Annotated in this window: 45 protein-coding genes, 3 tRNA genes and 1 riboswitch (2 of these 49 running past the window's edge); of the genes, 23 read left to right on the top strand and 25 right to left on the bottom strand. The window is 43.7% G+C overall.

Annotated elements, in window-relative coordinates; all coding sequences use genetic code 11:
- Both prpC and FGL37_RS23210 read left to right on the top strand, forming a co-directional pair.
- Window positions 1-540, top strand: the 3' portion of a protein-coding gene (prpC, locus tag FGL37_RS23215; protein WP_028068327.1) for a bifunctional 2-methylcitrate synthase/citrate synthase. The gene continues 612 nt to the left of window position 1, outside the view; only the last 540 of its 1,152 coding nucleotides appear in the window; the start codon falls outside the window, past its left edge; its stop codon occupies window positions 538-540.
- A 66-nt stretch (window positions 541-606) separates the two neighbouring features.
- Complete coding sequence (locus FGL37_RS23210) at window positions 607-2,058, top strand: bifunctional 2-methylcitrate dehydratase/aconitate hydratase (protein ID WP_028068326.1); 1,452 nt, start codon at window positions 607-609, stop codon at window positions 2,056-2,058.
- A 63-nt stretch (window positions 2,059-2,121) separates the two neighbouring features.
- Here the strand turns inward: FGL37_RS23210 and FGL37_RS23205 are convergent, their stop codons facing one another.
- The gene (locus tag FGL37_RS23205; RefSeq protein ID WP_051606444.1) at window positions 2,122-4,248 is read right to left on the bottom strand and encodes a 3-hydroxyacyl-CoA dehydrogenase NAD-binding domain-containing protein; all 2,127 of its coding nucleotides are present in this window, start codon (window positions 4,246-4,248) and stop codon (window positions 2,122-2,124) included.
- Between the two features lie 27 nt (window positions 4,249-4,275).
- Window positions 4,276-5,448: an acyl-CoA dehydrogenase family protein gene (locus FGL37_RS23200; protein ID WP_028068325.1), complete on the bottom strand. Its 1,173-nt coding sequence runs from the start codon at window positions 5,446-5,448 to the stop codon at window positions 4,276-4,278.
- Window positions 5,449-5,820: 372 nt separating this feature from the next.
- Between FGL37_RS23200 and FGL37_RS23195 the strand changes: the two genes are divergently transcribed.
- Entirely contained in the window at window positions 5,821-6,999 is a 1,179-nt protein-coding gene (locus FGL37_RS23195; RefSeq protein WP_028068324.1) for a thiolase family protein, read from the top strand.
- 78 nt (window positions 7,000-7,077) lie between these two features.
- Here FGL37_RS23195 and FGL37_RS23190 read toward each other — a convergent pair whose 3' ends face one another.
- Window positions 7,078-7,296 carry a hypothetical protein gene (locus FGL37_RS23190; protein ID WP_028068323.1) on the bottom strand — a complete coding sequence of 73 codons (219 nt, stop codon included), beginning with the start codon at window positions 7,294-7,296 and terminating at the stop codon, window positions 7,078-7,080.
- A gap of 298 nt (window positions 7,297-7,594) precedes the next feature.
- Here FGL37_RS23190 and FGL37_RS23185 point away from each other — a divergent pair, with 298 nt between their 5' ends.
- From FGL37_RS23185 to FGL37_RS23175, 3 genes are all read left to right on the top strand, one after another.
- A complete protein-coding gene (locus FGL37_RS23185) occupies window positions 7,595-8,332 on the top strand; it encodes a histidine kinase (RefSeq protein ID WP_028068322.1) in 738 nt (245 codons plus the stop codon).
- Window positions 8,322-9,047, top strand: coding sequence for a LytR/AlgR family response regulator transcription factor (locus FGL37_RS23180; protein ID WP_028068321.1), 726 nt, complete (start codon window positions 8,322-8,324; stop codon window positions 9,045-9,047). The genes FGL37_RS23185 and FGL37_RS23180 overlap by 11 nt, the downstream gene beginning before the upstream one ends.
- Before the next feature lie 171 nt (window positions 9,048-9,218).
- Window positions 9,219-11,489 (top strand): cation:proton antiporter, encoded by a 2,271-nt coding sequence (locus FGL37_RS23175; protein WP_028068320.1) that lies wholly within the window; start codon window positions 9,219-9,221, stop codon window positions 11,487-11,489.
- A gap of 59 nt (window positions 11,490-11,548) precedes the next feature.
- Here FGL37_RS23175 and FGL37_RS23170 read toward each other — a convergent pair whose 3' ends face one another.
- Window positions 11,549-12,676 (bottom strand): DEAD/DEAH box helicase, encoded by a 1,128-nt coding sequence (locus tag FGL37_RS23170; protein WP_028068319.1) that lies wholly within the window; start codon window positions 12,674-12,676, stop codon window positions 11,549-11,551.
- Window positions 12,677-12,867: 191 nt separating this feature from the next.
- Entirely contained in the window at window positions 12,868-13,059 is a 192-nt protein-coding gene (locus FGL37_RS23165; protein WP_028068318.1) for a cold-shock protein, read from the bottom strand.
- Between the two features lie 313 nt (window positions 13,060-13,372).
- Between FGL37_RS23165 and FGL37_RS23160 the strand changes: the two genes are divergently transcribed.
- Window positions 13,373-14,659, top strand: a complete 1,287-nt coding sequence (locus FGL37_RS23160) for a Gfo/Idh/MocA family protein (RefSeq protein WP_028068317.1) — start codon at window positions 13,373-13,375, stop codon at window positions 14,657-14,659.
- 27 nt (window positions 14,660-14,686) lie between these two features.
- Here FGL37_RS23160 and FGL37_RS23155 read toward each other — a convergent pair whose 3' ends face one another.
- Genes FGL37_RS23155 through FGL37_RS23145 form a run of 3 tightly spaced genes read right to left on the bottom strand, consistent with a single transcriptional unit; the run spans window position 14,687 to window position 16,583 of the window.
- Window positions 14,687-15,307 (bottom strand): alpha/beta hydrolase, encoded by a 621-nt coding sequence (locus tag FGL37_RS23155; RefSeq protein WP_037532086.1) that lies wholly within the window; start codon window positions 15,305-15,307, stop codon window positions 14,687-14,689.
- 11 nt (window positions 15,308-15,318) lie between these two features.
- Entirely contained in the window at window positions 15,319-15,618 is a 300-nt protein-coding gene (locus tag FGL37_RS23150; protein WP_028068315.1) for a GNAT family N-acetyltransferase, read from the bottom strand.
- 32 nt (window positions 15,619-15,650) lie between these two features.
- Entirely contained in the window at window positions 15,651-16,583 is a 933-nt protein-coding gene (locus tag FGL37_RS23145) for a ring-cleaving dioxygenase (RefSeq protein ID WP_028068314.1), read from the bottom strand.
- Between the two features lie 136 nt (window positions 16,584-16,719).
- Between FGL37_RS23145 and FGL37_RS23140 the strand changes: the two genes are divergently transcribed.
- From FGL37_RS23140 to FGL37_RS23110, 7 genes are all read left to right on the top strand, one after another.
- Window positions 16,720-17,298, top strand: coding sequence for a helix-turn-helix domain-containing protein (locus FGL37_RS23140; protein ID WP_028068313.1), 579 nt, complete (start codon window positions 16,720-16,722; stop codon window positions 17,296-17,298).
- Window positions 17,299-17,512: 214 nt separating this feature from the next.
- Complete coding sequence (locus FGL37_RS23135) at window positions 17,513-18,832, top strand: DUF5690 family protein (protein ID WP_179958479.1); 1,320 nt, start codon at window positions 17,513-17,515, stop codon at window positions 18,830-18,832.
- Between the two features lie 15 nt (window positions 18,833-18,847).
- The gene (locus FGL37_RS23130; RefSeq protein WP_028068312.1) at window positions 18,848-20,002 is read left to right on the top strand and encodes a TIGR03364 family FAD-dependent oxidoreductase; all 1,155 of its coding nucleotides are present in this window, start codon (window positions 18,848-18,850) and stop codon (window positions 20,000-20,002) included.
- Window positions 20,003-20,294: 292 nt separating this feature from the next.
- A complete protein-coding gene (locus FGL37_RS23125; RefSeq protein ID WP_028068311.1) occupies window positions 20,295-24,197 on the top strand; it encodes a response regulator in 3,903 nt (1,300 codons plus the stop codon).
- 4 nt (window positions 24,198-24,201) lie between these two features.
- Window positions 24,202-24,561: a response regulator transcription factor gene (locus FGL37_RS23120; protein WP_028068310.1), complete on the top strand. Its 360-nt coding sequence runs from the start codon at window positions 24,202-24,204 to the stop codon at window positions 24,559-24,561.
- A gap of 12 nt (window positions 24,562-24,573) precedes the next feature.
- Window positions 24,574-25,641 carry a HEAT repeat domain-containing protein gene (locus FGL37_RS23115; RefSeq protein ID WP_028068309.1) on the top strand — a complete coding sequence of 356 codons (1,068 nt, stop codon included), beginning with the start codon at window positions 24,574-24,576 and terminating at the stop codon, window positions 25,639-25,641.
- A complete protein-coding gene (locus tag FGL37_RS23110) occupies window positions 25,635-29,060 on the top strand; it encodes a sulfatase-like hydrolase/transferase (RefSeq protein ID WP_028068308.1) in 3,426 nt (1,141 codons plus the stop codon). The genes FGL37_RS23115 and FGL37_RS23110 overlap by 7 nt, the downstream gene beginning before the upstream one ends.
- On the opposite strand, the gene FGL37_RS23105 is transcribed toward FGL37_RS23110, so the two are convergent.
- The 8 genes from FGL37_RS23105 to thiS form a co-directional block, all read right to left on the bottom strand.
- On the bottom strand, window positions 29,057-30,298 hold the full coding sequence (locus FGL37_RS23105; protein ID WP_028068307.1) for a YaiO family outer membrane beta-barrel protein: 1,242 nt from the start codon (window positions 30,296-30,298) through the stop codon (window positions 29,057-29,059). The genes FGL37_RS23110 and FGL37_RS23105 overlap by 4 nt on opposite strands.
- Before the next feature lie 141 nt (window positions 30,299-30,439).
- Window positions 30,440-31,150, bottom strand: a complete 711-nt coding sequence (locus tag FGL37_RS23100; RefSeq protein WP_028068306.1) for a HesA/MoeB/ThiF family protein — start codon at window positions 31,148-31,150, stop codon at window positions 30,440-30,442.
- Between the two features lie 5 nt (window positions 31,151-31,155).
- The gene (gene thiH, locus FGL37_RS23095) at window positions 31,156-32,280 is read right to left on the bottom strand and encodes a 2-iminoacetate synthase ThiH (protein WP_028068305.1); all 1,125 of its coding nucleotides are present in this window, start codon (window positions 32,278-32,280) and stop codon (window positions 31,156-31,158) included.
- A gap of 8 nt (window positions 32,281-32,288) precedes the next feature.
- Entirely contained in the window at window positions 32,289-33,059 is a 771-nt protein-coding gene (locus FGL37_RS23090; RefSeq protein ID WP_028068304.1) for a thiazole synthase, read from the bottom strand.
- Entirely contained in the window at window positions 33,041-33,688 is a 648-nt protein-coding gene (locus FGL37_RS23085) for a thiamine phosphate synthase (protein ID WP_028068303.1), read from the bottom strand. Before FGL37_RS23085 ends, FGL37_RS23090 begins: the two co-directional genes overlap by 19 nt.
- Window positions 33,640-34,251 carry a thiamine phosphate synthase gene (locus tag FGL37_RS23080; protein ID WP_028068302.1) on the bottom strand — a complete coding sequence of 204 codons (612 nt, stop codon included), beginning with the start codon at window positions 34,249-34,251 and terminating at the stop codon, window positions 33,640-33,642. Before FGL37_RS23080 ends, FGL37_RS23085 begins: the two co-directional genes overlap by 49 nt.
- Window positions 34,248-36,062 carry a phosphomethylpyrimidine synthase ThiC gene (gene thiC / locus FGL37_RS23075; protein WP_028068301.1) on the bottom strand — a complete coding sequence of 605 codons (1,815 nt, stop codon included), beginning with the start codon at window positions 36,060-36,062 and terminating at the stop codon, window positions 34,248-34,250. Before thiC ends, FGL37_RS23080 begins: the two co-directional genes overlap by 4 nt.
- A 45-nt stretch (window positions 36,063-36,107) precedes the next feature.
- Complete coding sequence (thiS, locus tag FGL37_RS23070) at window positions 36,108-36,314, bottom strand: sulfur carrier protein ThiS (RefSeq protein ID WP_028068300.1); 207 nt, start codon at window positions 36,312-36,314, stop codon at window positions 36,108-36,110.
- 60 nt (window positions 36,315-36,374) lie between these two features.
- Window positions 36,375-36,470, bottom strand: a riboswitch (TPP riboswitch).
- A gap of 144 nt (window positions 36,471-36,614) precedes the next feature.
- On the opposite strand from thiS, the gene FGL37_RS23065 reads away from it, so the two are divergent.
- On the top strand, window positions 36,615-39,269 hold the full coding sequence (locus FGL37_RS23065; protein WP_028068299.1) for an alpha-L-rhamnosidase: 2,655 nt from the start codon (window positions 36,615-36,617) through the stop codon (window positions 39,267-39,269).
- Window positions 39,270-39,282: 13 nt separating this feature from the next.
- On the opposite strand, the gene FGL37_RS23060 is transcribed toward FGL37_RS23065, so the two are convergent.
- The 7 genes from FGL37_RS23060 to pfkA form a co-directional block, all read right to left on the bottom strand.
- Window positions 39,283-40,029, bottom strand: coding sequence for a DUF72 domain-containing protein (locus FGL37_RS23060; RefSeq protein ID WP_037532079.1), 747 nt, complete (start codon window positions 40,027-40,029; stop codon window positions 39,283-39,285).
- A gap of 164 nt (window positions 40,030-40,193) precedes the next feature.
- Window positions 40,194-40,279 (bottom strand) — tRNA-Leu (locus FGL37_RS23055).
- 5 nt (window positions 40,280-40,284) lie between these two features.
- Window positions 40,285-40,357, bottom strand: a tRNA-Gly gene (locus tag FGL37_RS23050).
- 55 nt (window positions 40,358-40,412) lie between these two features.
- Window positions 40,413-40,485 (bottom strand) — tRNA-Phe (locus tag FGL37_RS23045).
- A 174-nt stretch (window positions 40,486-40,659) separates the two neighbouring features.
- Window positions 40,660-41,658 (bottom strand): type I glyceraldehyde-3-phosphate dehydrogenase, encoded by a 999-nt coding sequence (gene gap / locus FGL37_RS23040; RefSeq protein WP_028068297.1) that lies wholly within the window; start codon window positions 41,656-41,658, stop codon window positions 40,660-40,662.
- 4 nt (window positions 41,659-41,662) lie between these two features.
- On the bottom strand, window positions 41,663-42,514 hold the full coding sequence (locus FGL37_RS23035; RefSeq protein WP_028068296.1) for a hypothetical protein: 852 nt from the start codon (window positions 42,512-42,514) through the stop codon (window positions 41,663-41,665).
- An 18-nt stretch (window positions 42,515-42,532) separates the two neighbouring features.
- The gene (pfkA, locus tag FGL37_RS23030) at window positions 42,533-43,510 is read right to left on the bottom strand and encodes a 6-phosphofructokinase (RefSeq protein WP_028068295.1); all 978 of its coding nucleotides are present in this window, start codon (window positions 43,508-43,510) and stop codon (window positions 42,533-42,535) included.
- Between the two features lie 184 nt (window positions 43,511-43,694).
- Here pfkA and FGL37_RS23025 point away from each other — a divergent pair, with 184 nt between their 5' ends.
- From FGL37_RS23025 to FGL37_RS22995, 7 genes are all read left to right on the top strand, one after another.
- Window positions 43,695-44,366 (top strand): NUDIX hydrolase, encoded by a 672-nt coding sequence (locus tag FGL37_RS23025; protein ID WP_081817764.1) that lies wholly within the window; start codon window positions 43,695-43,697, stop codon window positions 44,364-44,366.
- A 173-nt stretch (window positions 44,367-44,539) separates the two neighbouring features.
- Window positions 44,540-45,139, top strand: a complete 600-nt coding sequence (locus FGL37_RS23020) for a TetR/AcrR family transcriptional regulator (RefSeq protein ID WP_028068293.1) — start codon at window positions 44,540-44,542, stop codon at window positions 45,137-45,139.
- 28 nt (window positions 45,140-45,167) lie between these two features.
- Complete coding sequence (locus FGL37_RS23015; RefSeq protein WP_028068292.1) at window positions 45,168-46,511, top strand: TolC family protein; 1,344 nt, start codon at window positions 45,168-45,170, stop codon at window positions 46,509-46,511.
- 14 nt (window positions 46,512-46,525) lie between these two features.
- Window positions 46,526-47,581: an efflux RND transporter periplasmic adaptor subunit gene (locus FGL37_RS23010; protein WP_028068291.1), complete on the top strand. Its 1,056-nt coding sequence runs from the start codon at window positions 46,526-46,528 to the stop codon at window positions 47,579-47,581.
- 64 nt (window positions 47,582-47,645) lie between these two features.
- Entirely contained in the window at window positions 47,646-50,798 is a 3,153-nt protein-coding gene (locus FGL37_RS23005; protein WP_028068290.1) for an efflux RND transporter permease subunit, read from the top strand.
- A gap of 154 nt (window positions 50,799-50,952) precedes the next feature.
- Window positions 50,953-52,794 (top strand): glutamine--fructose-6-phosphate transaminase (isomerizing), encoded by a 1,842-nt coding sequence (glmS, locus tag FGL37_RS23000; protein WP_028068289.1) that lies wholly within the window; start codon window positions 50,953-50,955, stop codon window positions 52,792-52,794.
- Window positions 52,795-52,801: 7 nt separating this feature from the next.
- The gene (locus FGL37_RS22995) at window positions 52,802-54,982 is read left to right on the top strand and encodes a DUF4954 family protein (RefSeq protein WP_028068288.1); all 2,181 of its coding nucleotides are present in this window, start codon (window positions 52,802-52,804) and stop codon (window positions 54,980-54,982) included.
- Between the two features lie 99 nt (window positions 54,983-55,081).
- Here FGL37_RS22995 and FGL37_RS22990 read toward each other — a convergent pair whose 3' ends face one another.
- Entirely contained in the window at window positions 55,082-55,654 is a 573-nt protein-coding gene (locus FGL37_RS22990; RefSeq protein WP_028068287.1) for a helix-turn-helix domain-containing protein, read from the bottom strand.
- A 297-nt stretch (window positions 55,655-55,951) separates the two neighbouring features.
- Window positions 55,952-56,767, bottom strand: coding sequence for a prolipoprotein diacylglyceryl transferase (gene lgt, locus FGL37_RS22985; RefSeq protein WP_028068286.1), 816 nt, complete (start codon window positions 56,765-56,767; stop codon window positions 55,952-55,954).
- Window positions 56,768-56,928: 161 nt separating this feature from the next.
- On the opposite strand from lgt, the gene FGL37_RS22980 reads away from it, so the two are divergent.
- Window positions 56,929-57,671, top strand: the 5' portion of a protein-coding gene (locus tag FGL37_RS22980) for a M42 family metallopeptidase (protein WP_028068285.1). 376 nt of this gene lie beyond the right edge of the window; only the first 743 of its 1,119 coding nucleotides appear in the window; it begins with the start codon at window positions 56,929-56,931; the stop codon falls past the right edge of the window.

The following is a 57,671-nucleotide window of genomic DNA, read 5'->3' as shown; positions in this document are numbered from 1 at the left end:
AGGGTAATCGCGGGCACAGGGTCGGATATGTATTCCTGTATTGCGGGCGCAATCGGTGCATTGCGGGGGCCAAAACACGGTGGGGCCAACGAGGTCGCCTTTGAGATTCAGAGCCGATACGCCAATGCGGATGAAGCTGAGGTGGATATCCGTAAAAGGTTGGCAAATAAAGAAGTGATCATTGGCTTTGGTCATCCTGTCTATACGATTTCAGACCCAAGAAATCAGGTCATTAAGCAGGTCGCCAGGGAACTGTCAGAGGAGGCCGGCGATATGAATCTTTATTTAATTGCAGAGCGTCTGGAGAAGGTCCTGTGGGAGGAGAAACGGATGTTCCCAAATTTGGATTGGTATTCTGCTGTTTCGTATCATCTTATGGGGATTCCTACCGAAATGTTTACGCCCTTATTTGTCCTGTCGCGTATTACAGGATGGTCTGCTCATGTATTTGAACAGCGGCAAGATGGAAAAATAATTCGACCGAGCGCAAATTACATCGGACCAGACGATAGGACTTATGTGCCCATCGCCGAAAGATAGAATACGTAACGCCCTTTAAAATGCAATAAGTAAGTTAACTACTACTATTTGATCAGAAATATAATAATGAGTGCAATCTTAACCAATGAAAGACCACAGCCAGACCAGGTCCTGGTGGCTATTGTGGATTATGTCCTGAATTATAAAATCGAAAGCAAGCGGGCCTGGCACACGGCATTCTACTGTTTTCTTGATACAATCGGCTGCGGTCTGGAGGCGCTGACCTATCCTGCCTGTACAAAATTACTGGGGCCTATTGTTCCAGGGACGATCGTTCCGAACGGTGCTAAAGTGCCGGGCACAAACTATCAGCTGGATCCTGTACAAGCGGCATTCAATATTGGTACAATTGTACGCTGGCTGGATTTCAATGACACCTGGTTAGCGGCCGAGTGGGGACATCCGTCGGACAATCTGGGGGGTATATTAGCGACAGCAGACTGGCTCAGTAGAACGGAAATGGCGCAAGGCAGAAAATCCTTGAAAGCCAAAGCAGTCCTTGAAGCGATGATCATGGCGCACGAGATACAGGGAGTATTGGCGCTTGAAAACTCCTTTAATAGAGTGGGACTTGACCACGTGATTTTGGTGAAAGTGGCTTCTACTGCTGTTGTAGGCAAATTGCTAGGTCTAAACCGGGAAGAACTGCTTAATGCAGTTTCGTTGGCTTTTGTGGACGGGCAAGCTCTGCGCACTTATCGGCATGCGCCCAACACTGGCAGCCGTAAATCCTGGGCGGCCGGAGACGCTACCTCCCGGGCAGTGCGCTTGGCTTTAATTGCAAAGACAGGCGAAATGGGTTATCCTTCGGTGCTGACGGCGCCAGTATGGGGCTTTTACGATGTTTTGTTTAAAGGTAATGTGTTTAAGTTTCAGCGTGAATATGGGACTTACGTCATGGAGAATATTTTGTTTAAAATTTCTTTCCCTGCAGAATTCCATGCACAGACGGCCGTCGAAGCCGCGATACAGCTGCAGCAACAGCTTCGGAATTTTGGCAAAGACAGTGCCGATATTGCGCGTGTGACGATTCGGACTCACGAGGCGGCTATTCGCATCATTGACAAAAAAGGGCCTTTACATAATCCTGCAGACCGGGATCACTGCATCCAGTATATGGTTGCTGTACCCTTAATTTTTGGACGGCTGACGGCAGAAGACTACGAAGATCAGGTGGCAGCAGATCCACGTATCGATGATTTACGAAATAGGATTTTCTGTGTCGAAGATAGCCAGTTTACAAGGGATTATCATGATCCGCAAAAGCGGGCGATTTCCAATGCGCTGACTGTCGAACTGAAAGACGGAACGGTATTGCCGGAGTTGATCGTGGAATATCCGATCGGACATCCCCGACGTAGGGAAGAGGGTATTCCCAAATTGATCGAAAAGTACAAAATCAATCTGGCTCGTGTATTTTCAGAAAAGCAGCAAAGACAGCTGCTTGAAGTTACCTTGGATTATGACACCTTTATCGACCTCGATGTGTCTGAACTTATGGACCTCTACGCACGGTAGTATAGAAAGCTATTGTTCTGTTGTTTCTTCATATAACAGAACAATAGCTTATCGCTATTCATCCTATTCTTCCCTTTTTTGCCAGTTGGATCTAAAACCTGTATAAAATTTAAAGTCCTTGCCGGCCAGTGTCTTTAACGATGGGGGCAGTTCCCATTGTTCACCGAAGTGAAAGAATGATGTGCACTCCTGAACAAAAAGCGGTAAACCGGTAAGATCGATATGACCAAATACGCCGCCTGTGTAAGCAGGATAGCCTACACCAAGAACAGAACCGATATCGCCGTCAATGGGCTGATCCAATATACCCTCCTCTAAACAACGATAGCTATCCAAAGCCATGACATGAAGTAGTCTTTTTCGTATTAATGTGGGGGCGGCACTATCAATGGACATGGACAAAGTTGGGTCCTGCCAAATTGTTTTAGTTCGCGTAGTGCTGTCGTAGTCATAGAATCCGTGTCCCGATTTGCGACCTTTTCGCTGATTTTTGATCATATTGGCGAGATAAGCATAGGCTCTGTGCTGACTGGCGTGAAGGGTGGGCAACTGATCATACACATGCAGCATAAGTTCCAATGAAATTTCGTCCAGCACCGCGAGCGGTCCCACAGCGAATCCGGCAGTCAATGCTTCGGTCTCGATCTGCCGGGCCGGTATGCCTTCCAGTAACATGGTGATGGCTTCCAGAAGGTAGTTGAAAAAGATGCGGGAAGTAAAAAATGCAGGGCCATCATGTACGACTATCGGAATTTTGCCCAGTTTTAATGCGACCAATACGGCCTGTTGTAATGTGTTTTGATCTGTTTGTTGGCCGCGGATAATCTCAACTAAGGGCATGCGATCTACCGGCGAAAAAAAATGCATGCCGATAAAGCGCTCGGGATGAGGAGTTGCTGTGGCCAGGTTGCTAATAGGAAGAGACGTTGTATTGGAGGCAAACACACCATTTTTGGTGAGGTAGGCAAAACTTTGTTTTGTCACCTCTGCTTTTAATGCTGCATCTTCAAATACGGCTTCAATAATGAGATCAGATCCTGAAAGATCGTGGATATGCTCGGTAGCCGTAATCCTGGACAGCAGTGCCTGTTGCTGCTCGCTGTCCATATTGCCCTGTGCCAGCAATTTTTCACAAATCTGAGCTGAATACGCTTTGCCCTGCTGGGCCCGTAGTAGGGTGACATCTTTCAAAATCACATTTAAACCGGCCTTAGCTGCCTCGTAGGCGATACCTGATCCCATCATGCCAGCGCCGAGAATGCCTATCTGTCTGATCGTATTATCTGAGGTACATTCTAGCCAGTCAGGATGTTGTGTGCGATGTATACCATGATCAAGGGTGCGCACCATGTGCAGCACTTCGGGTGTCTTCAGAACAGCTAGATATACTGTAGCCTCAGCCTGCAGCACTTCGTCCAGCGGACGAGATACTGCTGATTGCAACAACTGGATGACCGCATTGGTACCGGGAAGCAGCCCCCGTGTTTTTTTTTGAATCGCCGCCACCGTATTTTCCATGTCCGCCGAAGAGGAGCGGAATGCCGGATCGGTAGCTCTATTTTTGCTCAATATCCAGCGTTTTGCCGTCGCTATACCGCCATCAAAATCAGCTGCTACATGATCGATCAAAGCTAATTTGTGACCATCTGTACTCCCGATTGAATTTCCCTGTGTTAATAGCTGCAAGGTTTGAGTGTAGCCAATGATCTGAGGCAGGAGCACGGTTGTTCCTAAGCCGGTAAAGGCGCCAAATTTACTTTCTGGAAAGCCCAAGCTGATCCCTTGTATAGCAATTCGATAATCAGACCATAACATTGGCGCTAGCCTGATGCCTGTGCAGGAGCGGTCAAGTATGGATACAATAGGCTTGTTGAATGATTTCCATTTTATTACCTCCAGCATCATGTGGTACATGTTGCTGGAGTCGAACATGCCTTCGTAAACCTGATTAAACAGGGACGTATAGTTTCCCTGATCGGCGTTCAATGGTGAGGTATACACCAACGCGGTGGTTTCTTGTTCTTGGAGCAGCTTAGTCATTAATACGACGAAGTGCTCAAGTGTAACCTGTATGCCCGGTCGGGCACTGGGGATTTCGATCAGCGGCTGTATGAAAACAATTCCATCGCTGTCCCGTTGTATGTCAAACAGCGGCGATGGGTCGGGGTTTTCTTTTTTTTGCATCATCATCTATTTCTTTGTTGTGGATAATTGGCTTTACGCAGGTTTTTGGGATTGATAGTTGATATGGTCAATGGACATCTTTGCAATAATCTCCAGCATAATTTCAGAGGTCCCGCCGATTATGGTCCCCACGCGTACATCCCGGTACAGACGAGCGATTTTATAGTCTTCAGTGAACCCATAACCGCCAAAAAGTTGTAGACATTGGCCGACTGCCTGGACAGCGAGCTCGCTGGCCTGGAGCTTGGCAATGGAGCACTCCCGGACTGCATATGTTCCCTCGTACTGAAGGTCACAACAGTGGTAAACAAATGCCTTCGTCGTCGCGATATCAGCGGTGATTTGGGCAATGCGATGGCGGACAGCCTGAAATTCTGCAATTTTTTTCCCGAAGGCCTCGCGTTGCTGCAGATATTCCAGCGTGTACTGTAAGGCCGATTCGGCTGTTGCAACGCTATGAATAGCAGCGGTGAGGCGTTCCAACTGTAAACCGTCCATTAGATAGCGGAATCCTTCACCTTCCGCACCAATTAAATTGCTCGCTGGTACCTTAACCTGATCGAAGGCCAATTCGGCAGTATCAGAGGCATGCCAGCCCAATTTATTGATCTTATTTGCCGATATCCCTTGCGTATGCCTGTCGATGAGCAGTAAACTGATGCCCTTCGTTCCTTTATCAGGGGCGGTTTTGACAGCCGTAATAAAAAAATCACCATAATACCCGTTGGTAATGAAAGTTTTGGATCCATTGACAATATAGTAATCTCCCGTTCGAACAGCAGTAGTCTTGATATTTTTTACATCGGAGCCCGCCCCCGGCTCCGTAATCGCGACAGCACTGACCATCTCTCCTGCAATGACAGGCCTGAGATAACGTTCTTTTAATTCCTCGGTTGCATATTTTAACAGATAAGGTGCAGACATGTATTGGATTACCAAAGCCGCTATCGTGAATCCCCCAGAGAAACAATGGGATAATTCCTCGCATAAAATCATCGAATAATAAAAATCCAAAGCCAGACCACCGTATTGTTCTGGATAGTTGATTCCCATAAACCCCATATCGCCCATTCTTTTCCAGATACGTCGATCGATTTCACCTCTTTTTTCCCAGTCATCAATGTGCGGAAGAATTTCCTTTTGAATAAATGCCCGGAGCGTTTCGCGGAAAATTTGATGTTCAGCGGACAGTTTTCTTGCGTGCATAATAATTTATTTTACATTGGTTATTTTTTCAGTGGAATGAAAATCCATGGAAGCTTCATTTCTGCTGTCCTACGCTGGATGACCCTTAGGTGGAGACTGCTGTGAAATGCTGATCTAATTTACTGAAAAGGTCTCATTTTCCAGCAAATTATTATTGTTTATTTTTCATCATATAGATCATCTATGGAAGTTATTCCATTGTTTTTTTTCTATTTATTCTGTTTTGTGTCAAAGAATAGTCGCAGAGTGTTCGTTAGCGTACATTATATTTTCTATCTTTAAATAAGAATTCGACGGAAGTATACTCCTTGGGATTTGGAACGACTGTCGGCGCAGGCCGACATATCAAAGAACCTTTATAAACTATATGTGATGTCAAAAAAAGTATTTATTGTCGCGGCAAAGCGCACACCAATCGGAAGTTTTGGAGGTGGACTATCTTCACTGACGGCGCCTATGCTCTGTGCGCATGCGGTTCGTGCCCTGCTGAATCAAGTTGAGGTTGTAGCCGGCCAAATCGATGAAATATTGATTGGCAATGTGTTGCAGGCGGATTTGGGTCAAGCCCCTGCCAGACAGGTCGCCAAGCTTGCTGGTTTGCCTGATGGGGTAGCGGCAACTACGGTCAATAAGGTCTGTGCAAGCGGTATGAAAGCTATTGCTTTCGGCGCGCAATCCATTTTGCTGGGCGATGCGGAGGTCGTGGTTGCGGGCGGTATGGAGAGTATGAGCAGAGCACCCTTTTATTCGGGAGCCATGCGTTGGGGCGTAAAATTAGGTGATCAGACGCTAGTAGACGGTTTACAGCGGGACGGCTTAAGTGATGCCTATTCAAACGAGCCCATGGGCAGTTTTGCGGAGTTGTGTGCCGAGACATATGGCATCGGCCGCGAACAGCAAGATGCCTATGCAATCAATTCCTATAAGCGGAGTCTGGAAGCTTGGCAGAAAGGCAAATTTGCGAATGAAGTCACTCCGATAATTGTCCAAGGAAGAAAAGGAGAACAGGTGGTCTCCAGAGATGAGGAATTTTCACAGGTAAATTTTGATAAAATCCCGCAGTTGAAACCGGCGTTTAAAAAAGACGGGACGGTAACTGCAGCTAATGCTTCCACATTGAGCGACGGAGCGGCCGTTGTATTGTTGATGAGTGAAGAAAGGATGAATGAACTGCGGCTGAGTCCTTTAGCAGAGATTATTGCTTATGCAGATGCGGAGCAGGCACCTGAATGGTTTACTACCACACCGAGTCTGGTAACAGATAAAGTTCTGAAAAAGGCGGGTTTAACACTAGCGGACGTCGATTATTTTGAGTTTAATGAGGCTTTTTCTGTTGTGGCACTGGCAAATGCCCAAATTTTGGATATTGCGTTAAATAAAGTGAATATCTATGGGGGAGCGGTTTCGCTTGGGCATCCGCTTGGCTGCTCGGGAGCCCGGATTCTGGTGACCCTGACCAGTATCCTGCAGCAGGAGGGCGGGAAAGTGGGGTTAGCTGCAATCTGCAATGGTGGTGGTGGAGGTTCCGCAATGATCATAAAAAAAGCATAGTACTTCGTCCAGGTAAACAATCGGTTTAACTGGACGAAACCCTCGATACTTGCGCGGCCATGAATAAAATCAGCCTATTTATTCTTCATACAGACGGCTGGCTTCTACACCGTGAAGAGCGAGTTCGGACTCGATTTCGGTCGGATTCAGCCGGATTCCCTCAATAGTTAATAGATTGTAAATTGAATCCAGGTCTATTTTCCAGTCATGAATACCGTTTAATTTCTCAACAGCTTGTTTGATCTTATCAACGAGGCTGGGGTGTTGTGCATTAGTTTCGAAAATGAGCTTTTCCATTGTGTTTCGTATTAGGCCCAATTTGAAAATCAGGCAGGTTTAACCAAAATAGCGCAGACAATCATTGATCGGCTAATTACAATAGTCTCAATATAAGGAGAATTATTTGAAATTAATAGTTTAAAATGATTAAAATGTAATGAAACTGTTAATTTTTGTAATTAATTGCTGTAAATTTTGTGCACGTTAATCTAAATGTTCTACCGCGGATCTGAAGAGGCTGTGGTTGCGCTGCTCTTAGCAGCTGGCTGTCGAGGAGGCCTTCGCTGCTAACAAAATTTTAGTTAAGTTTGAATGGATGATGAAGACTGAAATTATCGATGTAATTGTGGTATTGCTCGTTCCGGCTGCTGCTGTACCATGGATTTTGTATGTTAAGCTTAGGTTCAGGTACAAAAAGCTGGAGCTGGAGCAACGTAGACAACGGGAAATTTTCCAACGGATGGACAACGAACAAATGAAGCGAATGCACCGCAACAGACTTAATCCACATCTGTTAAAAAATTCATTAAACGGTATTCTGTCACACGCTTATCAAACTTATTACACGATGGACAAGCTCGCCATGCTGTTGGATTACGTTCTTTATGAGAGCGAGATGGAACTGGTGTCGCCAAAAGCAGATATTGAATTTGTGCGTAATTTGATAGAAGTCAACAAGGTGAAGCTGAGTCCTTTATTTGATATACGTGTCAAATTTGACATCGACGAAACAGACCTCGAAATGTTGGAAAGGCCTTCGCTGGTTCCCCTGATAACCGTTGACCTAATCGAAAATGCGTTTAAACATGCTGATTTCCACCATCCGGATTCTTTTATTTCGATTACATTCATCTTTCGTCATGGCGTGCTGGAACTGACAGTCACTAATAAAATTTCGAAACGGTCGCCCTTAAATAAAACGAGAAGCGGAATAGGGAGCAAGACGCTCGAAGAACGGCTGATGTTATATTATCCCAACAGACATATACTACGGCGTTTTACAGAAAATGACATGTACAATGCGTATCTCCAGATCAGATTATATGAAGACTGAAAGAAAACTGAAATGTATACTATTGGATGATGAGATTCCAAGCCTGCGATTTTTGAGGATGTTATGTGAGCAGATTCGGGGACTGGAAGTTGTCAGAGCCTTTAATGATCCCGCCGTCCTGTTAAAGGAGTTTAAGTATTTGGATTTTGATTTTTGCATTTTGGACATTGAAATGCCAGATTTGAACGGCTTTGATGTCGCTAAGATCCTGACCGGTTATCCAATTGTCTTTTCCACGGCTTACAAGGAATATGCAAGTGAAGCTTTTGACATCAACGCGGTGGACTACATCCGCAAACCCATATCATTGCAACGTCTCGAACAGGCTATCAGAAAAGTCAGACGGGCGATGAGTTTACAACAGCCTCAACTGCCGTCTTTTGCTCAGTTCAATACCAATAAGGGCAAAGCAATCCTCCACTTTGATCAGATCGATTACATACGGATTGCGGATGTGGACAGTCGCGATAAGAGTGTTTTCCTTCGCGACGGCTCTACTGTTCTGCTCAAGAATATCAGTTTTGATAAATTACTTGCCTTTTTGCCACCACAGGATTTTTGCCGTATTAATAAGAAGGAGATTGTTGCGTTAAGAATCGTGAAATTCATTGCAGGAGATGAAATAATCAGCAGTTTACCTGATGCAGAAGATAATGCGATTGTCTTTAGTTTAGGGGATTCTTATAAGAGATCTTTCCTCAAAAAAATTGTTTGATTACAAAATTACCTTAGTTCATTACATATTTTAGTTTCCACGATGGCAAGCAGGTTTTAAAGCGCATGCAGAATCATATTTTTGCTATAGCTATTGGATCTGCGGTATGACAGATCGTCTTACGGTAGCTGCAAAAAGAGTTAATTCAGTATTTATTGAACTGTGACGAAGATGAAGAAACACAGAAATACGATTTTTTATGTGGCGTTAATTGGCTCCTTGCTAACTGTCATGTATTGGGTCGTCCACTTGGGAGTACGATTGCAGCATCAGGAAATGCCCGTCGGAACAAAGCTGAGCCATGGTGCCTGGGAAGATTTTAGGTTGACGCTGATCCACAGCTTTGGCCATCCTTTGGCTATCCTGTTGGCACAGATTGTAACAATAATCATAGCAGCTCGCATTATGGGCTGGATATGTATCAAAATCAAACAGCCTGTCGTCATAGGAGAAATGCTTGCCGGAATTATTCTTGGTCCCTCTTTGTTGGGTCTATATTTCCCAGAGTTGTCGCAAACGCTCTTCCCTGCAGTGTCACTCAACAATCTTCAATTTCTGAGTCAGATCGGGTTGATTCTCTTTATGTTCATTATCGGTATGGAACTCGATCTAAATGTGCTCAGAAATAAGGCTCACGATGCTGTAGTGATATCCCATGCGAGCATTGTTATTCCCTTCACTTTAGGCATTTCACTCGCTTATTTTCTTTATCAGCATCACGCTCCAGCTAATGTGGAGTTTCTGTCATACAGCTTGTTTATTGGTATTTCGATGAGTATAACGGCCTTCCCGGTTCTTGCAAGGATAGTACAGGAGCGGGGATTGCAGAAAAGTAAGCTTGGGGCTATGGTGATCACCTGTGCCGCTGCTGACGATATTACCGCCTGGTGTATTTTGGCGGTCGTCATTGCAATTGTAAAGGCCGGAAATTTCGCCAGCGCATTGTATACCATTGGGTTGTCCATAGGTTATGTCCTGTTAATGATTAAAATTGTACGTCCATTTCTGATGCGTGTGGGTGAGTTAAAAGGCACTCGGGAAGGACTGAGCAAATCGGTCGTTGCGATATTCTTTATCGTTCTGTTGTTTTCCGCTTATACAACGGAGATACTCGGAATACATGCATTGTTCGGTGCTTTTATGGCAGGAGCGATCATGCCTGAAAATAGCCGTTTTAGGACTGCGTTTATTGAAAAAATTGAAGATGTCTCTACCTTATTGCTGTTGCCGTTGTTTTTTGTTTATACCGGACTGCGTACGCAGATCGGGCTATTGAATGATCCTGATTTGTGGTTGATTACAAGCTTGATTATTCTGGTGGCGGTGATCGGAAAATTTGCAGGCAGTGCCTTGGCAGCCCGATTTGTAGGCCAGAACTGGAAGGATAGTCTGAGCATTGGTGCGCTGATGAATACCAGGGGACTGATGGAGCTCATCGTGTTAAACATCGGTTATGACCTTGGGGTTCTGAGCGCTGAGCTTTTCTCGATGATGGTGGTGATGGCGCTGGTAACCACATTTATGACAGGTCCTTCATTAGATCTGATCCATTATGTATTTCGGCCAAAAAAGCGGTCGCTGGAGCAGGAAATACAGACAAAATCCAAGTTTAAAATATTGCTTTCTTTTGCGAAGAGCAATACCGGCATCTCACTCCTTTATCTAGCAAATGCGCTTACCGCGAAATCCAAACATACTGCTGAAATCACTGCTCTTCATATTGAACCGTCAAATGAGCTTCGACATTACGAAGTCGAAACTCAGGAGCAGGATAGTTTCCGTGAGATAAAACGGACTGCGCAGCATCTGGAACAGCCTATACGGACAGTTTTTAAGATATCCAGTGATATTGATCGTGAAATTGTGCAGACTTCCAACGAGAGGGAGCAAGATCTACTCTTATTGGGGGTGAGCGAGTCGATTTATGGGGGCAGCCTATTAGGGCGCTTTTTAGACTTTACGTCACGTATCATTAATCCAGAAAAACTTTTGCATACGGTAGCAAATGCTGAATCTCCTTTTTCAACATTTGACAGGAATCAGCAGATCAATGCGAGGGTCAATGCTATGGTGGGCATTCTGATCGATAAAAATTTTGTGAAAGCTCAGCGCATCATTGTTCCTGTTTTGTTGAAAGACGATGAATTCTTGTGCGCTATTATACGGCGGCTAATTCATCACTCGGACGCGCAGGTGATCGTATGGGATTGTGAGCAGTTATTGCGCAAGCAAGAAGCCTTTAGAGAAAAACTTCGTCAGATCGAGCAGCTTGTGCCCAATCATCTGACGGTAGTGGACGTTAAAAAGTTAGGGGCGGAACTATGGGCACAACAGGATCTTATGTTAATGAGTTTGCCCTGCTGGCATAAAATAGTCAATAAAAAGGTAGATTGGCTACCGCTTACACCGTCGACCCTGTTGGTGGCGGACCGGAAAAAATAGTGTTTATCGTCGTCAGGTCGAAATAGAATATTTCGACCTGACGACGATAAAGGAATTGGCTATGTTGAGATCTTGTCCACCTTTATCTTCAGTCCGATTAATTTCTCAATATCGCTCAGGTAAGTTCTTTCTTCCACATCACAAAAAGAAATCGCCTGACCTTCCATACCCGCTCTGCCCGTGCGGCCAATACGGTGCACATAGGTTTCGGGAACATTGGGGAGGTCGTAGTTGATGACTAGCGGTAACTGTTCTATATCAATGCCACGTGCCGCAATATCGGTGGCAATCAGTATTTTAATACGACTTTCCTTAAATTCGCCCAGTGCCCTTTGTCTGGCATTTTGCGATTTATTTCCGTGAATGGCAGCAGCTCGAAGACCATTTTTTGCCAAGAGCTTGACGATTTTATCAGCCCCATGTTTGGTTCGGGAAAATACAATTGTGCGTTCATGTTTCTTCTGTTTAAGAAGGCTGGTCAGCAATTTGATTTTCTCTTTTTTCTCGATGAAGTAGACACATTGATTTACCTTCTCTGCGGTGGAGCTGACTGGTGTCACATCTACTTCAACCGGTTTATGGAGTATGCCCTGTGCAAATTTGCGAATATTTGGAGGCATTGTGGCAGAGAAAAATAAAGTCTGGCGTTTTTCGGGAACTTTAGCGAGAATCTTTTTGATATCGTGGATAAAGCCCATGTCCAGCATGTTGTCGGCCTCGTCAAGGATCAGCAGCTCAATCTTATCAATAAAAACCAGTTTTTGGTTCATGAGGTCCAATAAACGGCCTGGAGTAGCAACAAGGATGTCGACCCCCCTTTTTATTTCTTTAACCTGTTTGTCCTGATTCACACCGCCAAAGATGGTACAGTATTGGAGACTCAGGTATTTACGGTATAGATTTATATTGTCGCCAATCTGTATTGCCAGTTCACGTGTCGGCGTTAAGATAAGCGCTCTGATAGGTACTTGTTTACCAATGCCCGTCTTCTTTTCGGCCAGGCGTTGCAATAAGGGCAACGCAAAAGCCGCTGTCTTTCCAGTGCCCGTCTGTGCGCATCCGATGAGATCTTTTCCGTCCAAAATGACCGGAATAGCCTTTTGCTGAATAGCAGTCGGCGTAGTATATCCCGTTTCGGCGACTGCCTTTAAAAGTGGGGAGATCAGATTAAGTTGTTTGAATTCCATTAAAATGTAACTGGGAAATTATGCTTAAATACACCTTGATTTACTTTCGTTGAAGCGGTTCATAACTGTTCAGAAATCTATCATGCAGTGATGGAAGCAAACAAACAGGAAATAACAAGGGATGAATATGTAAAAGAAATGGGATAAATCAGTAAGAATTACCCCATTAACAAGAAAGTGTATTTTTTGGATTACGCCAATTTTACATTTGTAGCGTTGATTCCTTTTGGAGTTCTTTCTACATCATAAGTAACAACGTCACCTTCAGTTACTTGGTTCTTAAGCGCAGAAACGTGTACGAAAACGTCTGCACTACCGTCTTCTGGTGTAATAAAACCAAAACCTTTAGTTTCATTGAAAAATTTAATTTTACCTGTATTCATTATTTTTAATTAAGTGTCGCAAGGTAGGTATAATAAATGAGTAATCGTGTTTTTTTTTCGTAAATCGTCAAGTTTTTTTTATGATGACGTTTTGTCAACAATAATAGTCGTTCAAAGCCCTTTAAGTGGCTATTTCTATTGATGCATGAGGGAGGCACCTGGTAAATCATGTATGCCATGTAACAGTGAGGGTAACCGCTTATCTAAACACCTTTTTATAATGTCTATATATATTTTACAATCATTGTATGCATGCCTTAATTGATTTTTGTATTTTCATCATCAGCAAAACCAAGTGTACTTAAACCCGTATATGATGAATAGAAAAGATTTTATCCGTACTTCCAGTATTTTAGCAGCCGCATCATTCTTCTCCAGCACCCGGGCGTCTCAGTTGTCTGATCAGCCAATCCGTGTTGGGGTCATTGGTGTCAATGGCATGGGATGGTCTGACCTGAATGCGCTGTTGAAGCAAAATAATATTGTATGTACGGCTCTTTGTGATATAGATGAGACCGTCTTGAATAAAAGGGCCCGAGAGTTACAAGAACGAAATATGGTTGTCGCCACTTACCTCGATTATAAACAGTTGCTGGCCAGTTCGGATGTAGACGCAGTTATTATTGCAACGCCTGATCACTGGCATTGTCTGCAGATGGTAGATGCTGTTGAGGCGGGAAAGCATGTCTATGTGGAGAAGCCTATCGGCAATTCTGTCCGGGAATGTCAGGTGATGGTGCAGGTGGCAAAGAAAAATAATGCCATTGTGCAAGTGGGACAATGGCAGCGGAGCCAGCAGCATTTTAAAGATGCGATTGATTTTGTGCATTCCGGTAAGTTGGGTAAAATACGGTTGGTCAAGGCCTGGTCGTATTTGGGCTGGAAAAACAGCATTCCAGTGCAACCCGATACAGCTGTACCTAGTGGAGTGCATTATGCGGACTGGCTGGGTCCGGCAGTAAAGAAGCCGTTTAATGTCAACCGCTTTCACTTTAATTTTCGATGGTTTTGGGATTATGCGGGTGGATTGATGACCGATTGGGGCGTGCATATGCTGGATTACGCGCTACTGGGGATGAAAGTGTCAGACCCAAAATCCGTGATGGCATCGGGCGGTAAGTTTGCGTTTCCTGACGATGCCGGCGAAACGCCCGACACCATGACTGCAGTCTACGAATTTGACGGTTTTAATATCCAGTGGGAGCATGCAAAAGGAATTGATCTGGGCCCCTACGGCCGTAATCATGGTGTTGCATTTATAGGCAACAATGGTACACTGGTATTAAATCGATCCGGCTGGGAGGTGATTCCAGAAAAGGGGCGCATGGAAGCACTGCCTTTCCAACCTGCATCTGACAATGGGCTGGAAAGACATATGGCAAACTTCGTAGAAGCTATTCGACAACGAAACCCACAATTATTACATGCTCCGATCGAAGCAGGAGCACACATCGCGATTTTCTCGCAGATGGGCAACATTGCTTTCCGGACTGGACAGAAGCTTTACTGGGATCAGGGCAAGCAGCGTTTTACAGACTCCAATGCAAACAGATATTTGGCAGCAGTATACCATAACGGTTACAAATACCCTAAAATATAGCCATGGAGAACGGATGTAGGGCAGAAGCTATCCAAAGACAAATGTATTGGCGATAGCGATTTCGTCCTGATTGACTGAGTGCTCAAAGTTGGGATATATGGACAGCTGCACGTTTGCATTCATATTTTTTAGTATGGCAACGGAGGCCTGGACACGTTGTAATGGTACATGTGGATCAGGATCGCTTGTACCGATAAACAGCGGCATCTGCCCGAAATCACCCTGATACTTGCTGGTATCAATTTCCTCGCCGATCAGGCCTCCAATAATTGCAGCCGCTCCACCATAACGATTGGCATGCTGTGCTAAATATTCAAGAATCAGGCAGGCACCCTGCGAGAAACCAAAAAAGTAGATATTTTCTGTTTTTACTCCGTTGTCCTGAGCCTGCTGTACTGTATCCGCAAGGACCTGAATTGCCGAGGTCAGCCAAGGTTCGTTGCGTTCCCTGGCAGCCATAAATGAATAAGGATACCACGTATAATTAGCTGCCTGCGGCGCTAAAAGTGCGTAACCATCCACTTTTAGATAAGTAGACAAATGCAAGATTTCCGTCGCGGTACCACCACGTCCATGAACCATAATCAGTACTTTCTTTGCTTTTTCCAGAGCTTGTCCAGCTGTTATGATATTAACCAAATGACTCATAATATTTGTTTCTAAATTGTTTTCTTAAACCATACATCTTTATAGATGTCGGGATGGCGATGAAATTGGGCATTAACGTAAGGGCAGAGGGGCACGATCATTATCTTGTTTTCGCGGGCATAAGAAACGAGTTTTTCCAATAGTATTTTAGCAAATCCACGTCCTTCATATGCTTCGTCTACTTCAGTATGATAAACGACGAGTTTTCCGTCGATAAGGGCTATGCTCATCAAACCAGCTTTTGCTCCATCGGAAAATAATTGCAGTTCGCCACGCTGATTTTTATCCAGTACAATCTCTGTGCTTTCCATATTTTGTGTATTTGTTCTTGTTTAATGAATATTTAATCAATGTTTGGTAACGACTCTTCAATCTGTGCACGGTAGCTTTCGTATTGTTTTGGTAGTTTGAGCGCTGTACCCAAGCTTTCCAGCGGCTCATCCACCGTAAATCCGGGATTGTCCGTCGCGAGTTCAAACAATACACCCCCCGGTTCACGGAAATAAAGAGAAAAGAAGTAATCGCGGTTAATTTTAGGTGTAATATCCAACCCTGCAGAAAGAACTTTTTCACGGTATTCCATAAGGATATCGTCATCTTTTACGCGGAAAGCCACGTGGTGATTGGTTCCACCGGCATTCCTGCCATATGAAAGATCTGGATTTTCAACAATGTCGACAGTATGGGCAGTTGTGATACTATCGGTCTTCAGCCGGTATCTTTCATTTTCGTGTTCCCTTACTGAATAGCCTAAAATGTCTGTCAGGACCTTTAAGGTAGGGTCAGCACGTTTCAGCGATAACGTGACATTGTGGAAGCCTTTTAACGCCTGCTGGCTCGTAATATCAGTTGTGGTCCAGGCCTTTCTGTCGTCTTCGATGTTGGGCTCAATAAATTGCAACTGCAAACCATCCGGATCCTTAAATTCGATCAGTTTCTCCCCGAAGATTTCATTTTCAACAAAAGCCACACGGTGTGTATCGAGACGGTCTTTCCAGAACGGCAGACTGCCCGGAGGCACCGCATAACCTATATGTGTCGCCATACCAGTCCCTTGTACACCTCGCCCAATTCCCTCCCAAGGAAAGAACGTCAATATCGTACCAGGCTCACCTTTTTCGTTTCCGAAATAAAAATGGTACGTTCCAGGGTCATCAAAATTGACAGTCCTTTTTACCAAACGGAGACCCAAGACTTTGGTGTAGAAGTCAAGATTTCTTTTTGCATTATCGGCGATGGCCGTAATATGATGCAATCCTAAAATTGAATTGTCCATAACTTTTAATTTTTTTTATCTGATGTAAAATTACGGATGACCGCCGGTAAATCCATTGAACTAGATCAATAAAGACATCGACACAAAAAACTTAATACAGCGCTCAAGAAAATAATATTTACATTTGATATTGATTATGGAAGATAATACATTATTTAAGATCAGCTATAAAATAAAGGAAATCCGCAAGGTTAAAGGCATCACCATACAGGAGGTTGCCGATAGAGCGGGGGTAAGCAAGGGGTTGATATCGCAGATCGAAAATAATCGGACGATACCCTCGTTATTGGTATTGATCAACATCGTCCGTGCACTGAATGTCGACTTGAACGAATTTTTTAAGGACTTTAATTCGGATTTAGACTCCGGCCCGGTCACTGTCCGAAAAAAAGAGAGTTATATTCCTTTTGAAAAGGAATCTGCTGACGGATTTCTTTATAAGCGTATTTTTAGTTCAGCAATAGATAGTTCGAACATAGATATCGTCCTTTTGGAACTACTTCCTAATTCGCAACGGCCGGTAGTGGAAACAGAAGCCTACGAATATAAATATATTATTAAAGGCCAGGTTGAATATATATTTCAGGATCAGCAAGTCCGTCTTGAAGAAGGCGACTCCATATTCTTTAATGGGCGGCTTCCCCATACTCCAAGGAATACCGGTAAAGACAACGCTTTAATGCTTATCGTTTATTTTTTCGACAACAAACGCTGACCCAGCTATTTATGACCTGCGTAAATACGGTCTGTTAGCCCATCAGCTGCATTGATGTTTACGTACCGTTCTATATACAAAAACATATTTCTTATATTTGTTTATAAATACTTAACAAAAGTTTAGTTCTGTATTAATTCTCATGATTTACTTTTGATTGCGGGCGAAAAGCCTGTTAAATAGCAGGATCATGAGGTTTAATCAACAATTAAAAATGCGTATAAGCAAATTAGATGAGCGTTCTGTAGCCATACTTCTGGCAATAGCAGCATTTTTATGTTATACGAGTATGTATTCATTCCGGAAATCGTTTACCGCTACGAGCTTTTCCAATCAGTCTGTTCTCGGGATAGACTATAAAGTGATTATGGTTATTATACAGATGTTCGGTTATCTGTTCTCTAAATTTTATGGTATTCGATTTATTTCGGAGAGCAAACACAGCCATAGGGGCCGTTATTTAGTCACTTTAATCTGTGTTTCGTGGAGCGCCCTTCTGGCTTTTGCTCTTTTTCCCAGGCCCTGGAATGTCGCTTTTCTTTTTATCAATGGATTTCCACTGGGAATGGTCTGGGGTTTGGTTTTTAGCTATTTGGAAGGGCGACGGTTTACCGAGATCATGGGTGCTGTGATGTCTGTGAGCTTGGTATTCGCTTCCGGCCTGATTAAATCAGTGGGACGATTGCTCATGGTCACTGTGGGTGTCAATGAATTCTGGATGCCCTTTTTTACAGGAATGTTGTTTTTCCTTCCCTTCCTATTGTGTGTCTGGGTGCTGGAAAATGCACCGGGACCCACTTCTCAGGACAAATTCCTGCGGACCGAAAGAGTGGCAATGGATGCGGCAATGCGCAGAAGTTTCTTTAGTATGTTTATGCCGGGTATTGCATTGACAGTCATAATTTATACCATGTTGACAATTTTGCGGGATGTCAGGGATAATTTTGAGATTGAGATGTGGCAGATGCTGCATCTTAAAGGTGTGGGCATCTTTGCAAAGGTGGACGGGGTCATCGCTTTGGCCGTGTTAGTTTTGATAGGTGGGTTAATTGTTATTAAGGATAATCTGAAAGCATTTAAGCTGATTCATTATATGATTATTGCTGGCTTTCTAATTACCGGTGTATCTACTTACTTATTTACGAATCAGTGTATTGGGGGACTTAGTTGGATGCTCCTGATTGGTCTGGGGTTATATATGGCTTATATTCCCTACAATGCGATATTCTTTGAGCGGATGATAGCAACCTATCAGATGAAAAGCAATATTGGATTTGTGATGTATATGGCCGACGCCGTGGGTTATCTTGGAAGCTTCCTAGTCCTCATGAACAAAGAATTTTTACCAACTTCCGTCAGTTGGGGAGAATATTTTATTCATTTGGTTTACGTGGCTTCGGCTATCGGCGCTATCTTAAGTATCTTTTCTTTTATATATTTTGTCCGAAAGAAAGAACGGATAAAAGATGAAAAAGAGGGGGAGGGGGCCAAAGCTTGGCAGGCATCCACGACTACAGTACAAATAGTAAAATGAAAATATATTAAAAAAATGGGAACAGATACATATGATCTAATTGTGGTCGGAGGGGGGATCTTAGGAACTTTCCATGCGTACCATGCATTGAAGAAAGGATTGCGCGTGCTTCAACTGGAAAAGGATAATTTTCCAGTAGGTTCCACAGTACGTAATTTTGGTCAGGTCGTACCGTCCGGTATGGCCGGAGAGTGGTTTGACTATGGTGTGCGGGGATTAGATATCTATCAGTCTATCCAAAAGGAAATGGATATATCTGTCCGAAACAATGGTAGCATTTATATTGCATCCGATATGGACGAGGTGCAGGTTATCCACGAATTAGCAGCACATTATCATACAAAAGGCTATGTACATGAGCTGTACTCCAAAGACCAGATCTTGTCCAAGTATCCAGATTTGAATCCTAATTATGTCAAAGAAGCCATTGTCTTTGACCAGGAGCTCAGCATAGAGCCTGAAGTTATGATTCAAAAGCTGCATGTTTTTATGCGCACCAAGTTTGAAAAATATGTGTTGAAATACGATACGACCGTGATCACCTGTGAGGAGGGGAATGACAAGGCCAGTATAACAACAAGCGGTCTTGAAGTTTTCGAGGCAACGAAAGTTCTTATTTGTAACGGGTACGAGTTTAAGATTCTGTATCGTGAGCTATTTAATGATAGTGGTTTAGAAATCAGTAAACTGCAGATGATGCGAACCAAGCCATTGTCACAGCTTTATCTCCCCGGCAATATTCTGACGGGACTGACCATCCGCCGTTATGAAAGCTTTGAGGAATATTGTCCTTCATTCCAGAGCATTCCTATACCTGAATATTATCAGGAACTGCGCAAATATGGTATTCATATTTTATTCAAACAAGCTGCCGACGGCAGTATCATTATTGGGGACTCGCATGAATATGCAGCGGCAAACTGCCTTGATGAACTGGGGTTTGCGGTGAGCAGCCATATCAATGAGTTGATGATCGCAGAAGCTAATAGCATTGTCCCACTAAAAAAAGACTGGATTGCTTCTTCCTGGGCTGGGTTTTATTCCCAGCATAAAGACCATATGCTGGAGATTGATATCAGCCCACGTATACACATCCGTACGGGTATCGGGGGGAAGGGCATGACTGCCAGCGCTGGGTACGCGGAACAGAGTATCGAAAAGCTTGTTTAGCATGATGTTCCCTACAAGACCAAAAAGGTCCGGCAGCTGTAAAGGCTGCCGGACCTTTTTGGTTGTTGCTATCCTGACACTACGAAATAAAATTTCTGAAGTCACGACCTAGCGGCTTGCAGGGCCCGTATACAAAAAAACGTTTTTTACTCAGTAAAGGCGCCAACTATTTTTTAGCGAGGTTGTTTAATAGATAATGCGTGTAAACGCAATATTTCCTTATTGTTTATGCGTTGACTGATGTTTTTGTTAACTTCACAAACGCAAAAACCAAATTAACGGATATAAATACATGGCAAATCGGATTTTTCCTGAAAATGAAAGAGCTAGGATTGAAAAATTAAAATCTTACGAATTAATGGGACTAGGTAAAGATCCTGAATTGGATGTATTTGCACAGGCGGCGTGTTTAATCACCGACTGTCCTGCTGCTTTGATTGCTATGATGGAAGAGGAAACCCAACGCATCCAAAGCTGCGTCGGAATAGAACTGGACACTGTGGAAAGGAAAAATACGATCTGCCAGTATACTATCATGAGTCAGGAGTTACTTGTCATTGAAGACACCTTTTCGGATGAACGTTCATCAGGCAATCCGCTGATCCGAGAGGGAAATATCCGTTTTTATGCTGGCGTACCGCTCATGGATGATGAGGGCGATGCATTAGGTACCATTTGTGTTATCGACTTTCAGCCTAAGACGCTGTCGGACAAACAGCGAAATTCGCTGGTGGAACTCGGAAGAGCAGTATCCAAGCTTTTGCTTGGAAAAAAGAGAAAAGTACAAGCCGGTTATTTCTCCGAGATATTCCATTTGACCAATAATATCATTTGTGTATTAGATAAAGCACATCTTATTAAAGATATCAACCCCGCGTTCTCTAAAATACTCGGTTTGTCGAGATCAGATAGTATTGGTCAATCCATTTTAAATCTATTGCAGGACGAGGATAACAGCTTGCAAGCGACGCTTGCCCAGCTAACTAATCTTTCTCATGGAGCTCAGTCGACAACATATACTGAAATACCACAACGTGGTACGGTAATCATCGAGTGGCATTTTAAATATGATGTTGCGAACGATGAAATTCTGGCATTTGGACGGGATGTGACAAAAGAACGCAATGAAAAGCTAAAATTGGAAAACTCTGAACGTCGCTTTCGTAGTTTTTTTGAGAATGCCATTGGTTTGATGAGTATGCATGATATGGACGGTAACATCCTAGCCGTTAACGAAAGAGGTAGGGAAATACTCAAATATGAAAAGGCGGAGGTTCGAAGTTTGAATCTTAAACAACTGGTACCAACGCAGAACGTGGACCTTGTTGTCGAGTATTTGAAGCGGATCGCAAAAAATAAAGAAGATTCGGGTATGATGGTGTTGCAGACGAAAGAAGGAGAAAATATCTCATGGTTATATCACAATATGGTAGAAACAGATGAGAATGGGCAATCTTATGTCGTCAGTACAGCTCTAAATATGACGGAGCGTCTCCGCCTGGAAAACGATTTATTACATACTAAACAAATCTTAGAGCAGACAAATGCCGTGGCTCAGGTGGGTGGTTGGGAAGTTAACTTGGCCGAAAATAAGATATATTGGTCCGACATGACCAAACTGATTCACGGGGTGGATCAAAACTTTACGCCAGATTTCGAGCATGCCATTGGCTTTTACGAGCCCGAGAGTCAGGAAAAATTGCGGGATATATTCGCGGAGGCCATTACCACTGGCAAGCCGTATGATACCGAATTACGGCTGCTAAAACAGGACGGTGTTGCAATTTGGGTCAGAGTGAAAGGGATACCAGAGTTTGACAACGGTAGCTGCAAGCGGGTATTCGGTATCATTCAGGATATCGATCAGAGTAAATCGCTTTATCTGGAACTCGAACGTAAAGAGTCCATGTTGCGCGCTTTCGTCAATTATGTTCCGGCATCGGTGGCGATGTTTGACCGTGATTTTAACTTTGTATCATTAAGTAATCAATGGATAGAGGATTTCCATAAAGACGGGGGAGATTTGCTCAACCGCAATCTATTTGAGCTTTTTCCACAGATTCCAGATCAAAGAAAAAAGATTTATCTCGCGGCGCTGGATGGTGTCCCCTATAAGAATACGGACGAAGTCATTCAGGTCGGAGGGATAGCCGAACCTCAGCATTTTAATTGGGAAGTAAGACCTTGGCATCTTAGCGACGGAAGTATTGGAGGGATTATCATTTTTACACAAAACATCACCGAGTCCGTGAAAATCAACGCGGAACTAAAACGGGCTAAGGAATTGGCGGATTTGGCAAGCAGAGCGAAATCGGAGTTTCTCGCAAACATGAGTCACGAAATTCGGACCCCGCTAAATGGCGTTATCGGTTTTTCAGATCTCCTATTGAAGACTCCACTTAACGATATTCAAAGTCAATATTTGGGCTATATCAACGAATCGGGTAATAATCTGCTGAATATCATTAATGATATTCTGGATTTTTCAAAAATTGAGTCGGGAAAGCTGGAGCTTTTTGTGGATAAATACAATGTGTATGATATCGCGAATCAGGTGATCAACGTGGTATTGTATCAGGCTCAACGCAAAGAAGTCGAATTGCTTCTCAATATTGAGCAAGGACTTCCGGCATTGATTTGGATCGATGAAGCCCGTATAAAGCAAGTGTTGATTAACTTACTGGGGAATGCCGTTAAGTTTACCGAAAAAGGTGAGATAGAATTCAAAATCAGTAAACTTCATCATGAAGAGGGGAAGCTAACGTTGCGGTTTGAGGTCAGAGATACAGGCATAGGTATTCCAGTTGAAAAGCAACAGCGTATTTTTGATGCCTTTACTCAGGAAGACAGTTCGGTCAGCAAACGTTACGGCGGAACTGGACTTGGCTTGACCATCTCTAACAATCTGTTGAAATATATGGGCAGTCAATTAAATCTATACAGCGAGGTCGGTAAAGGATCTACATTTTATTTTGATTTAAATGTGGCTTGTGAAGAGATTGTTTATGAGGATGATATGTTGCCTTTGAATCGTGTGCTGGTAGTGGATGACAATGCGAATAACCGGATGATCATTCAGCATATGTTAGCCTTCAAAGAGGTTGATTCTGTACTTGCTGAGAACGGTATGGAAGCGCTTCAACTGCTTATGAAAGGTGAGCGTTTTGATGTTATTCTGATGGATTACCACATGCCTATACTGTCAGGACTGGAAACAATAGAAAAGATCAAGGAACTCTTTCGTCAGCAGGGAGAGGGTATACCCTTGATCGTATTACATACCTCCTCGGAAGAACATGAAGTCATTTCGTCATTTAGACAGGAAGAACGCTCATTTTGTTTGCTTAAGCCCATTAAGTCGGACGAATTGTATCAGACCTTACGGAAGGCAATACAGCAAAATAAAGAAGACGTTGTTTTGTCCGATGGCCGGGAGGGGCTAACTTTTGCTGACACCTATGGTAAAGGTATTGAGGTTCTATTGGCTGATGATAATGCGGTTAACATGGCGCTAAATACACGGATGATGAATAGCATTATGCCAGATGCTATATTAACGGAAGTGTCAAACGGGGCTGAAGCGATTCAAGCATGTACAGCGAAAACATTTGGTCTCATTTTAATGGATGTACAGATGCCGGAAGTAGACGGTATTGAAGCATGCAGGCGAATCCGGCAGATGGACAAGTATGTTGATACACCCATAATTGGTATAACCGCAGGAAATGTGCTTGGCGAGAAAGAACGCTGCCTTGAGGCAGGAATGTCAGATTTTCTGGCAAAACCAATCCGGCAGCAGGATCTTTTCGATGCCTTACAGCGAGTATTACCGATAGTTACGGAAAAGCGAGACGTAGAAACTGATGAACATCTGGATATGAAACGTCTGGCCGAACAAACAGGTGATGATCCGGCATTCCTGAGTTTTTTTCTCGATCTGGTCGTCCAGGAGATTACCTCAGCACGGCAGCATATCACAGAAGCTAAAAACGGGAAAGACCGTCAACGTTTAAAAGAGCTGCTTCATAAATTGCGGGGGACTTCAGGTACGGCGGGACTTGTAAAACTTGCTCAGCTTACCAACGAACTTGAAAGTCATGTATCTACAACAGATGATCTGGAAGCAGCCTTAATACCCATTGAAAGGGAAATAGAAACCGGAATAAAATTGATTACAAAAATCTTAAATAAATAGTGTTATGTTGATCTTACTTGCCGAAGACGATGAATTGATTCTGCGTACCGTGGAGCATAAGTTAATAAATGAAGGACATGAGGTTATTTTAACCCGCAACGGACAGGAAGCGATTGAAAAAATTAGCCAGCTGGATCTAGACCTTATTGTAACCGATATTATGATGCCTTTTGCTTCTGGAATAGAAATTTTATCAGCCATAAAAAACTTTGGGAAGAGTATACCGGTTATAGTATTGTCGAGCATGGGCCAGGAAGAAGTTGTCGTTGACGCATTTGATCTCGGAGCAGCAGATTTTATGGTCAAACCTTTCAGTCCGAATGAACTTGTGCTTAGAATCAAACGATTAACAAATAGTAAATAAACATAATATCGTATGCAGCATCAGGTCGTGCTTCATGAACTTATTGTAGCCATCATCGTGGTGCTCATTTTCGTGTTGTTGTTAATCATCGCGGTTTTGAGTTATAGTTTTTACAGCTATCGTATTCTTCATCACAGGCAGTTGTGGACGCAGATAATCGAGCATAAAATTATGAAGACAATCGTTGGAAGCGATGATTCCGATAATAGTGACGTGAAATTTGCCACTTATATACGTGAGCCCTCGTTCCGGAAACTCTTTTTACATTTGCTAATAAATGCTGAGCGCAAATTTTCAGGCGTTGCCAAGCAGTCAATCGCGAAGTTATTCAGTGATTTTAAACTGGAAGATGAGGCCTGGCGAAAGTTGCGTCAACGTGAAGCTTATCTGATTGCAGGTGGCATTCAGGAGCTGGCCGCGATGTCAGTCCATGAGGCCATTCCTACGATTTTAACAAAATTGAACGACCCCAGACCCGCCGTTTATCAGGAAGCACAATATGCTTTGGTGAGCTTTAAGGGCTATGAGGGGTTAAGCTTCCTAAATACTTTTGATCGTCCTTTGTCCGATTGGCAACAGCTGCGTTTGCTCTATTCCATACATATCGTGCCGGAAGCATCCGAACCAAGTATTACATTGTGGCTCGCCAGCGCTAATGCTTCAGTGGTTATATTTACTTTAAGACTTATTCGCAAATTTAGGCTTATGAGCATGTACGATGCCGTGCAAAGGCTGTTGACACATACAATAACAGCGGTTCGTATACAAGCAGTCCGCACTATGCAGGCAATAGAGAACGGCACAACTATGGATCAGCTGATCAACGGTTTTAATGGGCAGCCTGTCGATGTGCAGCTTGAGATTTTAAAATCAATGAAAAAGTCCAGAAGCAGGGATTGTGTGTCTTTTCTAAAAACACAGCTCTTGCACTGCGAAAAAAATGCAATTAAGATCGCCGCTGCAGAAGTTCTGGTTGTCCTAGGACAAGAAAAGTATCTGCGCGAGATAGCAAGGGGAACAACTAAGGATACTGCCCTTACACATATTATTAACCACGCGTTACAAGAGAAGCAATGTTAGAATTTGGCCATATAGTATATGAGATTGTTGTTTGGTTATTCCTGCTTTATTCAGCAGCTGTTTTTATCATCTATACTTGGATAGGCTTGTATGCCTACGGAGCTGTGTTTCGGTACAAGCATGATAATAGCTTCACCGATTATGGCATCATTGCTACGAACCCCAACGCGCCAACATTCAGCTTAATAGCTCCAGCCTTTAACGAGGGTATGACAATTGTTGAAAATGTACGTTCATTATTGTCCCTGTACTATCACAATCTGGAAATTATTATAGTCAATGACGGAAGTCGTGACGATTCTATGCTCAAGCTCATAGAGGCTTATGCGCTCGAGCAAGTCTCATTCTTCGTGCAGGGAGACATCGAAACCAAACCGATACGGGGAATTTATAAGAGCAAAAATCCGGCGTTCAAAAAACTGGTGGTTGTTGATAAGGAAAATGGAGGCAAGGCTGATGCCCTCAATGTTGGTGTGAATATTTCCTCGGGAGACTATATTGTCTGTATTGACGTAGATTGTATTTTGGAGCAGGATGCTATTCTACGGTTAGCCAAGCCTTTTTTAGAACAAACAGATAAACGCGTGATAGCCTGTGGAGGCGTCATACGGCTTGCGAATAACTGTAAAGTCGTGAACGGAACGGTTGTGGATGTAAATCTACCGAAAACGTGGATAGGGCGCACCCAGGCCTTGGAGTATATACGGGCATTTATTTTAGGGCGGATGGCATGGTCACGGGCGTCGGGGTTAATTTTGATTTCGGGCGCTTTTGGTGCTTTCGATAGGCAGATCGTATTAGCGTGTGGCGGGTATGACCGTAATACAGTAGGTGAAGATATGGAACTTGTCGTTCGCATGCGGCGTTATATGGAGGAGGAAAAATTACCTTATGAAGTGGTGAATATTCCGGATCCATTGTGCTGGACTGAGGTGCCCGAATCAAAAGATGTATTACGTAAACAACGTAACCGCTGGATGCGGGGTACTATGGAGACGTTATGGAAGCACCGTAAACTGTTGTTTAATCCGAAATATGGACGTTTGGGAATGATTAGTATGCCTTATTGGTTTTTCTTCGAATTTCTGGGACCTCTGGTAGAATTTTCTGGTTATGTTGTTTTTCTGATCTTTTTTATACTTGGAATTATAAACTGGCCGTTTTTCTTCGCATTGTTTGCTCTTGTTCTAGCTTCGGGTATTCTATATTCAATTTATGCAATTTTGGTGGATCTTGTGAGCCATCAGGTCTACAGTAAGAAGCGTGACCTGTCGACATTAATCACTACTGCGGTTCTGGAACCATTTTATTTTCATCCATTGGTTGTCAAGGCCGCCGTGCAGGGAGTAGCGGATTACTTCCGGAAGAAACATAGCTGGGGAGAAATGACGAGGCAGGGCTTCCAGCAACGAAATGCAAACGAGCCGGTATGGAAGTATATCCGAAACCAGTTCAGTTTTGCATTACAGCTCCTGGGCCCGTCGCTTTTGGTCTTCTTTACACTATACATGTTCTCCATCGCCGTAGAATGGTGGTGGTATCACAGCCGTTTTGTACAGCTGGCCGAAACGCATGCCGGGCGTCATTTGTTCATTGACAACCTCTTATTCGTGTTTCAGTCGATAGCCGTTTTGGGAGTTCTTTATTTACTCGTTCAGTTTGTAAGCCGTTTTTGGGCAAAATTGATGTTGGTTGTGTCACTTTCATTTATTATAGTGATGCAATTTATTCTGTTTTTATATTTTGGGGAATCCCGAAACCTGCTGGGAGCGGATGTGTTTTATTACAGTTCGGACGAAATGAAACAGATTCTTGACGCCAGCGGTATGTTGAACCTGACTAATATTGCTTTGCTACTTTTGTTGATAGTTGCCGCCTGGACGCCACTGTGGCTGGTCAATAAACGACCATTTAAAAACGCATATCCGAGTATGATTTTGATCGGTTTCGGGTTATTATCGTTTTTTATTTCTCCAGCGCTATATTCTGACGGAAAATTGGAGAGGGATGAATTTGCGAACAATGCAAGCCGGAGTAAGTGGCGTTATTTTTTTGACTCCAATTTATCCGATTATGTGAATGAGCATCCGGGAGTGTTAGCTTACCTCTCAAAAAGAGAAGAATCTTCCACAGAAATAAATGTAAAATATCCTTTTTTAAAAAATGAGGACACTAGAGATTTTCTTGGGACATACCTGGAAAAATCTGAAAGAGCGCCCAATCTTGTCGTTCTTATTATTGAAGGGCTGGGGCATGCTTACAGTTCGGACAATGGATATATAGGAAACTTTACTCCGTTTATTGATTCCCTAAAGTCGCATTCACTTTATTGGGAGAATAATATAAGTTCTTCTGGACGTACTTTTTCCGTCCTTCCGACCTTAACCGGTTCTTTGCCTTTTGGTATGCACGGTTTTTTGGAGCAGGATAGTCTTCCCGCTAATTTTAATCTATTTAATATTCTACAGGCAAACGGTTTTAAAACTGGCTTTTTCTACGGTGGACATTCAAACTTTGATTTTATGAAAAAGTTTATGCTGTTCAATCGAATCGACGCGTTAGTTGATCAGGATGCCTTTGGTCCCCCGTATAAAAAGCTGCCCGAAAAAAGTGGCGAAAGCTGGGGATATGAAGACCAGGCGGTGTTTAGTAAATTGTTAGAGGTACAACATATTGCAGAACAGCCTTACTTTCACGTACTTTTAACCTTGTCAACACATAATCCTTTCCTGATCAATAATGCCGGCCACTATGAACAGCTGTTTGACCAGCGGCTTGCGGCTCTTCATCTGTCTGGAGAACGCAAAAAATGGGCTTTGGAGAACCGGAAGCAGCTTATTTCGGTATTGAATCTAGATGACGCAATGCGGCAATTTTTTACTGCCTATAGTAAGCGGCCCGATTTTGCCAATACTCTTTTTCTGATCACAGGAGACCACGCTATGCCTGAAGTACCGTTGCAGAGCAAAATTGACCGTTATCACGTTCCTTTATTATTGTATTCGCCTTTACTAAAGACATCTCATAATTTTCGTCATATTGTGAGTCATTTTGATGTAGCCCCTTCTATATTGGCCTATTACCGCGAAAATTACGGTTTAAATACACCGGATCAGGTAGCATGGATCGGACGGGGATTGGATAAGGGTATTTCAGCAGAAGGTGATGGTATTGCCATGATGCAGAGTAAAAACCAGCTTATCGATTTTTTGCTGGGTAATTATCACTTTTCAGAAGGACAACTTTATCGGCTGGATGGAAAGCTCAATGCAGAACTAGCTGACGAACCTGCAGTCCTGGAATCCTTATCCCGAAAATTTGAACTCTTTAAGCGCAAAAACAAATTGTTTTATACAGAGAAGCAGCTGTTACCGGATAGCGTATTTATCAGCTACTTCAATAAGTTGCGCAAGCCTTAAAATTTGCGAATATAGCCCAAAATAATATCTAATTGATTGCCTTTTTCGTTTGGCCTGAATTCTTGGTTGTAGTAGGTGCAGGAGACAGAAAACAAATTGCTTTGCCGGACTGAAAGGTTATATTCACCACCTATTTTGAATGTTTTTAGTTTATATAAGGCATTATCCAATAGATTGTTTCTGTTTTCCTCGGGGCTTAGACCGGTACCAATGATGAAACCGAGATAATCGTTTGCCCCCTTTGTATAATAACGGACAGTGCCTGTATAGGACTGTGAGATATTTTTCTCATCTGGAGTAAGATAGGTTCGTAAGTTGAACCAATAGTTTTGATAATACTTGCCTACTGAGGCTGTATACATCCAGATATTGTCGCTAAAATAAAGCTGACGGTAGCCTACTTCCGCTTCGAAACTGTTGGGAAGATTAGCATAAATCGATGCTCCAGTCCGGTATTTGGCAAAAATGCCCACATTGTTGGAGTATCCCGCTCCTAAGTACAGGTAAAACATTTTTGAAAGACGTGGATATGCTTCCAGCTCAAACTGCACACCATTTTCTGCAAATTTATTCGCATAATTCGTTCTGAAAATAAGAGATCCAAAGTTGGTCGCCCTTTTGTAACTCAAGCCCAGGATATGCCAGTTGTCATCGAATTGCTTATCAAAATAGACGAAGTTGTAGGTTAGGCCGACCGCATTTTTTGCGGTATATTCTTCTATGTTTTTGGCAAGCGATCTCGCGTCAGCATTTTTTGGATTGATTTTCAACAACTGTCGCACAGCATTTTCGGCTACCTCATAATGGTTTGTGCTGTAGTTGATTTTTGCTTTAAGCAGCAGCAGATCCTGAGACTCAGGATGTATATTGAGGCCCCTATCGGTTATTTCAGTTGCCCTATCAGCCTGGTTGTTCCAATACTCCAGAGCGGCATAGGCCAGAAAAAAGTCTTCATCTGTAGTTTTTTTGTTATCCAGATCGGTAAAGATCGTTCGCGCGGAATCAATTTTGTCGGACCATGTGTAGAGCCGACCCAGAAAAATACGGATATCTGTATAATCAGGAGCTTGGGTGAGTGCTTGCTTTGCCAGTTGAATGGCCTGCGGATAATCCTTCGTGTCAAAAGCTACTTTTCGGGCTTTCAAAAATAGGTCATCTGCCGTGATTGTGCTCTCCTGCGCGACGGAGAATAAGGGCAATAAAACAAGGGGGAGTAGTGGATACAATACTTTTTTCATTCCGAATGTATAGTTGACATGTTAAGCCTGCTAATATATAACTAAAAATAGCGAATTTTGTTTTTTCGCTTGCATTTTTGGCCAACTTCCACAAATGTGATCCGTTCGACGTACTATTTAACCCGAAATTTGACGCCACTGTTAAAACTCTATCTGACTAAAGCGCCAATGATAGGTGTCAATAAGCGTTAATTGATCCCTATCTACTGGTAGGCCCGCGGCGATTTTAAGTACCTGCATAGCCATCATGCTGCCCACTATTCCGGGAAGGGGGCCTAGAACTCCGTTCATATCGCAGTTGGGAACCTGTCCGGGAGCGGGAGCGATAGGGAAAAGGTCCAGTAGATTTTTGCTGCCTTTGTAATTAAATACTGCCATTTGTCCTTCAAAGGCATGTATGCTTCCGTACACCAATGGCTTGTTGAGTATTAGGCAGGTTTCATTCAGTAAATACCGTGTCTCAAAATTGTCGCAGCAATCGACGATAATATCGTATGGCGCAAGCATTGTTGAGGCGTTATAGGCCTCGATTTTAATGTGAAAGGCTTGAAAATCAAGGGCGCTATTAAGCTGTAGGATCTGTTTGGCTGCACTCACCGTTTTCGCTGTACCGACATGTTGTTCTGTATGAATGACCTGTCTGTTCAAATTATGCATTTCGACCTTGTCGAAATCCACAAGTGCAAGCTGGCCAACGCCGGCGGCAGCCAGATATTGCAATACCGGACTTCCAAGCCCGCCGGCGCCGACGACCAACACCTTGCTGCTCATGATTTTCCGCTGTCCTGAAACACCAATTTCTTCAATAAATATTTGTCTGCTGTAGCGTTCGAAAATAGGATCCTTCTCCATATAAATTATTGTATTATCCCCGAATACGTACGCTCCCAGTCTTTCATAACCGGCGCATAACCCATTTTACGGATCTGTTTTTTTATTGTTTCCATATCTCTTTCGTCACTGACTTCAAATTGTTCCAAGGCCTGTGGGTCGACGACATAGCCGCCGGGATTTGTCTTGGAGGCTGCACTCATGGTTGTCACGCCAATTGGGATGATATGATCTCTAAAGTTCTCGTTCTCGCGTGTGGAGATGGATATCTCCAGATTTTCATTCCACAGACGGTAGGCACAGATGAGCTGCAATAAATGTCTGTCAGAAAGATGGAAATTGGGCGCCTCTGAGCCTGCTGCCGGTCGCAGTCGCGGGAAAGAGACTGAAAAGCGGGTTTGCCAGTATTGCTTTTCTAAATAATCGATGTGGACCGCGGCGAAAAAGCTGTCCACCCGCCAGTCTTCGAGACCCAAAAGTACGCCCAGCCCGATTTTATGAATGCCAGCCTGTCCGATGCGGTCCGGAGTATCCAGACGGTAGTCAAAATTTGATTTCTTGCCCTTTGGATGATAGGTCTTGTATACCTCCTGATGGTAGGTTTCCTGATAAACCAGAATGGCATATACACCCGCAGATTGTAACCGTTTATAGTCCTCCAGCTCCAGCGGCTGTACTTCGATTGATATTTGAGAAAAATATGGTTTTAACAACTGTATCGCGTTTATAAAATAGTCTGTACCAACGGTTTTATTCGCTTCTCCACTGACCAACAATACGTGCTCGATCCCCATGGATTTGAGAGCCATTGCCTCCAGCATTAACTCGGTGTTGTTGAGAGTCTTTCGTTTAATTTTATTATCCATACTAAATCCACAGTAGGTACAGATATTCTGGCATTCATTGCTGAGATAAAGTGGCGCATAGAGTTGGATGGTTTTTCCAAAACGACGCTGAGTGATTTTTTGGGTTTTGTCAGCCATCTGTTCCAGATAAGGGGTGGCGGTAGGGGAAATAAGCACCATAAAATCCGATAGGTTTAGATGGGTTTTGCTTAAAGTGTCTTGTACGTCCCGTTCGGAAGTGTTATAAATTTTCTTTTGAACGTCTTCCCAATGGTATTGTTGGAATACATGTTTAAAGGAGCTCATATTCGCTATTAATCAAATAAAAAAGAAGTTAAAGGACTTGAATTTACAGCACGGGAAACTACAGGACCCAAGCCCGCTTCATAAGCCCTCCGGCCAGCGTTAACTGCATCCTTAAACGCCCGGGCCATCTCGGATGGATTGTCCGAAACAGCAATGGCGGTATTGACGAGAACCGCATCGGCTCCAATTTCCATTGCCTTCGCGGCATCGGAAGGCGAGCCGATCCCTGCATCCACGACGACGGGCACGGTACTTTGCTCAATGATGATTTCTAAAAAATCTAAGGTGCGAAGGCCTTTGTTACTTCCGATTGGGGCACCTAAGGGCATGACAACAGCTGTTCCTGCATTCTCTAGACGCTTACAAAGTACAGGATCCGCATGGATATAAGGCATGACGACAAACCCCATTTTGGCCAGTGTCTCGGTCGCCCGCAAAGTTTCAACCGGATCGGGCAGTAAATACCGGGGATCGGGATGAATTTCCAGTTTTACCCAGTTGGTTTCGAGCGCTTCCCGGGCCAATTGTGCAGCCAGAACCGCCTCTTCTGCTGTTCGCGCTCCAGAAGTGTTGGGGAGTAGATCGACTGTCATACGGTTCAGTCTGCCAATGAGATCGTCTTCCAAAGTGTTCTGATCTACCCGCTTAAGGGCGACAGTAACCAGTCGTGTTCCTGAAGCCATAATCGCTTCACTCATTTCATCCAGGTTGCCGAATTTGCCTGTCCCCAGGAACAATCGAGAGTCAAAATGGCGGTCGGCTATTTGTAGTGTGTGCATGATAAAAAGTTTTGAATAGATGATATAAGCTGAGGTGTCTCTGTCAGCAGTCCTGAGAGGGAAACACCGTATATTCCAGTGGCCAATAAATTTTGGATGTCCGTTAGGCTTGCAATGCCACCGATAGCGAAAATCGGAGGAACGAAGGGACTTGCATGTTGGATCACTTCCATCATGCTCTTGTATCCGTCTATACCGAGCAAGGGACTTAATTTATGTTTTGTGCGGGTATGTTTAAAGGGGCCCAGACCGATATAGTCACATTGTTCACTAATGCGCTGCTGTACGTCCTCAATGCGGTTGGCCGTCCCGCCGATGATCTTTTGGGGACCTAAAATCTGCCGGGCCACGGCGATGCCGCAGTCATCCAGGCCCAGGTGCACACCGTGGGCATCCAGATCTTTAGCAAGTTGCACATCATCGTTGATGATACATTTAGCCCCAAATTGATCGCAGGCTTGCATGGTGTGTATCGCCAACGCCGCTAACTGCTTCTCGTCAGCCTGCTTCCATCGGATCTGAATCCATTTTGCCCCCGCGTCCAATGCGCGCAATATGTTGGTCTTCTGTTGGGCAAATGTCAGCCCCTGTGAAATATATTGTAGTCTTGGGAGAGTGTCTCTTTGCATAGTATAAAATTTTGTATGGGGTCGGGCTGGCACCATAAGCTGCCCAGTAGCGCTATGCCATCTACACCGGCTTGTAGAGCAAGGAGGCAGTTTGTCGCTGTGATTCCGCCCAGAGCAATTAAATTTACGTTGAAATTGGAGCGAAAAGCCAATTGATCCAATACCGTATCCCGCTCTCCGTAACCACTTTTGGAAATACTGGGAAATACCGGGCTTAAAAATGCATAATCCCAGCAGTCTTCCAAGGTATTGAACTTCTGTATCTGATGCACTGAGGTGGAGCAGATACAGTTGGCGAACTGCTTGTCGAATAGGCCGCGCGACCGCCTTTGCTCATTTATGTGAACACGGTAAATGCCGAGAGCAGCGGACAGGTGGGGATGTGAGTGAAGGACCAGCCTAGAATGGTATTGCTCACCAATAGATGCGATGTATCGGCACATCTGCGCATCCGTAAAATGATATTTACGTAAATGTAAGAGGTCCAGTCCCTGCTCAAAAAGAGCAGGGATGATTTCCAGTTCGCCTACAACGGTTTCTTCTGCGGTCAGCGCTATGATCATAAGTAAATTTCCTTGCCTTGGGCGATAAATTCCTGTGATTTTTCGAGCATACCCTGTGCCGCAGTGTCTCTGATTTCCTGTGTAATCTTCATCGAACAAAATTTTGGACCGCACATCGAACAGAAATGGGCTACCTTTGCGGCGTCGGCCGGCAAGGTCTCATCATGATATTCACGTGCCGTATCAGGATCGAGCGATAGGTTAAATTGGTCCTCCCAGCGGAATTCAAATCGCGCTTTGCTGAGTGCGTTATCCCGGTATTGCGCGCCGGGATGACCCTTGGCCAGGTCAGCCGCATGAGCTGCCAGTTTGTAGGTGATGACACCATCTTTAACATCTTTTTTGTTGGGAAGGCCGAGATGCTCCTTAGGGGTCACATAGCAGAGCATGGCACATCCATACCAGCCGATCATCGCCGCTCCGATCGCAGAGGTAATATGGTCATATCCGGGAGCAATATCGGTGGTCAACGGCCCTAATGTATAGAAGGGAGCCTCGTCACAGCAGGCCAGCTGTTTGTCCATATTTTCTTTAATGAGTTGCATAGGCACATGACCTGGCCCCTCGATCATCACCTGAACATCGTGTTTCCAGGCAATTTTTGTCAATTCACCCAAGGTTTCCAGTTCGGCAAATTGTGCTGCATCATTGGCGTCCGCAATGGCGCCGGGACGTAAACCATCACCCAGAGAGAAGGCCACGTCATACTGTTTCATAATCTGGCAGATTTCTTCAAAATGGGTGTAAAGAAAGTTTTCCCGATGATGGAAGAGACACCATTTGGCCATAATGGACCCTCCTCGGGAAACGATGCCGGTCACGCGGTTGGCTGTCAGATGAATATAGCGCAGCAGTACCCCAGCATGGATTGTAAAATACGAAACGCCCTGTTCTGCCTGCTCAATCAATGTATCCCGAAATATCTCCCAGGTCAGATCTTCGGCCACACCTTTTACTTTTTCAAGTGCTTGATAGATCGGAACTGTTCCGATTGGAACAGGCGAATTGCGGATAATCCATTCACGTGTTTCGTGTATATTTTTACCGGTCGACAGGTCCATAATCGTATCAGCACCCCAACGGCAGGCCCATACTGCTTTTTCAACCTCCTCTTCAATGCTCGAACTTACGGCACTGTTACCGATGTTGGCATTAATTTTTACCAAAAAATTGCGGCCGATGATCATTGGCTCGCTTTCGGGATGGTTGATGTTATTGGGAATAATGGCTCTTCCCGCCGCAATTTCCTCACGCACAAATTCGGGAGTAATGTATTTTCCAGCAGTTCTGGCACCAAAATTCTCGCCCTGATGCTGCTGATCCATTCCGGGGGTACAGTTGGCGAGCTGGTCTATACGCTGATTTTCACGAATGGCCACATATTCCATCTCTGGCGTGATAATGCCTTTTTTCGCATAGTGCAGCTGGGTCACATTTTTGCCTTTGTCGGCGACTTTCGGTTTATGACTGTAGGCGAAGCGCAAGCTGTCAAGAGACTTGTCGGCAAGTCGTTTTCTTCCGTATTCCGAACTGATTCCATCCAGCTGGACGACATCATTTCGGTCCAATATCCATTGTTCACGAAGACGAGGAAGCCCCTTGCGTATGTCTATGGCGGTATTCTCATCGGTATAAGGTCCAGATGTATCGTAGACGGTAACGGGCGGATTGAACTCCTCCTGGCCGTTGCTCAGCTTTGTCGAGCTGAGCTGGATCTGACGCATTGCTACCTGGATGGGGTAAAGTGTTCCGGGAACAAAAACTTTTTTGGAATTCGGAAAGGGTGTCTGTGTGATGTTTTGTGATGTCATGGTAAGGAAATTAGTGCTGTGTGAAAGACTTTCTTTTGAAATAGTTTACCCACCTTGTGTCGCGGTGATCAGAAGGATTTGGTCGTTGGCCTTCAGCGGTGTGGAGGCCCAAATATGCTGTGGTACAACACGGTTATTGACAGCGACTGCGACACCTTGTGTTTTGTCTGCTAGTTCTGCCTGTAAAAGCTCTTCCAAAGAGTGGGGGGCGGGGTCGAAAAAACGGGTTTGATGATTGATCGTAAGTTCCATTCCTAATTATTAGTTTAATACCACTTTAGGAATGGCCACAAAAAGATACACTAGGTATCCTGTAGACATCGCACTTTTCCCTACGCCAGTATGATCTGGATCAGGTTCTAAGGGTAAAATCTCAGCCTGCATATGCAGACACCCCTAAAGCTGATGCTAAGATAATATAATTTGAATGAATAAAACAATGATATCTATTAATTTTTTGAAATAAGCAGGACAGTGCAGCATAGTTCGCTATCTTAAAAAATAATTGATACTTTAGTTATTAGAATAGCTAAAACAATTTAATAGACCAAAATGCGGAAGATATTATCGATACTCATGCTATGTACAGCTACTGTCGTAAACGGGCGGCAAATGCAACAATGTCTACCTATTCGTTTAACCTGTGAACATCTTCAAAACCCTTTAGGGGTGGATCAAGCGGCTCCCAGATTAAGCTGGCAACTGGATGACAACCGGCAGGGCGCTTTACAAACAGCCTATCAGGTTATGGTCGATGGCGATTCTCTTGCACTCTTAAAAGATAAAGCGGATGTCTGGAATAGCGGGATACAGAAAAGTGCAGCCATGCTTGTACAATATGCAGGTAATGTATTGAAACCGCAGACGAAATATTTTTGGAAAGTACGTGTTTGGGATAAGTACGGGAAAGACTGCACCTCTACAATTGCTTCCTTTGAGACGGGAATGATGCAGGCGGACCGCTGGAAAGGAAAATGGATCAGTGACCAGCACGATAGGCATGAACGGTCAGCTCCTTATTTTAGACGAGCATTCGGTGCGGACAAACCGATCAAATCCGCCCGGATTTATATCGCTGCCGCTGGTCTTTATGAACTGTCGATCAATGGCAGAAGGGTCGGTGATCATCGTCTTGACCCTATGTTTACGCGCTACGATAGACGGACGTTGTATGTTGTGGAAGATGTGACGGCGCAGCTTCGGCAAGGTAAAAATGCCATTGGAGTTATATTGGGAAATGGCTGGTATAACCATCAGCCTTTAGCAGTTTGGAACTTTGATCAGGCACCTTGGCGAGACCGGCCAGCATTTCGCCTGGATCTTCGTATCGTCTATCAGGACGGGTCAGAGGAGACAATCATTTCTGACAAGAGCTGGAAGACATCTGCGGGACCTATTCGTTATAATAATATTTATACTGGTGAACACTATGATGCGCGTCTTGAAATGCCGGGCTGGGATCGGTCCGAATTTGATGATTCCAAATGGGAAGCTGTCCGGTATCGGAAGCCGCCATCTTCGCAGCTAGTATCCCAGCTGCTCGTTCCCATCCGTCTGGTCAAATCCTATGTGCCAAAAGCAGTCAAAAAAATAAATGCTAATACGTATGTATTCGACTTTGGACAAAATATGGCTGGCGTGACGCGAATAAAAGTTGGCGGGCCAGCGGGAACGGTTGTGCGTATGAAACATGGGGAACGTCTTCTTGAAGATGGCCATGTGGATCAATCCAATATTGATGTTTACTACAGGGGCAACAAAGAACTGGAGCCTTTTCAAACAGATTTGTTGACACTCAGCGGCCGTGAGAAAGACGAATTTATGGCAAAATTTGGATATAAGGGATTCCGTTATGTTGAGATCAACAGCAGCCAGCCAATTGTATTGGATAGCTCATCCATTACTGCCTATTTTATGCACAGCGATGTAAGCCCTGTCGGACATCTGAAAACATCTTCTCCATTGATCAACCGTCTGTGGGCAGCAACAAATAATGCTTACTTGTCCAATTTGATGGGGTATCCGACAGACTGTCCCCAACGTGAAAAGAACGGCTGGACAGGAGATGGGCATCTGGCCATTGAAACAGCACTGTACAATTTCGACGCCATTACGGTTTATGAAAAATGGATGGCCGATCATCGGGACGAACAGCAGCCCAACGGCGTGTTGCCCGATATTATTCCGACGGGAGGATGGGGATATGGAACTGCAAATGGATTGGATTGGACCAGCACGATAGCCATCATCCCTTGGCAAACCTATCTATTTTATGGTGACCCCAGTTTGCTGGCGTCCTGTTATGAGAATATCAAGAGGTATGTGGATTATGTGGACAGCATCAGCCCCAATGGCCTGACCACCTTTGGTAGGGGAGACTGGGTGCCTGTTAAGTCCGTATCAAATCTGGAGCTCACTTCCTCGGTTTATTTTTACGCGGATGCAACTATATTAGCCAGCGCAGCTAAATTGTTCCGAAAAACAGCGGATCAGTTGAAATACGAGGCGTTGAGCAATAAAATCAAAAATGCCATCAACGCCAAGTTTCTGGATGTCTCAAAAGGCATCTACAGCAATGGCACACAAACCGAACTGAGTGTCCCCTTATACTGGGGAGTAGTACCCGAGGAAATGAAATATTCCGTTGCTGCAAATCTGAATAAAAAGGTAGTGGAAACAGGTTATCATCTGGATGTGGGCGTGCTTGGATCAAAAGCACTATTAACGGCGCTAAAGGACAATGGCTTCGGTGACACAGCGTATAAAGTCGCGGTTCAGGATACCTATCCATCTTGGGGGTGGTGGATCGTCAATGGGGCAACGACCTTGCTTGAGAACTGGGATCTCAAAGCCACACGCGACATTTCAGATAACCACATGATGTTTGGTGAAATTGGCGGCTGGTTCTATAAATCGATAGGGGGCATACTGCCGGATACTGCGCACCCCGGCTTTAAGCATATTCTTTTGAAGCCCATTTTCCCTGAAGGTTTAGCGGAATCATCGATCAGCTATGATTCACCTTATGGCCAGATTTCTTCCCATTGGAAGTCTAGTAATGGTTTTGTGCGGTACGAAGTCAAAATCCCAGCAAATGCATCAGCGACATTCTATCCACCTATTGATTGTGAGGATAGACGAGTAATCTCACTCGAAGCGGGTAAACATACACTCCACCTCAAATTAAAGGTAAGAGAGCAAAATTAAAATTACCCACCGCTCAGCTTTTTGGAAAGCTGCTTTTCGTCATTGCAGCCAAGCTTGCCGCGTTGACTGTCGCGTATGCATTTTGATCATTGTCAAAGTAGACGAATATATCTTTGCCTTGGGTTTGCCAGGAAGTACAACGTTCTGCCCATTCTCTCAGGCTCGTGTCGTCATATTTACCTTGATATTTTTCTCCAGGGCCATGTAGACGAATGTAAACAAAATCGGCAGTAACCTTGACCGGACTCTGATATCCCGCCAGATCATAGATACAATAAGCACAGCCATGTTTATCCAGTAGTTCATAGATGGCGGAACTGTTCCAGCTGTGGTTGCGGAACTCGAAGGCAAAGCGGTGTTGGGCAGGCAGCAGCAATAAAAAATCCCGGAAACGCTCAATATTCACATTCCAGCTTGGCGGTAGCTGAAACAATATGGGCCCCAATTTATGTTGTAAGCCTTCTGCTCGCCGTATAAAGTCCGTGACTGTAGCCTGATCGACTTTGAGCTTTTTAAGATGGGAGATAAAACGGCTCCCTTTTACAGAGAAAATAAAACTATCCGGAACTTTTTTATACCAGGTTACAAAAGTGTCCAGTTCGGGTAGCCGGTAGAAGGAATTGTTGATCTCTACAGTGGTAAAGTTTCTGACGTAGTAATCGAGCTGATCGCGCTCATTAAGATCTTTGGGATAAAATATACTTTTCCAATGTTTATAGTGCCATCCTGATGTGCCGATGTAAATGTTTCCTTTTTTCATAATAACATTATCTGTCTAACTTATTACGGTCAGGGGAACCCTTTATCAGGGGACAATGGCTAGCTCCTTAAAGTTTTGCACAGCATAGAAATTATGATGGAGAACTGAGGGCGGCGCAGCAGGTAAACGAAGAAAGCCTCACTGATCCAGTGAGGCTTTCTTCGTACCTAGGGCGGGAATCGAACCCGCACTCGCTTTAGGGCGAACAGGATTTTAAGTCCTGCGTGTCTACCAGTTCCACCACCTAGGCAGGTGAGCGAAAAACGAGATTCGAACTCGCGACCCCAACCTTGGCAAGGTTGTGCTCTACCAACTGAGCTATTTTCGCATTGGAATTCTTTATGTTTTCAATGAGCAGGAACTTCGCGTTCTGCTTATCTAGGTGGTGCCAGCTGGATTCGAACCAGCGACACAAGGATTTTCAGTCCTTTGCTCTACCAACTGAGCTATGGCACCTCAATGTTAGCCCTTTGCCTTATTGATGCTGCAAATATAGACGCTTTGAACCGAATTATGAAAAGCACACAGTCTTTTTTTTGTGTTTAATCGGCAATTGATTGATTCCTAATAGGAAAAAATAAAGGGCTATTCACGTCGAATAGCCCTTGGAAATAGTCTTCGTGATAATTATTAAGATAATTTACCGACTTCAAGTACCAAATCAACGATTTTGTTTGAATAACCCCACTCGTTGTCGTACCAAGATACTACTTTAACGAAGTTGTCATTCAACGAAATTCCAGCTTTAGCGTCGAAGATCGATGTACGGGAATCACCTAAGAAGTCCGTCGACACGACTTCGTCTTCAGTATATCCTAGAATGCCTTTCAATTCCCCTTCAGAAGCTTCCTTCATCGCAGCTTTGATTTCTTCGTAAGAAGCACCTTTATTTAAGCGAACAGTCAAGTCAACAACAGAAACGTCTGCAGTAGGAACACGTAAAGACATACCTGTTAATTTACCTTTGAGCTCAGGAAGAACCAAGCCTACGGCTTTCGCTGCACCGGTAGAAGAAGGGATGATGTTCTGATAAGCACCACGGCCACCTCTCCAGTCTTTTACTGAAGGTCCATCCACCGTTTTTTGGGTAGCTGTTACCGCATGTACTGTCGTCATTAAGCCTTCAACGATACCAAACTTGTCGTTCAAGACTTTGGCAATAGGAGCTAAACAGTTTGTTGTACAAGACGCATTTGAAACGATATGTTGATCAGCTTTCAGTTCTTTGTGGTTTACACCCATAACAAATGTCGGTGTATCATCTTTTGCAGGTGCCGACATAACCACTTTTTTTGCACCGGCATCGATGTGTTTTTGTGCTAATTCTTGTGTTAAGAAGAAACCTGTAGACTCGATGATAACCTCAGCGCCCACTTCATTCCATTTCAAGTTAGCGGGATCTTTCTCGGCAGTAACACGGATAGTCTTGCCGTTGACAACCAGGTGACCATCTTTTACCTCTACAGTACCATCAAATTTGCCATGTGTTGAATCGTATTTCAACATATATGCCATATAATCAGGCTCAACTAAGTCATTGATACCAACAATTTCAATTTCTGGGCGATTGATAGCAGCTCTGAATGCTAAACGACCAATGCGGCCAAATCCGTTAATTCCAATTTTCATATTCTTAATTTTTATTGATATAATATTTAATTAAATTGTGTATCGGCTCTTTTACTACAGTGCCAATACCGATATTAAACTCCTCTGTGGCAACCTCCCGCAGTATGTGCTCATAGTTAAACGCTACAGAACCTGTAAAGTTTACATCACTGTCCGGATACTCTTTCATTAAAGGTTTGATATACGTTTTCATAAATGTGCGCAATCCATTTTTTATCAGCTGATTGATAAAAAGATGATCTTTATTCGCAAGGACAAAATCCGTAAATGAATTCAAAAAATTAGTAGGCTGCGGAGCGATGTATACCTTTTCCAGTACCATCTTTTTGTCGAGTGTAAATTCCTTCTCTAATTTTTCTTTCAGATCCAACGGAAGCGTATCCGTCATATAATGTTTTAGCAGCTGCTGACTATTCCAGTTGGTTGCCCCTTCGTCGGCAAGGATATACCCCAAGCCATAGTTATTTTCGATTATTTTTTTTCCGGTGTAATAAGCCGCGTTTGAACCGCTGCCGATAATACCGATAATGCCTTTTTCATCACCAAAAGTTGAAATTGCCGAAGCAATCACATCATGCTCTACCTTAACTTTGGCATTGACAAAAAAACGCTCGAAAACATTTTTGACCTTATCTTTCCGTTCCTTTGATGAGGAACCAGCTCCGAAAAAATAAATCCGTTTTATTTTTTCGGCATTGTTGATCAAATTGGTATTTCTATTTAAATGCTGTAGTATGGACCGCTCATCCTGAAGGTAGGGGTTGATGCCGTTCATCCGGAATCCAGTGGTTATCCTGCCTTTGTCGGCCAGTCGCCAGTCCGAAAATCGAGAACCACTATATACTACTGCTATCATAACTGCTTTAATTGTGTATTATAAAATCTCAGCCATTTCCAACAGATCAGGGCTAAGCTTAATTTCCTTATTGCTGATTGCTTCTTCGATTGGAGTAGTCTTGATTTCATTGCCACGGAGGCCAACAGTAACCCGAGTATTGCCTGCCAGAATTTCATTGACTGCAGCAAAGCCCAATCGACTAGCTAGCACGCGGTCAAAGCTTGTTGGCGCTCCACCACGTTGCAGATGCCCTAATATACTAACTTTCGTGTCGTAATGATTAAATTTTTCTTTTACTTTTTTTGCGACATAATAGGCCCCGCCATTCTGATCACCTTCAGCAACAATTACAATTGATGAAGATTTCTTTTTGATGGCCCCATCTTCAAGGTGATGGATCAGATCATCGATGGCTGTTTCTTTCTCCGGAAGTAGAATGGCCTCAGCCCCCCCCGCAATTCCGGCGTTCAGTGCAATGCAGCCCGAATCTCTTCCCATGACTTCTACAAAGAAAAGGCGCTCGTGGGATGCCGCAGTATCTCTGATTTTGTCGATGGCTTCAATCACCGTATTATTGGCCGTGTCGTAGCCAATCGTATAATCCGATCCATATAAGTCGTTGTCAATCGTACCGGGGATACCTACAATAGGTACCTCAAACTCTTTGGAAAAGAAGTTGGCCCCAGTAAATGTTCCATCCCCTCCGATAACGATTAAAGCATCAATTCCGGCAGTCTTTAAATTGTCATACGCCTGTTTGCGTCCTTCAACTGTCTTAAACTCCAGACAGCGTGCGGTTTTTAATATTGTGCCTCCCCGTTGAATAATATTGCTAACAGAACGGGTGTCCATTTCCTTAAAGTTTGCATCGATAAGACCTTGATAACCATGATAAATACCGGTTACCTGAAGCCCTTTGTGAAGAGCAGTGCGGACAACTGCACGAATGCAGGCATTCATGCCGGGTGCGTCACCGCCAGATGTCAATACGCCTATTTTTTTTATTTCTTTTATCACACTCTATATTTTAGGTTTTACGAATATAGGATTTTTATAGTGTATATTCTACACTGTGAATAAATTTTTCATTATTTTTTTGCGCATCACGTTTAGGAAGCGTATAATTGTTACAGGTAACCCGATGATTAGTAGCCGATAAATTTAGCTCAAATAGTGCACATAAATAAATTTAGAAGTTTTGTATAGTAATTTTACAGTAGACTGCGTCATATTAGGCTTTCATGAAGGAGAACTCAAAGTTCTACTTACAGAAAGAAATGAATATCCTTTTAAGGATTGGTGGGCATTGCCAGGCTTTTTCGTTGACAATGATGAAGAGATGGAAGATGCTGTGAAGCGAATTTTGTATGAAAATACAGGTCTGAAGGATGTGTTTATGGACCAGCTGCATTCTTTTGCTGGATTGAAAAGACATCCGAAGGGTCGTATTCTGACCGTTGCATACTATGCCTTGATCCAACTGGACAATACGAAGCTGAAAACCAAGCCCGTTACAAACTATATGAAACAGGCCAAATGGTTTCCTGTGCGCAATGTGCCTGAGCTAGCCTTTGACCACAAGCAGATTTTGGATCTATGTCTGGAAAGATTGCAGCGTCGCCTGGCTTATAAACCAATTGCTTTTGAATTGCTTCCCGAGAAATTTACACTCACGCAATTGCAACTAGTTTATGAGAGTATCCTAAACAAAACTTTGGACAAACGTAATTTTAGGAAGAAAATGCAAAACTACGGGTTCTTAAAAGAATTGGACGAGGTGCAAACAGGAGTTGCCTACCGTGCGGCAAGGCTTTACAAACTGGATAAGCGGAAGTTCTTAAAACATTTTCAGAACAATGTAGCGTTTTAGCAGAATCCAAGTTTAATAGAATAAAGGCAAGCTTTTGAAGTTTGCCTTTTTTGTTGTCAGCTAAACATCAAATTAATAGGGATTTCAAAATATATTTTGCACTGGAGACTACTTTTTATATTTTTGAACAATTTCTGATAAAAGTCAGAAAGTAGAAAGGAGTTTTTTGTAGAATGGAAGATAGAAAAGATCAGATCATTGAGGCCGCGATACGACGCTTTATGCACTACGGTTTTAGTAAGACAACCATGAATGAGATTGCGGAGGACATAAAAATTACGAAAGCCAACTTGTATTATTATTACTCAGAGAAGAATGCGCTGATACGGGATGTTCTGATTCGCTTAACCGATGAATACCGTCAGGAGGAAGAGCAGATGGTGAGTGTACATGAGGGGTCGACCTATGAGTTGATCATGAAGATATTGGAATTGAGGGATGCATTTGTGCGCAAATATTATATGTTGCATATGAATGAGAATCTTGAATGGATCAAAGGTCTGTCGATGCAGGATTTCTTTCAGTGTCTGCATAATAGAGATGTGAAGGCACTTTACGAAATTTTTCAGGCTGGAGTAGAGAAGGGGGAACTCAATGACGAACATCTGTATGAGACAGCAGAGATTTATGTAGAGCTGATGAAAAGCCTTTCCTTGATGTGCAATATTTCGGATATCATTTCGGGGATTCCCAATCAAGATCGTTTTGATGAAGTATTACAGAAACAAAAGTTGGCTACAAAGCTGTTTTTTAATGGTATAAATAAAAAGTAGATATAAAATTAGGATAAATAATTTAGGAATGAAAACAATCAGAATACTAGCCAGCCTGTTATTGGGTACGATGGTTTTCCAGAGCCATGCACAGCAGCAGTTAAGCTTAAGTGATGCGATCAAGTTTGCGTTGCAAAACAAGGCGGACGCTAAGAAAGCAAGCCTTGATGTAGCCAACGCGGAACATAAGATTGCTGAGGTCAAATCAGGTGCGTTGCCACAGGTAAATTTCAATGGTGGAATAACGTATAATCCGTTGATCCAAAAAGTAGCGCTTCCCGGAGAACTCATCGGTCAGCCGGGTACAACCGTTATGGCTGCGTTTGGTCAGAAATGGCAATCGACCAATTCCATTAGTCTCAATCAGCAACTGTTTAATCAAACAGTTTTCACCGGACTAAAGGCGGCAAAGACCACCAGGGAATTTTATATTATCAATAAGGCCCTGACTGATGAACAGCTGATCGAAAAAGTTGCAAATAGTTATTACGATGTTTATCAATCCAAGCTGCAGCTTAAGACGGTTGAAAATAATCTTGAAAGCACTACCAAAACGAGGGATGTTATAGAGGGATTGTACAACAATGGCCTGGCCAAGAAGATCGATTTGGATCGTACGAATGTTGCCGTTACTAATCTAAAAGCATCTCGGCAACAGCTGATTAATGCGGTTGAACTAAAGGAGAATGCGCTCAAATTTGTGATTGGGATGCCAATGTCCGAGCAATTTGTTATGCCTAGTTCGACTTTCGAGACTGTAGCACTTAATGCAGTATATGATCCTATAGATGTTAATAACCGGACAGAAATACAGGTGCTAAGTAAGCAGAACGAGCTATTAGAACTAAATAAGAAAGCTGAAATTTCCAAATATTATCCAACGCTTTCATTCACTGCGAACTATGGACGTCAAGGGCTGGGTCCGGTTTTTCCATTGTTCTCAAAAGCAGAAGGCGTCAACTGGTCTAGTTTCTCGGGCATCGGTCTGAATTTAACAGTTCCAATTTTCAATGGCTTCCAGACCAGGTCGAAGGTTCGTCAGGCTCAGATTGATATCGACAAATTACAGGTTGATATTGCCGATACTAAATTGGCACTTAACCTCGCGGCTGAAAATTCGAGGGTTCAGATCAAAAATAGCTTATTGACTATCGAGTCAAATCGCAAAAATGTGGAGCTTGCTAAATCCGTATTGGAAGACACCAATAACAATTATAAAAATGGTTTGGCAACGTTGACTGATCTGTTGGATGCCGAAAAAGCTTATGCGGATGCGCAAAACAACCTGAATACCTCTTTGCTCGATTATAAAATTGCGGAAGTGCAGCTGATCAAAGCAAACGGAAATCTTAAATCTCTAATTAACGAATAATTGACTAATACAATATGAAACGCGGAATTATTACCCTACTTATTATTGCTGCCGGCTTGGCAGGAATATTTTTTGTGTTAAATAAGAATAAAAAGAAAAATGAAGCCGAGACAGCAGAAGTGGCTAAAACCAACGCAGCAATTGCGGTACGGATCGATACGGCAAAATTAAGTTCGATGGATTTGCGTTACACTGCAAATGGGACTTTTGCACCCAAACAGGAGGTGACAGTTTCTGCTGAGACGGCGGGTAGAGTTGTGAAGGTATTAGTTGATGAGGGGTCACATGTGAGCGCGGGTCAGACACTAGCGATCATTGAAGGAGACAAGTTAAATGTGAATGTTGCAAACGCACAGGCTGCTTTTACCAATGCGCAGGCGGATTTACAGCGCTTTGAAAGCGCCTATTCAACAGGTGGCGTTACCAAACAGCAGCTGGACCAGGTCAAATTACAGTATGAGAATGCAAAAAACAACTTAAGGGCATCCAAGTTGAACGCGGGCGACGTGACCATAAAGACCTCAGTTTCGGGCGTTGTAAATGCGCGTAAAATTGAGCCCGGTACCTATTTAAATGTCGGCGCGGCTGCTTTTGATATCGTCAATGTTGGCACGCTTAAGTTACGTGTAAATGTCGATGAGAAAAATGTGGCAACACTTAAAGTTGGTCAGTCTGTTGATGTCACAGCCAGCGTTTATCCTGATCAGAGATTTACCGGTAAGATTACATTTATTGCACCGAAATCTGATGGTAGTCTGAATTTTCCCGTTGAAATTGAAGTGAATAATTCCTCCAATCAGTTGCGAGCGGGGATGTATGGAACGGCAATATTCGGTGAAGGAGTTGCCAGCAATACCTTGATTGTGCCTCGTACGGCATTTGTGGGTAGTGTTAGCGACAACAAGATATTTGTGCTCAAAAATGGAAAGGCTGTAGAAACGAATGTGAAATCCGGAAGAAACTTTGGAGATTATATTGAGATCTTAGGCGGACTGCAAGACGGCGACCAGGTGATTATTTCTGGTCAGATCAATTTGTTTGATCAGAGCCCTGTTGAGATTATCAAGTAATGCCAGCTATATCATCGTATCAATGAATTTGTGGTTTCATTGCCATTAAAAACGAATAATTCTAATGAAAATTACCGAAATATCGATAAAACGTCCCAGTATAATCATCGTATTATTTATAATACTTACATTAGGTGGGTTGTTTTCTTATACCCAGCTGGGGTACGAGTTGGTCCCTAAGTTTGAGATCAACGTAATCACGGTGCAGACGGTCTATCCGGGGGCGTCTCCGGCGGAGGTTGAGAGTTCTGTTACCAAAAAAATTGAGGACGCCATCTCCTCTCTTGAAAGTATCAAAAAGGTTGAGTCCACATCGCTAGAGGGAGTGTCCATCGTTATGATTACCCTCAATAACGGTGCGGATGTCAACTTCTTGCTTACCGACGCCCAGCGAAAGATCAATGCGGTCATCAACGATCTTCCGGATGACGTAGAAACGCCTTCGCTGTCCAAATTCTCTTTGGATGATGTGGCCATCATGAGTTTGGCAGTAACGTCAAACTTGTCGGAAAAAGAGCTGTATGACCTATTGGACAACAAAATTCAGCCTGTATTTGCGCGTATCAATGGTGTTGCCAAAGTGGATATGGTGGGTGGTGAGGAACGGGAGATCCAGATTTCTGTTGATCCCAAGAAAATTGAGGGCTACGGTCTCTCCATTGCGCAGGTGCAACAGACTGTTGCAGCCTCCAACCTGGACTTTCCAACGGGAAATGTCAGTACACGCGACAATAGAACAACCATCCGCCTTTCAGGTAAGGTGACTTCTATTGAGGAATTACGTAACCTGCCGATCATGACACCTGCAGGTGTGCAGATCTATCTGCGCGATATTGCAGACGTTCAGGATGGTATCAAGGAGATTGAAAAGGTAGCGCGTTTAGACCGTCAGAACACCATCCTGTTACAGGTTTTCAAACAATCTGATGCAAATGCAGTGGCAGTGTCGGAAGCAGTCAAGAAAACGATCACGCAAGTAGAAAAGGACTATACCAACAATAATATCAAGATCTTGGTAGCGAATGATTCGACGGACTTTACGTTGAATGCTGCGGATAATGTAATCCACGACTTAATGATCGCTATTGCATTGGTTGGTTTCATTATGCTGTTTTTCTTGCAGAGTCTGCGTAATGCGGCGATCACGATGGTGGCGATCCCATTATCATTAATCGCAACGTTTATCGGCTTGTTGCTGATGGGGTATACTTTAAATCTGATGTCCTTATTGGGGCTATCACTGGTGGTCGGTATTTTAGTGGATGATGCGATCGTTGTGATCGAAAACATCCACCGCCATATGGAGATGGGCAAAAATAAAGTGCGGGCCGCTTATGACGGCGCATCGGAAATTGGGTTTACCGTAACGGCCATCACTCTGGTTATCGTCGTTGTATTTTTGCCGATAGCGATGTCCACAGGGCTTGTTGCAAACATCCTTGCCCAGTTCTGCGTCACGGTGATTATTTCCACGATGCTATCTCTATTGGTATCTTTTACAGTGGTTCCTTGGTTGTACTCGCGTTTTGGAAAACTGGAGCACTTAAGCAAATCTTCGCTCTTCGGCCGCATTATCCATGGTTTTGAAAGTGGTCTAACCAGTTTTACCCACTGGGTGGGTGGCCTGTTGGTCTGGGCACTAAAAACCCGTATGACCAAGCTGGCGACTCTGGGTATAGCGGTAGGCTTGCTTGTGGCGTCCTTTATGCTGATTGCCAAAGGCTATATCGGTTCGGATTTCTTCCCGGGGATAGACCGTAAAGAGTTCTTTATCCAGCTTGAACTGGAAAAAGATGCTTCGTTGGAAAAGACGAACTTGCTGACGCAGAAAGCAGAAGCATATATCAAGTCCAAGCCCGAAGTTAAAGAAATCATCACTACAGTAGGTCAGTCCTCGGATGGTATGGCTTCGACCACGGGATCGCGGTACAAATCCGAAATTCATGTCATCATGGATAAGGAAAACTTTGAAGGCAATTCGCAGGTCTACTCCGCAACTTTAAAGCGTGAGCTTGAAAATAAACTGATAGGAGCTAAAATCAAAACTGTCAATGTCGGTATTATGGGTGCGGAGCAAGCGCCTCTTAAATTGACTATTATCGGAGCATCGGTAGAAGATGCACAGGAGTTTGCAGAGAAAGCGGCAGATCAGCTCCGCAAGATTCCTGGAGCCGCAGGTGTGAAGCTGACTTCTGAATCCGGCAACCCTGAGATCAATGTGAAGATCGACCGGGATAAAATGACTTCCCTTGGGCTCAATGTCTCAACAGTCGGGATGACCATGCAGACGGCCTTTTCCGGAAATACAGATAATAAGTTCCGGGCCGGTGACAATGAATATGACATTAATATTCGATATAGCGAAAACGGGCGTGCCAATATTGATAATGTGCGCGATCTGAAATTTATTAATAATCAGGGGGCATCGATTTCTCTTGAGCAGTTTGCGGCAATAACGTACGGTTCAGGGCCGACCTTATTAGAACGGCGTGACAAGTCTCCGGCGGTATCTATACAGGGGCAGGTGATTGGTAGACCGATGGGAACGGTCGCGCAGGAATGGCAGGCACAGTTTGAAAAGCTTCCTCGCAAACCGGGAATCGTGTTTATCTGGGGTGGTAATATGGAAAACCAAACCGAAGGTTTCGGTACGCTGGGTATCGCCCTGTTGGCGTCCATCATCCTTGTTTACCTGGTGATGGTTGCATTATACGATAGTTTTATCACACCTTTTGTCGTATTGTTTTCCATCCCGTTGTCCTTTATTGGAGCATTGTTATTCCTTGCGCTGGGCAATCAGACACTTAACATCTTCACGATATTAGGTATTATCATGTTGATCGGTCTAGTGGCCAAAAACGCTATCATGCTAGTGGATTTTGCCAACCATCGGAAGGAAGCAGGTGACAATACGCACGATGCGCTCGTCGCCGCAAACCACGCACGTCTACGTCCGATTCTGATGACGACGATAGCCATGGTATTCGGTATGATTCCGATCGCAATTGCGACAGGGGACGGTGCGGATATGAACAGAGGACTGGCCATTGTGATCATTGGCGGTCTGCTCTCATCCCTGTTCCTGACATTGGTGGTAGTGCCTGTGGTGTATTCTATTTTTGATAGTTTGCAACGCCGTTTCGGTAAGAAGGAAAAGACTGATTATGAAGCGCTGATGGTGGAAGATTACGACCACGTTGATGTCGCCGAACATTAGACAAAGCATACCTGCATAAAAAAATTGGGGGAACAGCTCAGCTGTTCCCCCAATTTTTTTATGTTAATTTTGGGTTAAACAATCGATTGCGTGATTTTTTTTTATTAGATTGCGCCCGCATTAACAAAATATATACTTTAAAATTGAGACAAGCATGTGTGGAATTGTAGGATACACAGGTTACCGTCAGGCGTATGGTATCGTCATTGATGGATTAAAGAAATTAGAATACCGCGGTTACGATAGTGCCGGAGTTGCTCTGCACAAAGGTGAACAGATTGATGTTTACAAGAAAACAGGAAAAGTAGCGAATTTAGAGGAATTCGTATATGGTCAGGATCTCCAGTCCACGACCGGTATAGGCCATACCCGATGGGCTACACATGGAGAGCCATCGGACCGAAACGCTCACCCACATTATTCTAACAGCGGCCGCATTGCGATGATTCATAATGGTATTATCGAGAACTACGCGTCGTTAAAGGCTGAGCTCATCAACAAAGGTTATCATTTTAAGAGCGATACCGATACCGAAGTTCTGGTGAATTTTATTGAGGAAATCCAGTTACAGAACAACTGTACATTGGAAGAGGCCATCCGCATAGCTCTTAAAAGAGTAGTAGGTGCATATGTTATTCTTGTTCTTGAAGCGGGCTACCCGGACCGTATCATTGCAGCGAGAAAGGGGAGTCCATTGGTGATCGGAATAGGTAAAAATGAGCATTTTCTCGGTTCTGACGCTTCGCCGATGCTGGCTTATACCAAGGAGGTTGTTTATATTAATGACTACGAACTTGCGATTATTACACCGGATGAGTTAATTCTCAAAAATCTGGGAAATGAGCGGATTACACCTTATATCCAGAAGTTGGACATGGAACTGTCTGCAATCGAAAAGGGTGGTTACGATCACTTTATGCTCAAGGAAATTTTCGAACAGCCTCATACAATATATGATTCCATGCGCGGCCGTCTGGATTTGCAGTCCAATCAGATTATTTTGAGTGGCATAGAGAAGTATGCACAAGAGATAAGCAGTACCAACCGTATTGTCATTGTTGCTTGCGGCACGAGCTGGCATGCCGGACTTATTGCTGAATACATTATTGAAGAATTATGTCGTATCAATGTTGAAGTGGAGTATGCTTCGGAGTTCCGCTACCGGAATCCTGTGATTCATCCGGGAGATGTCATTTTGGCCATCTCACAGAGTGGTGAGACTGCTGATACATTGGTTGCTCTGGAAAATGCGAAAAAACAGGGGGCCATTATTCTTGGTGTTGTCAATGTGGTCGGATCTTCGATTGCAAGGTTGTCTGATGCTGGCGCTTATACCCATGCTGGACCAGAAATAGGAGTGGCCAGCACCAAAGCATTTACGGCGCAGCTGACCGTTCTGAATTTAATCGCATTAAAGATTGCAGCGTTAAAAGGCACGATTGATGAAAACCGTTTCAAGGAATTGTCTCAGGAACTGCATGATGTGCCACAAAAGGTAGAGTGGATATTGGATACGCAGATCGATAAAATTCAGCAAATAGCAAAAAAATACAAAAACGCTCGTGACTTTTTATTTCTCGGTAGAGGGTACAATTTCCCCGTTGCGTTGGAAGGAGCGCTTAAATTAAAAGAAATCTCCTATATTCATGCCGAAGGTTATCCCGCGGCTGAAATGAAACATGGTCCAATTGCTTTGGTAGATGAAAACCTGCCGGTGGTGTTTGTCGCCACCAAGGATGCCTACCATGAAAAGATCGTTTCCAATATACAGGAGATTAAGGCACGGAAAGGAAAGATTATTTCTGTTGTGACGAAAGGTGATGCTGTTTCCGAAAATTTATCGGACGATTTCATGGAGATCCCTGAGGCCGATGAGATCATTGCTCCATTAATCTCGGTAGTGCCATTGCAATTGCTTTCTTACTATATCGGGGTTGAGTTGGGACTAGACGTAGACAAACCACGAAATCTCGCTAAATCAGTAACCGTAGAGTAGGAGGCGCATGAGTGTATTAAAAAAGAGACCTTTGGAACAACTGGGATATGGGTTTATCCCAAGTGAGTTTCTTCGTGAGGGGCAGGACGAGTATACGTTGCGTTTTCAGCAAAATCCGCGCAGTGATTACAGAGATCTCACTGCAACAGAAATCGAGCAGCTTGTAGCCAATGGCAATTGGGCGAGCGACTGGTCTAAAATTAAAGTGTCAGCAATTTTTAACCCCAATCAAATTCAGAACTGTAAATTTTACGGCCTGGTGCGTATTGGCAACCTCAGTCCAAGTTATTTGGAATACCGTAACTTACAGCTTCCTATAGGGCTGTATCACTCGACCATTATTAGTTCGGACTTCGGTGATGACGTCGCTGTTCACCATGTAGGTTACCTGTCTTACTTCATTATCGGTAATGAAGTATTACTGAGCCAGATCAAGGAGATGGAAACTGGTAGTACTGCCAAGTTTGGAAACGGAATTTTGCGTGACGGTGAGGAACCCGGAAAACGGATACAGCTGGAGCTTTGCAATGAAAACGGAGCTCGGTCTGTTTACCCATTTGACGGGATGCAGGCAGCTGATGTTTATTTATGGACCCGCAATCGGCATGATGTTATACTGCAGAAACGATTTGAGAAACTGACCGATCAGAAATTTGGTACCCAGCGTGGTTATTACAGTCAGATCGGCGACCGCTGCGTGATCAAGAACACATTTACCATCAAAAACGTTAAGATCGGAACTGATGCGTATATCAAAGGGGTCAATAAATTAAAAAATGTTACGGTCAACTCTTCGCAGGAATCCTATACACAGATCGGAGAAGGATGTGAGCTGGTCAACGGTATCATCGGTTACGGCTGCCGTATTTTTTATGGGGTCAAAGCGGTGCGTTTTATCCTGGCTTCCTATTCGCAGCTCAAGTACGGCGCCCGTTTGATTAATTCTTATCTGGGTGACAATTCGACCATCTCGTGCTGTGAGGTTTTAAATTCACTGATTTTTCCTGCGCATGAGCAGCATCACAATAACTCATTTTTGTGCGCTGCGCTGGTCATGGGGCAAAGCAATATGGCTGCTGGCGCAACAGTGGGATCCAATCACAATTCAAGGGCCGCAGATGGGGAGATTATAGCAGGTAGGGGCTTTTGGCCCGGGCTCTGTGTCAGTCTTAAGCATAATTCGCGATTTGCATCGTATTGTCTTATTGTAAAAGGGGATTTTCTATACGAACTTGATATTCAGTTGCCGTTTACATTAGTTAGCAACGATGTGCAGCATGATAGGCTGGTGTTGATCCCCGGTTATTGGTTTATGTACAATATGTACGCCTTGGTACGTAATGCGAATAAATATGAGGCGCGTGACAACAGGCATTTCAAAAATCAGTATTTCGAATATGATATGCTGGCTCCAGATACCGTCAATGAAATGTTTGCCGGACTCGATATCTTAGCTCTTGCCGTGGCCGATACCCTGAACCCGGGAGTACAGGGCACCCGGGCTGAACGGATTGAAGCAGGGCGTAAACTGCTCGCTAAACCGGCTGATCTAAAAGATAAAACGATTATTTGGACCGATGCTGAGAACTCCCGGCGGCCTACTGTCATTCAAAAAGTGGGGGAAGCGTACCAGCTCTACTGTTCTTTTATCAAGTACTATGGCACATTGCACCTGATGGATGCGCTGGAAGAGGGTCATTCGCTTAGTGCTATTCTAAAGGATCTTGTGGACGGCAAGCGTACAGAGTGGGAAAACATCGGTGGTCAGCTTATCGAAAGCGGCGCGCTGCAGCAGCTGCTTGAAGATATCAGATCCGAAAAGATGAGTACATGGGATGATATCCATGAATTGTACCACGAAAAAAGTAAAGAATATCCGTCTGATAAACGCAGACATGCACTCCTGTCTTTGGTTGAGATATTGACTCTTGAAGGTCTTGAATTATCTGAAGATAAAATCGTACATTTGTTGAATCAGGCTTTGGAACATCGTATTTGGATAGGCGAGCAGATTTATAAATCGCGGGCTAAGGATTATAAAAATCCGTTCAAAAATATGGTATATGCCAATGACGAGGAACGCGATATCGTCGTTGGAAAGCTGGAAGAGAATTCTTTTATCAAACAGCAGCAAAAGGAACTGGAGATATTTAAGATAAGGGTTGCTAATTTGAAAGGGCAATTTTAAAGAGAAAGGCTTCCTCCCGGAAGCCTTTTCTGTTTTTTGACGTTTGCCCGCTCGAATATCTTTCAGAATTCCGGATGGCTGTCCGAGCGAGCAGCTTAGTTATCCTGGGCCGTTGATTTTGTCCAGTGGTTTGCGTTTATTTTCCTTTATATGTTTAAAATGGCTTGGCGTCAGGCCGGTCACTTTTTTAAACTGATTGCTCAGGTACGCAACACTCGAGTAGTTGAGCTGATAAGCAATTTCACTCAGTGTGAGCTCATCGTATACGAGCAACTCTTTTACATACTCTATTTTTTGGCCAATAAAATACTTTTCAATTGTTAAGCCTTCCACTTCTGAAAATAAATTCGAAATATAATTGTAATCATGGTAGACCTGTTTGCTGATGATCTCCGACAAGTTCATGTTGGTATTATTATGCTGTTTTCTTACTAGATCCAGAACAAGGTGTTTTACCTGCTCGATCAGTACCATACGTCTGTCATCAATGAGTTCAAAGCCTAGGGCAGAAAAGCTGCCTGCCAGCTGATCGGTTTGATCCTTATTAAGTGTTTCTTCAATTTCAACTTGTCCTAAAGATATATGTTTAATATGGAGGCCCATTTTGGTAAGCTCATTTTCAACAACCATAATGCATCTATTGCAGACCATGTTCTTTATAGCAAGTTTCATCTGTTTTTTATTACAAGTTACAAATCTAAGTCCAAAAATCACAAATTAATCCCACATCGCTTTGTAAGATTTAAGGTATATGTTGTAGTATTTTGGATGTCGTATACTTCGCCTCTTCGTGGAGATATGACCGCTATTAGAGGTAGCTCAGTGTATATTGAATACGTGATTGACTCGGACTCACCACGGACTCATCATGGACTCACTTCGGATTCACTATGACGGAGTCTCGGCCGAATGTCGGGGGATTGCACATCCATTACTCAAGCGATCAGCAAATCAATCCACCTTTAATTTTTAAGCTTTTGATTTGCGAAAGATAAAATAGAGACCCACCAAAATAAAGGGTACACTCAATAGCTGACCCATATTTAAAAACATGCTTTGCTCCCAAGGTTCCTGATCGATTTTAAAGTGCTCAAGCACCATGCGTGCACCAAACAACAAGACCATGAATACTCCGAACAGCCAGCCTTTTTTACGGTTGGCGTTTGACTTAAACAATGAGGTGATGATAAGAAATATAATGATATAGGCGACAGCCTCATAAAGCTGTCCGGGATGTCGTGGAATGTTGTCATGGCGTTCGAAAACGATTGCCCAGGGAAGATCTGAAGGAGTGCCTACCATTTCGGAATTGAAAAAGTTCCCAATACGTATTAAAGCGCCCGCAATCGGGACTACGACTACCAATCGGTCTGCCAGCCATAAAAAATCTGTTTTGGTCTTACGGCAGAATAGATAAAGGGCCACAAGGATACCGATGGCGCCACCGTGGGATGCGAGTCCCGCAAATCCGGTCACGTGGAAACCTGTTTTATCCCATTTAAAGGGAAGGAAGATCTCTAAGATATGGTCTTTATAATAATCAAAATCATAAAACAGACAATGTCCAAGGCGGGCGCCGATTAAAGTGCCCAGGAAGATATAAATAGAAAGCTGGTCCAGCTGTTCCTGCGTACGTCCTTCTTTTTTGAAAATGCGCAGCATAATTACATAGGAAATAAAGAACGCCAGGAGCCAGCATAAGGCATAATAACGCAGGGCGAACGTCCCGAAGTTGAACATCTCGGGATCAATATTCCAGTGTATGGCACTTGGTATAAAATTCATATGATATAAGTCTATTTAAAATTATCAGGGTAAAGATAAGGTTTAATCTTATTTTTCAATAAAATCAAATTGAATTGTCGGGATAATATTCTAAAAAACATTTTTACTTTTGCATTTCATCGAAATTTTCATATTTTGACGAAAGTAAACAGAAAGGAAAGATGGCTGAAAAGAATAAGAAAAAAGAACCAAAAACGGCTGCTGTCGTAACAAAAGATTCGCTTTTATTTTTCGAAAAATATATAAACAATGCTTCGCCCACCGGATTTGAGTGGGATGGACAGCGTGTGTGGCTGGATTATCTAAAGCCATATGTCGACGAGACGTTTGTAGACAATTATGGCACTGCTGTCGGTATAATCAATCCGAAAGCTGCTTATAAAGTGGTTATTGAGGCGCATGCGGATGAGATTTCTTGGTTTGTGAACTACATTACCAAAGACGGTTTGATCTACGTGGTGCGTAACGGAGGCTCAGATCATCAGATTGCACCGTCCAAGCGTGTCAACATCCATACTGATAGGGGTATTGTGAAGGCTGTGTTTGGCTGGCCTGCCATTCACACACGTGCTGGCGAGAAAGAAGAAAACCCTTCTTTGAAAAATATATTTTTGGACTGTGGCTGCAGCTCAAAGGAAGAAGTGGAGGCACTCGGGGTTCATGTGGGCTGTGTCATTACTTACGAGGACACATTCTCTATTCTGAATGATCGTTATTATGTCGGTCGGGCACTGGACAACCGCGCTGGCGGTTTTATGATCGCGGAGGTAGCCCGCCTGCTGAAAGAAAATAAAAAGAAATTGCCGTTTGGATTATATATCGTAAATTCGGTGCAGGAAGAGATCGGATTGCGGGGAGCTGAGATGATTGCCGACCGTATCAAACCTAATGTGGCTATTGTGAC

It is taken from the genome of Sphingobacterium thalpophilum (assembly GCF_901482695.1).
Classification (GTDB): Bacteria; Bacteroidota; Bacteroidia; order Sphingobacteriales; family Sphingobacteriaceae; genus Sphingobacterium; species Sphingobacterium thalpophilum.
This window is presented reverse-complemented; position numbering and strand designations above follow the sequence as displayed.

Excerpts from the sequence above, each read along its gene's own strand:
- FGL37_RS23210 (WP_028068326.1), top strand. The coding sequence starts at position 607 with ATGAGTGCAATCTTAACCAATGAAAGACCACAGCCAGACCAGGTCCTG.
- FGL37_RS23205 (WP_051606444.1), bottom strand. The coding sequence starts at position 4,248 with ATGATGATGCAAAAAAAAGAAAACCCCGACCCATCGCCGCTGTTTGAC.
- FGL37_RS23200 (WP_028068325.1), bottom strand. The coding sequence starts at position 5,448 with ATGCACGCAAGAAAACTGTCCGCTGAACATCAAATTTTCCGCGAAACG.
- FGL37_RS23195 (WP_028068324.1), top strand. The coding sequence starts at position 5,821 with ATGTCAAAAAAAGTATTTATTGTCGCGGCAAAGCGCACACCAATCGGA.
- FGL37_RS23190 (WP_028068323.1), bottom strand. The coding sequence starts at position 7,296 with ATGGAAAAGCTCATTTTCGAAACTAATGCACAACACCCCAGCCTCGTT.
- FGL37_RS23185 (WP_028068322.1), top strand. The coding sequence starts at position 7,595 with ATGATGAAGACTGAAATTATCGATGTAATTGTGGTATTGCTCGTTCCG.
- FGL37_RS23180 (WP_028068321.1), top strand. The coding sequence starts at position 8,322 with ATGAAGACTGAAAGAAAACTGAAATGTATACTATTGGATGATGAGATT.
- FGL37_RS23175 (WP_028068320.1), top strand. The coding sequence starts at position 9,219 with ATGAAGAAACACAGAAATACGATTTTTTATGTGGCGTTAATTGGCTCC.
- FGL37_RS23170 (WP_028068319.1), bottom strand. The coding sequence starts at position 12,676 with ATGGAATTCAAACAACTTAATCTGATCTCCCCACTTTTAAAGGCAGTC.
- FGL37_RS23165 (WP_028068318.1), bottom strand. The coding sequence starts at position 13,059 with ATGAATACAGGTAAAATTAAATTTTTCAATGAAACTAAAGGTTTTGGT.
- FGL37_RS23160 (WP_028068317.1), top strand. The coding sequence starts at position 13,373 with ATGATGAATAGAAAAGATTTTATCCGTACTTCCAGTATTTTAGCAGCC.
- FGL37_RS23155 (WP_037532086.1), bottom strand. The coding sequence starts at position 15,307 with ATGAGTCATTTGGTTAATATCATAACAGCTGGACAAGCTCTGGAAAAA.
- FGL37_RS23150 (WP_028068315.1), bottom strand. The coding sequence starts at position 15,618 with ATGGAAAGCACAGAGATTGTACTGGATAAAAATCAGCGTGGCGAACTG.
- FGL37_RS23145 (WP_028068314.1), bottom strand. The coding sequence starts at position 16,583 with ATGGACAATTCAATTTTAGGATTGCATCATATTACGGCCATCGCCGAT.
- FGL37_RS23140 (WP_028068313.1), top strand. The coding sequence starts at position 16,720 with ATGGAAGATAATACATTATTTAAGATCAGCTATAAAATAAAGGAAATC.
- FGL37_RS23135 (WP_179958479.1), top strand. The coding sequence starts at position 17,513 with ATGCGTATAAGCAAATTAGATGAGCGTTCTGTAGCCATACTTCTGGCA.
- FGL37_RS23130 (WP_028068312.1), top strand. The coding sequence starts at position 18,848 with ATGGGAACAGATACATATGATCTAATTGTGGTCGGAGGGGGGATCTTA.
- FGL37_RS23125 (WP_028068311.1), top strand. The coding sequence starts at position 20,295 with ATGGCAAATCGGATTTTTCCTGAAAATGAAAGAGCTAGGATTGAAAAA.
- FGL37_RS23120 (WP_028068310.1), top strand. The coding sequence starts at position 24,202 with ATGTTGATCTTACTTGCCGAAGACGATGAATTGATTCTGCGTACCGTG.
- FGL37_RS23115 (WP_028068309.1), top strand. The coding sequence starts at position 24,574 with ATGCAGCATCAGGTCGTGCTTCATGAACTTATTGTAGCCATCATCGTG.
- FGL37_RS23110 (WP_028068308.1), top strand. The coding sequence starts at position 25,635 with ATGTTAGAATTTGGCCATATAGTATATGAGATTGTTGTTTGGTTATTC.
- FGL37_RS23105 (WP_028068307.1), bottom strand. The coding sequence starts at position 30,298 with ATGAAAAAAGTATTGTATCCACTACTCCCCCTTGTTTTATTGCCCTTA.
- FGL37_RS23100 (WP_028068306.1), bottom strand. The coding sequence starts at position 31,150 with ATGGAGAAGGATCCTATTTTCGAACGCTACAGCAGACAAATATTTATT.
- thiH (WP_028068305.1), bottom strand. The coding sequence starts at position 32,280 with ATGAGCTCCTTTAAACATGTATTCCAACAATACCATTGGGAAGACGTT.
- FGL37_RS23090 (WP_028068304.1), bottom strand. The coding sequence starts at position 33,059 with ATGCACACACTACAAATAGCCGACCGCCATTTTGACTCTCGATTGTTC.
- FGL37_RS23085 (WP_028068303.1), bottom strand. The coding sequence starts at position 33,688 with ATGCAAAGAGACACTCTCCCAAGACTACAATATATTTCACAGGGGCTG.
- FGL37_RS23080 (WP_028068302.1), bottom strand. The coding sequence starts at position 34,251 with ATGATCATAGCGCTGACCGCAGAAGAAACCGTTGTAGGCGAACTGGAA.
- thiC (WP_028068301.1), bottom strand. The coding sequence starts at position 36,062 with ATGACATCACAAAACATCACACAGACACCCTTTCCGAATTCCAAAAAA.
- thiS (WP_028068300.1), bottom strand. The coding sequence starts at position 36,314 with ATGGAACTTACGATCAATCATCAAACCCGTTTTTTCGACCCCGCCCCC.
- FGL37_RS23065 (WP_028068299.1), top strand. The coding sequence starts at position 36,615 with ATGCGGAAGATATTATCGATACTCATGCTATGTACAGCTACTGTCGTA.
- FGL37_RS23060 (WP_037532079.1), bottom strand. The coding sequence starts at position 40,029 with ATGAAAAAAGGAAACATTTACATCGGCACATCAGGATGGCACTATAAA.
- gap (WP_028068297.1), bottom strand. The coding sequence starts at position 41,658 with ATGAAAATTGGAATTAACGGATTTGGCCGCATTGGTCGTTTAGCATTC.
- FGL37_RS23035 (WP_028068296.1), bottom strand. The coding sequence starts at position 42,514 with ATGATAGCAGTAGTATATAGTGGTTCTCGATTTTCGGACTGGCGACTG.
- FGL37_RS23020 (WP_028068293.1), top strand. The coding sequence starts at position 44,540 with ATGGAAGATAGAAAAGATCAGATCATTGAGGCCGCGATACGACGCTTT.
- FGL37_RS23015 (WP_028068292.1), top strand. The coding sequence starts at position 45,168 with ATGAAAACAATCAGAATACTAGCCAGCCTGTTATTGGGTACGATGGTT.
- FGL37_RS23010 (WP_028068291.1), top strand. The coding sequence starts at position 46,526 with ATGAAACGCGGAATTATTACCCTACTTATTATTGCTGCCGGCTTGGCA.
- FGL37_RS23005 (WP_028068290.1), top strand. The coding sequence starts at position 47,646 with ATGAAAATTACCGAAATATCGATAAAACGTCCCAGTATAATCATCGTA.
- glmS (WP_028068289.1), top strand. The coding sequence starts at position 50,953 with ATGTGTGGAATTGTAGGATACACAGGTTACCGTCAGGCGTATGGTATC.
- FGL37_RS22995 (WP_028068288.1), top strand. The coding sequence starts at position 52,802 with ATGAGTGTATTAAAAAAGAGACCTTTGGAACAACTGGGATATGGGTTT.
- FGL37_RS22990 (WP_028068287.1), bottom strand. The coding sequence starts at position 55,654 with ATGAAACTTGCTATAAAGAACATGGTCTGCAATAGATGCATTATGGTT.
- lgt (WP_028068286.1), bottom strand. The coding sequence starts at position 56,767 with ATGAATTTTATACCAAGTGCCATACACTGGAATATTGATCCCGAGATG.